The sequence below is a fragment of the Paenibacillus violae genome (genome assembly GCF_032461945.1).
Classification (GTDB): Bacteria; Bacillota; Bacilli; order Paenibacillales; family NBRC-103111; genus Paenibacillus_E; species Paenibacillus_E violae.
Window position 1 is genome coordinate 1 of sequence record NZ_JAWCUD010000004.1, and the last position, 57,671, is coordinate 57,671.

57 protein-coding genes and 1 other annotated feature (1 of these 58 running past the window's edge) are annotated in these 57,671 nt (G+C 47.7%); of the genes, 8 read left to right on the plus strand and 49 right to left on the minus strand.

The window, feature by feature from the left end:
- Window positions 1-569: 569 nt before the first annotated feature.
- Window positions 570-1,946 (minus strand): class I SAM-dependent rRNA methyltransferase, encoded by a 1,377-nt coding sequence (locus tag RQP52_RS13945; protein WP_315952245.1) that lies wholly within the window; start codon window positions 1,944-1,946, stop codon window positions 570-572.
- A gap of 147 nt (window positions 1,947-2,093) precedes the next feature.
- Here RQP52_RS13945 and RQP52_RS13950 point away from each other — a divergent pair, with 147 nt between their 5' ends.
- The gene (locus tag RQP52_RS13950; RefSeq protein WP_315952246.1) at window positions 2,094-3,071 is read left to right on the plus strand and encodes a Na/Pi cotransporter family protein; all 978 of its coding nucleotides are present in this window, start codon (window positions 2,094-2,096) and stop codon (window positions 3,069-3,071) included.
- Here the strand turns inward: RQP52_RS13950 and deoC are convergent.
- The 5 genes from deoC to prmA form a co-directional block, all read right to left on the minus strand.
- A complete protein-coding gene (gene deoC / locus RQP52_RS13955) occupies window positions 3,034-3,714 on the minus strand; it encodes a deoxyribose-phosphate aldolase (RefSeq protein WP_315952247.1) in 681 nt (226 codons plus the stop codon). The two genes, RQP52_RS13950 and deoC, sit on opposite strands and share 38 nt — an antisense overlap.
- Before the next feature lie 118 nt (window positions 3,715-3,832).
- On the minus strand, window positions 3,833-5,173 hold the full coding sequence (mtaB, locus tag RQP52_RS13960; RefSeq protein ID WP_315952248.1) for a tRNA (N(6)-L-threonylcarbamoyladenosine(37)-C(2))-methylthiotransferase MtaB: 1,341 nt from the start codon (window positions 5,171-5,173) through the stop codon (window positions 3,833-3,835).
- A 5-nt stretch (window positions 5,174-5,178) separates the two neighbouring features.
- Complete coding sequence (locus tag RQP52_RS13965; protein WP_315952765.1) at window positions 5,179-5,946, minus strand: 16S rRNA (uracil(1498)-N(3))-methyltransferase; 768 nt, start codon at window positions 5,944-5,946, stop codon at window positions 5,179-5,181.
- A 117-nt stretch (window positions 5,947-6,063) separates the two neighbouring features.
- Window positions 6,064-6,735 carry a site-2 protease family protein gene (locus RQP52_RS13970; RefSeq protein WP_315952249.1) on the minus strand — a complete coding sequence of 224 codons (672 nt, stop codon included), beginning with the start codon at window positions 6,733-6,735 and terminating at the stop codon, window positions 6,064-6,066.
- 10 nt (window positions 6,736-6,745) lie between these two features.
- Window positions 6,746-7,720, minus strand: a complete 975-nt coding sequence (prmA, locus tag RQP52_RS13975) for a 50S ribosomal protein L11 methyltransferase (protein WP_315952250.1) — start codon at window positions 7,718-7,720, stop codon at window positions 6,746-6,748.
- A 237-nt stretch (window positions 7,721-7,957) separates the two neighbouring features.
- Here prmA and RQP52_RS13980 point away from each other — a divergent pair, with 237 nt between their 5' ends.
- Entirely contained in the window at window positions 7,958-8,764 is an 807-nt protein-coding gene (locus RQP52_RS13980; protein WP_315952251.1) for a glycerophosphodiester phosphodiesterase, read from the plus strand.
- A gap of 72 nt (window positions 8,765-8,836) precedes the next feature.
- Here the strand turns inward: RQP52_RS13980 and RQP52_RS13985 are convergent, their stop codons facing one another.
- The 20 genes from RQP52_RS13985 to gpr form a co-directional block, all read right to left on the minus strand.
- Window positions 8,837-9,112: a hypothetical protein gene (locus tag RQP52_RS13985; RefSeq protein WP_315952252.1), complete on the minus strand. Its 276-nt coding sequence runs from the start codon at window positions 9,110-9,112 to the stop codon at window positions 8,837-8,839.
- Window position 9,113: 1 nt separating this feature from the next.
- Complete coding sequence (locus RQP52_RS13990; RefSeq protein ID WP_315952253.1) at window positions 9,114-9,263, minus strand: YfhD family protein; 150 nt, start codon at window positions 9,261-9,263, stop codon at window positions 9,114-9,116.
- A 78-nt stretch (window positions 9,264-9,341) separates the two neighbouring features.
- Window positions 9,342-10,136 (minus strand): hypothetical protein, encoded by a 795-nt coding sequence (locus tag RQP52_RS13995; RefSeq protein ID WP_315952254.1) that lies wholly within the window; start codon window positions 10,134-10,136, stop codon window positions 9,342-9,344.
- Between the two features lie 17 nt (window positions 10,137-10,153).
- A complete protein-coding gene (locus RQP52_RS14000; RefSeq protein WP_315952255.1) occupies window positions 10,154-11,377 on the minus strand; it encodes an ABC transporter permease in 1,224 nt (407 codons plus the stop codon).
- Entirely contained in the window at window positions 11,374-12,051 is a 678-nt protein-coding gene (locus RQP52_RS14005; RefSeq protein WP_315952256.1) for an ABC transporter ATP-binding protein, read from the minus strand. Before RQP52_RS14005 ends, RQP52_RS14000 begins: the two co-directional genes overlap by 4 nt.
- An 83-nt stretch (window positions 12,052-12,134) precedes the next feature.
- Window positions 12,135-13,865 carry an alkaline phosphatase gene (locus tag RQP52_RS14010; protein ID WP_315952257.1) on the minus strand — a complete coding sequence of 577 codons (1,731 nt, stop codon included), beginning with the start codon at window positions 13,863-13,865 and terminating at the stop codon, window positions 12,135-12,137.
- Between the two features lie 241 nt (window positions 13,866-14,106).
- On the minus strand, window positions 14,107-15,219 hold the full coding sequence (gene dnaJ, locus RQP52_RS14015) for a molecular chaperone DnaJ (protein WP_315952258.1): 1,113 nt from the start codon (window positions 15,217-15,219) through the stop codon (window positions 14,107-14,109).
- A gap of 108 nt (window positions 15,220-15,327) precedes the next feature.
- On the minus strand, window positions 15,328-17,175 hold the full coding sequence (gene dnaK, locus RQP52_RS14020; RefSeq protein ID WP_315952259.1) for a molecular chaperone DnaK: 1,848 nt from the start codon (window positions 17,173-17,175) through the stop codon (window positions 15,328-15,330).
- Between the two features lie 76 nt (window positions 17,176-17,251).
- Window positions 17,252-17,827 carry a nucleotide exchange factor GrpE gene (gene grpE / locus RQP52_RS14025; RefSeq protein WP_315952260.1) on the minus strand — a complete coding sequence of 192 codons (576 nt, stop codon included), beginning with the start codon at window positions 17,825-17,827 and terminating at the stop codon, window positions 17,252-17,254.
- 60 nt (window positions 17,828-17,887) lie between these two features.
- Window positions 17,888-19,429: a TCP-1/cpn60 chaperonin family protein gene (locus tag RQP52_RS14030; protein ID WP_315952261.1), complete on the minus strand. Its 1,542-nt coding sequence runs from the start codon at window positions 19,427-19,429 to the stop codon at window positions 17,888-17,890.
- On the minus strand, window positions 19,426-20,454 hold the full coding sequence (hrcA, locus tag RQP52_RS14035; RefSeq protein ID WP_127449825.1) for a heat-inducible transcriptional repressor HrcA: 1,029 nt from the start codon (window positions 20,452-20,454) through the stop codon (window positions 19,426-19,428). Before hrcA ends, RQP52_RS14030 begins: the two co-directional genes overlap by 4 nt.
- 111 nt (window positions 20,455-20,565) lie before the next feature.
- Complete coding sequence (locus RQP52_RS14040) at window positions 20,566-21,045, minus strand: N-acetyltransferase (protein ID WP_315952766.1); 480 nt, start codon at window positions 21,043-21,045, stop codon at window positions 20,566-20,568.
- Window positions 21,046-21,198: 153 nt separating this feature from the next.
- The gene (gene hemW, locus RQP52_RS14045) at window positions 21,199-22,350 is read right to left on the minus strand and encodes a radical SAM family heme chaperone HemW (RefSeq protein WP_315952262.1); all 1,152 of its coding nucleotides are present in this window, start codon (window positions 22,348-22,350) and stop codon (window positions 21,199-21,201) included.
- A gap of 133 nt (window positions 22,351-22,483) precedes the next feature.
- On the minus strand, window positions 22,484-24,298 hold the full coding sequence (gene lepA, locus RQP52_RS14050) for a translation elongation factor 4 (protein WP_315952263.1): 1,815 nt from the start codon (window positions 24,296-24,298) through the stop codon (window positions 22,484-22,486).
- Between the two features lie 76 nt (window positions 24,299-24,374).
- Complete coding sequence (locus tag RQP52_RS14055; protein ID WP_315952264.1) at window positions 24,375-24,788, minus strand: DUF3679 domain-containing protein; 414 nt, start codon at window positions 24,786-24,788, stop codon at window positions 24,375-24,377.
- Between the two features lie 61 nt (window positions 24,789-24,849).
- On the minus strand, window positions 24,850-26,076 hold the full coding sequence (gene spoIIP, locus RQP52_RS14060) for a stage II sporulation protein P (RefSeq protein ID WP_315952265.1): 1,227 nt from the start codon (window positions 26,074-26,076) through the stop codon (window positions 24,850-24,852).
- Between the two features lie 202 nt (window positions 26,077-26,278).
- Window positions 26,279-26,428 (minus strand): hypothetical protein, encoded by a 150-nt coding sequence (locus RQP52_RS14065; RefSeq protein ID WP_315952267.1) that lies wholly within the window; start codon window positions 26,426-26,428, stop codon window positions 26,279-26,281.
- Window positions 26,412-27,389, minus strand: coding sequence for a TIR domain-containing protein (locus tag RQP52_RS14070; protein ID WP_315952268.1), 978 nt, complete (start codon window positions 27,387-27,389; stop codon window positions 26,412-26,414). The genes RQP52_RS14065 and RQP52_RS14070 overlap by 17 nt, the downstream gene beginning before the upstream one ends.
- Entirely contained in the window at window positions 27,386-27,859 is a 474-nt protein-coding gene (locus RQP52_RS14075; RefSeq protein WP_315952269.1) for a nucleotide-binding protein, read from the minus strand. Before RQP52_RS14075 ends, RQP52_RS14070 begins: the two co-directional genes overlap by 4 nt.
- A 135-nt stretch (window positions 27,860-27,994) precedes the next feature.
- On the minus strand, window positions 27,995-28,993 hold the full coding sequence (gene gpr / locus RQP52_RS14080) for a GPR endopeptidase (protein WP_315952270.1): 999 nt from the start codon (window positions 28,991-28,993) through the stop codon (window positions 27,995-27,997).
- A gap of 196 nt (window positions 28,994-29,189) precedes the next feature.
- Here gpr and rpsT point away from each other — a divergent pair, with 196 nt between their 5' ends.
- Window positions 29,190-29,441 (plus strand): 30S ribosomal protein S20, encoded by a 252-nt coding sequence (gene rpsT, locus RQP52_RS14085; protein WP_028557986.1) that lies wholly within the window; start codon window positions 29,190-29,192, stop codon window positions 29,439-29,441.
- Window positions 29,442-29,512: 71 nt separating this feature from the next.
- Here rpsT and holA read toward each other — a convergent pair whose 3' ends face one another.
- The 3 genes from holA to RQP52_RS14100 all read right to left on the minus strand — a co-directional run bounded on the left by holA (window position 29,513) and on the right by RQP52_RS14100 (window position 32,512).
- On the minus strand, window positions 29,513-30,532 hold the full coding sequence (gene holA, locus RQP52_RS14090) for a DNA polymerase III subunit delta (protein WP_315952273.1): 1,020 nt from the start codon (window positions 30,530-30,532) through the stop codon (window positions 29,513-29,515).
- Window positions 30,533-30,749: 217 nt separating this feature from the next.
- The gene (locus RQP52_RS14095) at window positions 30,750-31,967 is read right to left on the minus strand and encodes an anti-sigma factor family protein (protein ID WP_315952275.1); all 1,218 of its coding nucleotides are present in this window, start codon (window positions 31,965-31,967) and stop codon (window positions 30,750-30,752) included.
- Complete coding sequence (locus tag RQP52_RS14100; protein ID WP_127449845.1) at window positions 31,964-32,512, minus strand: RNA polymerase sigma factor; 549 nt, start codon at window positions 32,510-32,512, stop codon at window positions 31,964-31,966. The genes RQP52_RS14095 and RQP52_RS14100 overlap by 4 nt, the downstream gene beginning before the upstream one ends.
- Window positions 32,513-32,849: 337 nt before the next feature.
- Here RQP52_RS14100 and RQP52_RS14105 point away from each other — a divergent pair, with 337 nt between their 5' ends.
- From RQP52_RS14105 to RQP52_RS14120, 4 genes are read left to right on the plus strand one after another with little or no spacing between them, the layout of a single operon-like run.
- Window positions 32,850-34,415, plus strand: a complete 1,566-nt coding sequence (locus RQP52_RS14105) for a spore germination protein (RefSeq protein WP_315952278.1) — start codon at window positions 32,850-32,852, stop codon at window positions 34,413-34,415.
- 3 nt (window positions 34,416-34,418) lie between these two features.
- Complete coding sequence (locus tag RQP52_RS14110) at window positions 34,419-35,528, plus strand: GerAB/ArcD/ProY family transporter (RefSeq protein ID WP_315952280.1); 1,110 nt, start codon at window positions 34,419-34,421, stop codon at window positions 35,526-35,528.
- On the plus strand, window positions 35,518-36,717 hold the full coding sequence (locus tag RQP52_RS14115) for a Ger(x)C family spore germination protein (RefSeq protein WP_315952282.1): 1,200 nt from the start codon (window positions 35,518-35,520) through the stop codon (window positions 36,715-36,717). The genes RQP52_RS14110 and RQP52_RS14115 overlap by 11 nt, the downstream gene beginning before the upstream one ends.
- 6 nt (window positions 36,718-36,723) lie before the next feature.
- Entirely contained in the window at window positions 36,724-36,909 is a 186-nt protein-coding gene (locus RQP52_RS14120; protein ID WP_315952284.1) for a hypothetical protein, read from the plus strand.
- A gap of 25 nt (window positions 36,910-36,934) precedes the next feature.
- Here RQP52_RS14120 and RQP52_RS14125 read toward each other — a convergent pair whose 3' ends face one another.
- The 3 genes from RQP52_RS14125 to RQP52_RS14135 all read right to left on the minus strand — a co-directional run bounded on the left by RQP52_RS14125 (window position 36,935) and on the right by RQP52_RS14135 (window position 40,703).
- A complete protein-coding gene (locus RQP52_RS14125; RefSeq protein WP_315952286.1) occupies window positions 36,935-39,463 on the minus strand; it encodes a ComEC/Rec2 family competence protein in 2,529 nt (842 codons plus the stop codon).
- Window positions 39,464-39,571: 108 nt separating this feature from the next.
- Entirely contained in the window at window positions 39,572-40,084 is a 513-nt protein-coding gene (locus tag RQP52_RS14130; RefSeq protein WP_315952288.1) for a deoxycytidylate deaminase, read from the minus strand.
- Window positions 40,085-40,166: 82 nt separating this feature from the next.
- Window positions 40,167-40,703, minus strand: a complete 537-nt coding sequence (locus tag RQP52_RS14135) for a ComEA family DNA-binding protein (RefSeq protein WP_315952290.1) — start codon at window positions 40,701-40,703, stop codon at window positions 40,167-40,169.
- Between the two features lie 159 nt (window positions 40,704-40,862).
- Between RQP52_RS14135 and comER the strand changes: the two genes are divergently transcribed.
- The gene (gene comER, locus RQP52_RS14140) at window positions 40,863-41,702 is read left to right on the plus strand and encodes a late competence protein ComER (RefSeq protein WP_315952292.1); all 840 of its coding nucleotides are present in this window, start codon (window positions 40,863-40,865) and stop codon (window positions 41,700-41,702) included.
- A gap of 12 nt (window positions 41,703-41,714) precedes the next feature.
- Here comER and leuS read toward each other — a convergent pair whose 3' ends face one another.
- The 17 genes from leuS to spoVAD form a co-directional block, all read right to left on the minus strand.
- A complete protein-coding gene (gene leuS, locus RQP52_RS14145; RefSeq protein WP_315952295.1) occupies window positions 41,715-44,174 on the minus strand; it encodes a leucine--tRNA ligase in 2,460 nt (819 codons plus the stop codon).
- A gap of 63 nt (window positions 44,175-44,237) precedes the next feature.
- Window positions 44,238-44,475, minus strand: a binding site (T-box leader).
- A 68-nt stretch (window positions 44,476-44,543) separates the two neighbouring features.
- Window positions 44,544-45,305 (minus strand): class I SAM-dependent DNA methyltransferase, encoded by a 762-nt coding sequence (locus RQP52_RS14150; RefSeq protein WP_315952297.1) that lies wholly within the window; start codon window positions 45,303-45,305, stop codon window positions 44,544-44,546.
- A gap of 1 nt (window position 45,306) precedes the next feature.
- Window positions 45,307-46,200 carry a CvfB family protein gene (locus RQP52_RS14155; RefSeq protein ID WP_315952298.1) on the minus strand — a complete coding sequence of 298 codons (894 nt, stop codon included), beginning with the start codon at window positions 46,198-46,200 and terminating at the stop codon, window positions 45,307-45,309.
- Window positions 46,197-46,544, minus strand: coding sequence for a ribosome silencing factor (rsfS, locus tag RQP52_RS14160; protein WP_127449916.1), 348 nt, complete (start codon window positions 46,542-46,544; stop codon window positions 46,197-46,199). Before rsfS ends, RQP52_RS14155 begins: the two co-directional genes overlap by 4 nt.
- Before the next feature lie 18 nt (window positions 46,545-46,562).
- Complete coding sequence (gene yqeK, locus RQP52_RS14165; RefSeq protein ID WP_315952301.1) at window positions 46,563-47,129, minus strand: bis(5'-nucleosyl)-tetraphosphatase (symmetrical) YqeK; 567 nt, start codon at window positions 47,127-47,129, stop codon at window positions 46,563-46,565.
- A complete protein-coding gene (locus tag RQP52_RS14170) occupies window positions 47,119-47,706 on the minus strand; it encodes a nicotinate-nucleotide adenylyltransferase (protein ID WP_315952302.1) in 588 nt (195 codons plus the stop codon). Before RQP52_RS14170 ends, yqeK begins: the two co-directional genes overlap by 11 nt.
- A gap of 12 nt (window positions 47,707-47,718) precedes the next feature.
- Complete coding sequence (gene yhbY, locus RQP52_RS14175) at window positions 47,719-48,012, minus strand: ribosome assembly RNA-binding protein YhbY (RefSeq protein ID WP_127449922.1); 294 nt, start codon at window positions 48,010-48,012, stop codon at window positions 47,719-47,721.
- A gap of 20 nt (window positions 48,013-48,032) precedes the next feature.
- The gene (gene aroE, locus RQP52_RS14180) at window positions 48,033-48,893 is read right to left on the minus strand and encodes a shikimate dehydrogenase (protein ID WP_315952303.1); all 861 of its coding nucleotides are present in this window, start codon (window positions 48,891-48,893) and stop codon (window positions 48,033-48,035) included.
- Between the two features lie 17 nt (window positions 48,894-48,910).
- The gene (gene yqeH / locus RQP52_RS14185) at window positions 48,911-50,026 is read right to left on the minus strand and encodes a ribosome biogenesis GTPase YqeH (protein ID WP_315952305.1); all 1,116 of its coding nucleotides are present in this window, start codon (window positions 50,024-50,026) and stop codon (window positions 48,911-48,913) included.
- Between the two features lie 8 nt (window positions 50,027-50,034).
- The gene (locus tag RQP52_RS14190) at window positions 50,035-50,529 is read right to left on the minus strand and encodes a YqeG family HAD IIIA-type phosphatase (RefSeq protein WP_174806720.1); all 495 of its coding nucleotides are present in this window, start codon (window positions 50,527-50,529) and stop codon (window positions 50,035-50,037) included.
- Between the two features lie 90 nt (window positions 50,530-50,619).
- The gene (locus RQP52_RS14195) at window positions 50,620-51,399 is read right to left on the minus strand and encodes an alpha/beta hydrolase (RefSeq protein WP_315952308.1); all 780 of its coding nucleotides are present in this window, start codon (window positions 51,397-51,399) and stop codon (window positions 50,620-50,622) included.
- A 61-nt stretch (window positions 51,400-51,460) separates the two neighbouring features.
- On the minus strand, window positions 51,461-53,692 hold the full coding sequence (locus RQP52_RS14200) for a transglutaminase TgpA family protein (protein WP_315952310.1): 2,232 nt from the start codon (window positions 53,690-53,692) through the stop codon (window positions 51,461-51,463).
- On the minus strand, window positions 53,685-54,971 hold the full coding sequence (locus tag RQP52_RS14205) for a DUF58 domain-containing protein (protein WP_315952312.1): 1,287 nt from the start codon (window positions 54,969-54,971) through the stop codon (window positions 53,685-53,687). Before RQP52_RS14205 ends, RQP52_RS14200 begins: the two co-directional genes overlap by 8 nt.
- A gap of 4 nt (window positions 54,972-54,975) precedes the next feature.
- A complete protein-coding gene (locus RQP52_RS14210) occupies window positions 54,976-55,935 on the minus strand; it encodes an AAA family ATPase (protein ID WP_127449931.1) in 960 nt (319 codons plus the stop codon).
- 62 nt (window positions 55,936-55,997) lie between these two features.
- Window positions 55,998-56,339 carry a hypothetical protein gene (locus RQP52_RS14215; protein ID WP_315952314.1) on the minus strand — a complete coding sequence of 114 codons (342 nt, stop codon included), beginning with the start codon at window positions 56,337-56,339 and terminating at the stop codon, window positions 55,998-56,000.
- A gap of 337 nt (window positions 56,340-56,676) precedes the next feature.
- Entirely contained in the window at window positions 56,677-57,027 is a 351-nt protein-coding gene (gene spoVAE, locus RQP52_RS14220; RefSeq protein WP_127449933.1) for a stage V sporulation protein AE, read from the minus strand.
- Window positions 57,024-57,671 carry the 3' portion of a stage V sporulation protein AD gene (gene spoVAD, locus RQP52_RS14225; protein WP_315952317.1) on the minus strand. Its footprint extends 372 nt past the window's final position, so 648 of the gene's 1,020 nt are visible here — the last part of the coding sequence; its start codon lies beyond the right edge, outside the window — the gene reads right to left on this strand; it ends in the stop codon at window positions 57,024-57,026. The genes spoVAE and spoVAD overlap by 4 nt, the downstream gene beginning before the upstream one ends.

The following is a 57,671-nucleotide window of genomic DNA, read 5'->3' on the forward strand; positions in this document are numbered from 1 at the left end:
CAGCGGGGATGTTCATTTCCTCTGCGATTTCCGGTAATGTCTTTGTTTGTTCTTGAACGTATTTTACTGCTTGTTTCTTAAAATCTTCATTATATCGTTGGCGTTGCTCTCCCATGGGCGGACCCCTCCTATTCGTTAAGTCTATTATTGGGGTCACTTAACGATGTGTCCACTTCTAATTCTAGCCCCAGATAAGACCCTGTAGTTCCACTCGTCGAGGAAATATGTACGATATCCCCGAAATAGAGGACGCCAGTTCCCTTATGATCTGCCCTAGCGGAATTCTCCGCTAGTCTTTCTATGTCTGGTGAGGTGGAAGGTTGCAGAATGTTGAGTAGAACGGTTGGGTCGTGGAAGGTAGGTAAAGTAGCTTGATTTATTGTGCAAGAGCCTCTCTCTGCAAAGGTTAGAGGGAATTTGCCGTCCTCCCAATGAATTTGGCCAAATAGTGAACAGTAGTTCCCTTAACTTAAGGGAAATGTGCTTTTTCAATGAAATAACGGACCCTAGTTCCCTGAAAGCCCTTCTAGCCAAAAAAAGCGAGACCACATTGGTCCCGCTCCTCTCAACTATTTGCTTCGCACTTCAAAAATCGCGAATTTCAAGTAATGCCCCTCATCCACACCGAGAATGCGCGGATGGTCCATGCCCGCTCCGCGGAATTCAACTAAACGCAGGATCTTGCCTGCATCCGTCGCCGCCGCATGAATCGTCTCCAGGAAAAGCTCCGGATGCATGTGGTACGAGCAGCTCGCCGTCACAAGGTACCCGCCTTCATTCACAAGCTTCATCCCGTGCAGGTTAATATCTTTGTAGCCGCGGCATGCGCCTTCAACTGCGCTTTTCGTTTTGGCAAAAGCAGGCGGATCGAGAATGACTACATCCCAAGTCCTGCCGCCTTCAGGAACCGGCTTGGATGTATCAATCTTTTTCCCTTGTGCGCCGCTGCCGGCGTTGGCTCGCACTTTCCGTTCATCCAAACCTCTGACTTGGGTCCGTAAGTACTCAAAAGCATCTGCGACTACGAACTCGACACGGTCTTGGAAACCGTTCAAACCAACATTTGTTCTCGCGCTCTCAATGGCATGCTCGGAAATGTCCAGGCAGGTCACTTTTTTCGCGCCGAATTTACAAGCATTGAGAGTAAAGCTGCCGGTATGGGAGAAGCACTCCAGTACTGAGGCGCCGTCCCAGAAAGGGAATGTCACGACTTTGCCGTTCGCATTGACAGGCAATGTTTGCATGGCTCCCTCATGTTCGACTTCACGAAGTTCGATACCACTTCGATGGCCCCAACCTGTCATCAACGGAGCGATGGCTGCGCGATTTTCTCGTTGGTCGAAGAAATAACCGGTTTTCTGGCCTTCTTCGATGTCTACCCGGATGCGCAGACCATTTTCAAGAATGTCCACATGTTTGGGACACTCACCGTATAATAAGCCTTTGGTTTGCTCCAGACCTTCCAACTCACGGATCGAGACGTCACTGCGCTCATAGATGCCTGCCGGCTTAACAACCTGAACCAGTGCATCAACAATCTGCTCACGGCAGCGATCCATACCCAGCGTAAGAATCTGTACAACAAGCGTATCTTCGAACTTATCTACAATTAACCCCGGTAAAAAGTCCGCTTCACCATAGACCAACCGATAAGATTTTGCCTCTTTTACGAAGCGGCTGCGATGCTGCAAGCAACGTGTGAACCGTTCCACAAAAAAGTCTGTCGTCATGGCTTCGAGTGGCTTGTAAGATACAATTCGGACCGTAATTTGCGAAGCTTCATTGTAATAACCCGTCGCTAAATACTGGCCCAGATGTGTCTGCACCGGAACAAGCTGTCCCGGCACAACTTCTCCGTCTACGCGCTCAATTTCACTTTTGTACACCCATGGGTGACCTTGCTCTAAACGAGGTTTACGTTTCTTATGTAAAAATACTGCTGCCATATATCAATTAGCCGTCCTTTGTGTGATACCGTTCCGTCTCTCTTTGGTGCTTGTCATGCTTGTCTGTACGGTCACATATATTGAGTGATAATGAAAAGTTCATTTGCGAGGGAGAATGCTATGATGATGAATACCATAATCCTACCTGTGATTGCAGGGTTAGTTTTATTTCTCTTCGGCATGAAGCTCATGGAAACAGCGCTTCAATCGTGGGCCGGCCCCCGCCTCCAGCTGTGGCTGGAGCGGTTTACCCAGACGCCGGTGCGCGGCCTCGTCACCGGCACCGTGCTCACGGCGGCGCTGCAAAGCAGCACCGCCATAACGGTCATCGCCATCGGCCTTGTCGGCGCCGGCGTCTTGACCTTCCCGAGAACGCTCGGCGTCATTCTCGGCACCAACATCGGCACTTGCCTCACCACCGAGCTGATCGGACTCAGCCTCGGGGGGATCGGTGTGCCGATCCTGCTTGTGAGCGCCGCCATCTGGATGGCGAGCTGGCTGGCCGGCCCCTTGCCGCCATCAGCGGCGCGAGGGCAAGAACCAGCCGACTCTGCCGGCGGGCGCGAATGGCTGCGCAGCGTCCGCTACGGAGCGCTGGCGGTGGCGGGCTTCTCTCTCGTGCTGCTCGGCATCGAGATCATGCAAACGATCGGTCCTGCGCTGCAGTCCCGCGGGCTCTTCGCTTGGTTTGTCACCGAAGCCAAGCAAAGCTTGCTGTGGGGCATCATCGCCGGCGCCGCCGTTACGGCTCTGGTGCACAGCAGCGCAGCGGTTATCGCGATGGCCATGGGCCTCGCCGCGATTCAAGGCATCCCCGTCGAGCTGGGCATTGCCATCACAATCGGCGCCAATGTCGGCACCTGTGTGACGGCATTGATCGCCGGAATGAGCTCCTCACGCGCCGGGCGATACGTCGCCTGGTCGCATATCCTGCTCAACGTCGGAGGCGCGATCCTCTTTTACCCCTTCATCCATCAGCTTGTCAGCCTTTCGGCACTGATCGCGGATGACGCATCGGCGCAAATTGCTCGTTCGCAGACGATTTTCAATGTCGTCTGTTCGATGATCGCCTTACCTTTTTGCTATCTTAATATGTGGAAGCGCCTTGAGTTCCGTTCACAATAGCTACACCTGAGCTAGTGCCTAAACGAGTTGCACCGGCTTCGATCATCGCAACCGCTGCTTGCAGATCTCTTACGCCGCCCGATGCTTTGACGCCAATCGTATCTGATACGTTTGCGCGCATAAGACGTACATCTTCTACTGTCGCACCGCCAGGACCAAATCCTGTGGATGTTTTGACAAAATGAGCGCCAGCTTCTTCCGAAAGCTTGCAAGCCATTATTTTTTGCTCATCGTTCAAAAAGCCGGTTTCCATAATCACTTTAACAATCGCTTTTCCTTTGACAGCATCCACGACTTGCTTAATATCCGAACGAACGGCATCATATTGACCTTCTAGAAGCAGACCAATCGGAAGCACGGTATCGATTTCAGCAGCACCGTTTTCTACTGCCTTCGCAGCTTCAAATGCTTTTACTTCGCTCAAGCTTGCTCCAAGCGGGAAACCCACAACCGCTGCAACTTTCACGCCGGTACCTTCTAGCGCCTTGCTAGCTACGCCAACAAACTGAGAGTTCACGCACACGCTGAAAAATTGGTGCTGAGCCGCCTCTTCACACAGTTTGTGAATAGATGCCGTACTCGCATCTGGCTTCAAAAGGGTATGATCGATATATTTGGCAATTTCTTTCGCATTTAAAGTCATTAGAAACACCTCATCCTATTTATTGTGCAGCCTTGCTGCTAATAGAGAAAACCTCTATCGCGGCCATCTCAGGAAGCGACCGCGCTTAGAGGTAAATGTTAACGTCTAAACATTTGACTTACAAATTTACAACAGCTGCTGTTTCCAACACTCGAACCAATTGGCCCTTGCTTTCATTCACGCCTGCTTCCGTCACTTTCACACGGCAAACTTGGCCGATCATGTCTTCCGAACCTTGGAAAACAAGCTGTACATAGTTATCCGAGTAGCCCATATACAAACCGCTGTCAGGTGCTCCTTTGTAAGCTCGTTCCGGAATTACTTCCAGTACTTGACCTACAAACTGCTGTGCATAAGCTAACTGCATTTTCTCAGAAAGATCGATCAGCTCATGAACGCGCGTATTTTTGACTTCCTCATCCACTTGATCTTCCATCCGCGCCGCTGGTGTACCTGTCCGCTTGGAATAAGGGAAGACGTGCATCTCAGAGAATTTCATGCGTTCCATGAATTCTACGCCATTGCGGAACATTTCCTCAGTCTCACCTGGGAAGCCCACAATTACGTCCGTCGTAATAGCTACATCCGGCATAATCTCATGCAGACGCTCAATTTTGCTGGCGAATTCAGCTGTCGTATATTTTCTGCGCATGCGCGCTAGTACACGATCATCACCGGCCTGCAAAGGAATATGCAGATGACGGCACATTTTGTCCGAGGATTTCAATACTTCAATGACCTCATCCGTAATTTGACTAGCTTCGATTGAAGAAATCCGAATACGTTTCAAACCTTCGACTTTGTCCAAATCCCAAAGCAATTTAGCCAAGCTGTAATCCTCAATATCTTCGCCATATCCGCCGGTATGAATACCCGTCAGGACAATTTCCTGATAGCCGGCAGCCACTAATTGCTCCGCTTGGGCAATAACGCTTTGCGGCTCACGACTGCGCATTAGCCCGCGGGACCATGGAATGATACAAAACGTACAGAAGTTGTTGCAGCCCTCTTGAATTTTCAGAAAAGCTCTCGTCCGATCGGCAAAATCAGGCACATCCAGTTCTTCAAACTGACGTGTTTTCATGATGTTGCGAACCGCATTAATCGGTTGGCGATCCGTTTCAAATTGTTTCACAATCGGAATAATTTTGTCACGGTCCTGTGTCCCGATTACCATATCGACACCTGGGATCGCCATGATCTCCGCCGGAGAAGTTTGCGCATAACAGCCTGTTACGGCAACAATCGCCTCTGGATTGCGACGAATCGCACGGCGAATCATTTGACGGCTCTTTTTATCCCCCGTATTCGTTACCGTACAAGTATTGATCACGTAAACGTCTGCCGTTTGCTCGAAATCGACCTGTTCGTATCCCTCATTTTTGAAAAGCTGCCATATGGCCTCTGTATCATAGAAATTAACTTTACATCCTAATGTATGAAACGCTACCGTTGCCATAACGCTTATCCTCCCATCTCTCCGGTTTCATAGAAAAGACACGTAAGACCTACCATCGCAGCAGTCTCCGTGCGTAAAATACGAGCCCCTAGCGATACAGAACGGAACCCGGCCTCTTCGGCCTGCTTGATTTCTTGTTCCGTAAATCCGCCTTCCGGCCCCACTGCAATAACGACTTTGCTTCCTTGTCCCAATTTACCCGCGGCGAGCGCTTCCTGGATGGCTGGCTTCAATTGCTGACCATCTTCTTTTTCATAGCAGATCCATGCTGCATCCGCTTCTTTGGCCTGCTGAAGCAGCTGCTTCCACGAATAAACGGCTTCTACCTGCGGCACACGATTGCGATGTGCTTGCTCAGCGGCTTCTTTGGCAATCTTCTGCCAACGTTCCGTCCGCTTCGCTTCCTTCTTAGCGTCGTATTGCACAATCGTACGCTCTGATAAAAAAGGAAGAAACCGGGCTGCCCCGATCTCGGTCCCTTTTTGAATAATCGTTTCCATCTTATCACCTTTGGGCAGGCTCTGAGCAATCCAGACCTGAACCGCTGACTCAGCGTTCATCGGCAGTTCCTCCACGATTTCCGCGGTGACTAGCCCCTTATCTAACTGAGAAATCCGCACGAGCACTTCGCGATCCAATCCATTGCTGCAAATCACCTTGTCGCCGATGTCTGCTCGCATCACGCGCATCAGATGATGTGCGTCGTCTCCCTCAATGGTGACAGTCTGATTGTCAAGGTGAAACTGCTCGGGCGGGAGAAAATAACGCTGCATAGTCCAAGCCTCTCTATCTTCGTTCATTTCCATGTCAATTGGATTCCTAGGTCAATCTTCCACTCACCATCATACCTTTTTTGAATCAGAAAAGCTACAAAGGGATGAAACTGGCAGCTACAAACCAAGAATGAACGCGATTGGCCTGGAAAATAGATCTATGATATTTTTCCCTAACCCTAAATAAGGATCTAATGTCACCTGACGCAGCGGTCGAACGAATACAACAAGCAGGAAAATGACCGATGCCCACTGCTCGAACTTTTGCAAAGACTCCGAGTATCGCAAATCCACGAGATCTTGAATGATACGGTATCCATCGAGCGGCGGAATTGGAATAAGGTTAAACAAGAACAAAGTCAAATTCGTGTTCACCATTAATTTTAAAAAGATTAGAATTGCACTGGCGCTTCCCGTTGACATGCCTTCGAGCCAGCCGTATTTCTGGAAGAGCGCAAATACAAATAAACTGATAAATGCAAGAATCAAGTTGCTTATCGGCCCTGCCGCGGTAACGATAATCCCCATTAAACGGGGGCTTTTGAAATTCCCGCGGTTGACAGGGACCGGTTTCGCCCAACCGAACCCGGCAATGAGCAGCATAATGGTCCCGAAAAGATCCAAATGCACCATCGGGTTCAAGGAAACCCTGCCGAATTGATAAGCCGTAGAATCTCCTAATTTATAAGCGCTATACGCGTGTGCGAATTCATGAATGGTAAATGAAAGCACGAGGACCAGAATAACGAAAGGCAGCGTACTCCAGTCATAAAACAATAATCCTCCCATGGATGAACACCTACAGCTTTCTAGCTACGATTACAACCCAATTCGAATCATAGTTTTTCTCTACAATTGTAAATTTGGCAGCAACCAGCGCTTTTTCGACGAGCTCTTCCTTAGCGGTAATAATACCGGACGTTATGTAATAGCCACCTTGCTGCAGAACTTCATAAACATCATCAACGAAAGTAACAATAACCTCTGCCAAAATGTTAGCTACAACCAGCTGCACAGGAATCGTGACGCCAAGCTTGTCAGCGCCTTCTGTTTCGCTTTCTTTCAAAACACCAAGCAAATCACTCAATTTCACTGTAATGTTAGACTCGAGCCCATTCTGTTTCGTATTATCCTCAGCACTAGTCACAGCAACAGGATCTAAATCCACTGCTAAAACATGCTTAGCCCCGAGCTTGGCAGCTGCAACGGACAAAATTCCGGAACCCGTTCCAACATCAATGACATCATCCCCTGGCTTAAGCACCTTCTCCAGCGTTTTCAAGCAAAGTGACGTTGTCGCGTGTGTGCCTGTTCCGAACGCCATGCCAGGATCAAGCTCCAGAATCAGTTCACCAGGTGAAGCCGTGTACTCTTCCCATGTCGGTTTAATCGTTAGACGGTCCGTGATGCGAATCGGTTTGAAATACTGTTTCCAAGCGTGCGCCCAATCCTCGTCATCCACTTCTCTAACTTCATAAGTTGGATTGCCCGTATCAATGTCGTATTCGCTTAGTTGTTCGACCGATGCCTTTAAATTCGCCATAACCGGCTCCATGTCCGTCCCATGGTAGAAATAGCCTTTGATCACAGCTCTTCCTTCCGGAATATCGTTAAAAGGCGTTTCATACAGCTGGCCAAATGACGTATCCCGCTCTTTGTTTAGTGTCCCTGATTCTTCAATAGAGACGCCCCCAGCGCCTAATTCATGAACAAAGTTCGTAATCATTTCTATTGCTTCTTCTGTCGTATGTACGGTTAATTCCTGCCAAAGCATCGGTCGTGCTCCTCCTATCGGTTATCACCTTCGCGAAAATAAGCCCATCAGGGCTATTTTCACAAGGATCATTGTACTACACTTCGCTTCTTGGGTAAAATAACCTGAATGTAAGCGCTATATTTTTTTATTTTCTTAATAATCTCCTAATACATTTGTGGTACATTTAATAACAGGTGAACAACAGTTATCAATGGTCATTACCTCACTTATACTATCCTAGAATGGAGTCTTCGCATGGTAAGAACTTTCCTCATTTTTCTTATTATTGTTGGGCTGGAACTCACAGCACCTTTTGCCAGTGCCACCCTGCTGGCTGATAACTACAGCCAAGTGACCGCTCACCGCGGCAGCTCCAAGAAAGCGCCCGAGAATACGCTGAGCGCGTTCCGTCAAGCCATTGCAGATAAAGCTGGATTCGCCGAACTAGACGTGCAAGAAACGTCGGACGGAGTCGTTATGCTCATGCATGATGACAGTGCTCAACGCACGACGGGCATCAACAAAAACATGTGGGAAGTCACCTCATCTGAGCTCAAATCTGCCAGTGCCGGCAATTGGTTCAGCCCAAAGTTTAAAAGTGACCGCGTCCCTACCCTCGATGAAGTGATCGAGCTGGCCAAGGACCGGATCAAGCTAAATATAGAGTTGAAAAATAATGGGCATGGTGTACAACTCGCTCAGAAGACGGTTGATATCATTGGTGCTCATGAGTTTGAAAAGCAATGCACCGTCACATCCTTTGATACCGGTTTACTTCACACCGTAAAAAAAATGAATCCTCGCATTAAAACGGGGCTTATTATAAGCCAGAAATCAGAAACTTCCTCACTTTGGGAAAGTCAAGATTACGACGTCGTCTCTGCGGCCTACCCGCTAGTCAACGATGAATTCATGAGAGAAGCCGCATCGCACAACAAAGAAGTTTACGCTTGGACGGTCAACGACAAACCGATGATGAAGCGTATGCTTGCACTCGGAGTCACAAGCATTATTACGGACGCTCCCGATCAGCTCATTCGTTTGATGAACGTCCATAATTAACTTAACTTTTTTACAAAAATATAAAAGCATCGATTACTCGCGTATTACACGGGTAACGATGCTTTTGTTCGTTTATATGGAACCGCCGGCGTTCTCAATAACACGGCATGCTTGATCGTACACAGAGTCGTCAATGACTGCAGCCAGGATGATATCCAGGCCAACTGACTTCATATCCCCGTCTACGCTAAACATACCATCCGCCATTGCAGATTCAAAGCCGCGTCCAATCTCATTATTGAACCGGTCCACCTGAACTTCGGCAGCTCTTAGCGCTTTAAGCTTGGCTGCCGCACCTTCGGCTTGCTCAGGAGAATGGAAATAAGCAAGGATTGCTTTTTCCGCCATGTTAATTCTCTTCCTGTCTATGATCCGCAGCTTTCGCCCGTTCGGCCGCCTCGAAATCGTCCCGATCGGCAACCTCAGCCGAAAATTCTACATCCTCGTTTTTGGCAACTGGTAAATGACTTTGCTTTTCTTGGTTTTGCTTCGCACTCATCGTTGAACCTCCTAAAAGCTATCATAGTAAAATCCAGTTTTTAGTTTGCCAAAACGAGTCTTTATTATACGAAACAGCCTATTCCTTTATTTTCTCGAAAGAAGCATCATAGAGCCGAAACATCGTCTTATAGCCCGATTCATCCAGTTTCACACCTACATCCAGCTTGCCTGTGATGAGCAGCGGCCCCGAAGTGTATCGAAGTTTGACATCATCCGGCACAAATACGATCATAATTTTATTCCAATAGGTTTCATCCCCATTATCAAAAGGACATTCTGCTCCCGGTTTTGGTATGAGCAGGAACCAATGTTTTTCAAAGGAGAGTACTTCACCCATGAAACCTTTGATTTGTACGGTTTTACCACTCGTATCCCAGAAGCGATCCGAAGGGGTATCCTGCTTCTCATTATCAAAAAACTGATCCCAGTTTATTTCGTTGGAAGCTGCTGACGGTGATGACTTTACGGTTTTGCTTGGTTCCGTGGCCGCAGGCTTCGGTTGCGGGCTGGAGGAAGGCGCAGCATCCGTTTTGACATTCGTTGCATCAACTTGTGGAGGTGCGCTTTGCACAGCTTTAGGTGGCTCCGATACTTTCGGAGTTGGAAGCGGTGTAGGCTGTGTTTCTTTAACGGTTGTTGTCGCTACAGGTTCTGCAGTAGGCTTTGGAGATTCGGAGGGAACTGCTTTGTCCAGTGTAATAGAAGAGACCGGCTGTGCACTTGCAGTTGGAAGTGGAGAAGGCACAGAGCTTTCGATCGTGGTCTGATCTATACTGCCGAACGTTTGACCTGCGGTATCCATTTTCTTTTGACCGCATCCTGAAACGAGTATGACGACAGCCAAAACAGACGTGAACAGCATTTTTCTCATTTTCATCACCTCAGACTTCATGACTTGAATAATTGCAATGGATCTACACGATAGGCCTGCAATGCCGGGCCTGCTGAAGCAAGAATACCAATTCCTAATGTTCCTGCAATTAACAACCATTCTCCCTGCATGAACTGAAAAGATTGCAGCTGCAAACCTGTATATTCGAATACAGCTTCGCGGCTTAAATAACCGCCGAGATGGCCTGCCAGTATGCCCAAAACAAGGCCGATCACTGTCAGCAATAATCCTTCTCCAATCAGCGAGGACCAAATGAATCCTTTGGATTTTCCAATTAAACGCAGTAGAGCGACGTCTTTCTTCCGTTCATTCACGGCTGCGACAAGCGAAAGAAGGATGGTGCCTGCGGCAAGCAAAATGCAGATGATCGTTACAACCGTTAGCGCCCCGGTTCCTTTATCGATGACGTTCACAACATCAGCAACTGCTTTGCTTGTATAAATCGCTTGAACATTGTTCATTTGACCGTATTTCGTTTTGATCGATTGTGCACCTAGCAGCGTCTTCGGCTTGATCAGAATGGAGGTAACTTCCCGATGTTCAGCATCCTGCCCTTCATGCACAGCCCAAGCGTAATCCAATGTCGTAAAAACAGCTCGATCATCGGAAGTGAATAATGGCGGTAAGATACCAACTACGGTATATGTAAAATTATGATGATGCTCTTCTTCAGCGGAATCACCTTCGTGATCTTCGCCTTCCGCTTCTTCCAGCCCTTTGATCAAGCCATGCGCGCCTTGGAATTTATCTCCGATATGAAGCCCTAGCGAGCTCGCAATGTGAGATCCAACTATGGTCTCGCCAAGCTTCCCATACATTTTCCCTTCCGCCATCTGCTTCTCTGTTCCATAGCGGGAAGCAAAATAGCCGGGTTCAATCCCTACGATAGGAAATCCGTTATAGTTATCTCCCGTCGTCATCGCATAGGCGCGATCAACGGACTCATCCTTTTGAAGCTCGCTAAGCAGTGTAAACGGTACATTTCCTGTAGGAGCGCCTACATGATAATAAGTGTTCAAAGCAAGCTGCGTCGCGCTGCCTTTGGCACCGATCGTTACCTCGAAGGGACCGTAGCCCTTCTCAGCCCCCTGCTCAAGCCCTTCGCTGCAAAGCAGTAAAAACACAACCAAAGCTGCCGTAATCGTTACAGATAAAATGGTTAGCAGTGAGAGTGTTTTTCGGTGAAGCATATTTCTCCAGACTAAAGCCACTAATCTCATACGGCATTTCTCCTCGATAGCTCATTAATTTCACCTATATGAACACGTGTCGGGTACATTTCCGCCAAATGCAAATCGTGAGTAACGGTAACGAGCGTGAGTTTCTCCATCTCACAAATGTTCAGCAATAGCGACATGACCTCGCCAGCTGTTTCCCAGTCTAAACTGCCTGTAGGCTCATCGGCCAGCACAAGCTGCGGCTTAGTCAGGATGGCACGAATAATGGCCGCTCTCTGCTGCTGCCCTCTCGATAGCTCATTAGGCATATGATGCTGGCGATCCTTCAAGCCGACTCTCTCAAACCAGTCGTCAAGCTGGTCTTTCGTCTGTTTCTTCGACCAGGTATCTGGGACAATGAGCTCGACGTTTTGCCTGGCGGTCAATGACGAAATTAAATGAAAATCTTGAAAAATATAACCGACATGCTCCGCACGGAAACGGTCTCTTTTACTTTGTGAAAACGTATGCAGCGGTAAGCCGTTCACACGTATTTCCCCTTCGTCCGGAACCATAACACCGCTGAGCAAGTGCAGCAGCGTGCTTTTACCGCTTCCGCTCGGGCCGAGCAAAGCAATGCGTTCCCCTTGCGCAATGCTCCACGAAGGAACACTTAGGATCTGCAGCTTTTGCCCATGCATCGTGAAAGACTTTGAAATATTGTTCAACTCAATCATAGCTGTCCTCCAAATTCATAGGTCCAAGATAGGAAAAGAGGACAAGGGAAGCGTGATCCCCTGTCCTTTCTTTGCCTTTGCTTTTAGTTTTTCACGATGCGCTCGTTGAAGGAATCCCATGTCATCGTTTTGCCAGTCAGCTTATTGAATGCTTCCAGCGGCAGGTATAGCTTGCCATTGTCCACATTGCCAACAAGTGTGCTTTCACTGCCATTTTCCGTAATAGCGCCAGTTTCAACTAGTACGGACAACTTTTGGTTGTCTTTGGAAAGTGTTACGGATTTCGTTGCTTCATCCCAAACCACTTGGATGTCTAATGCTTCAGCAAGCGATTTCGCCGTAAACAATGTTTTGTTATCGCGAGTTACTTTGAACAATGGGTACAAGTACTTATCTTGCAGTTCTTTTGTTGCTGCAGCCAGATCAGCGCCAATTACTTTTGCACCGCTTTTTGCAATGTCCGTATTATCGATGTCGCCTTTAACCAAAGAAGCGATCGGTCCGTACGCCCATACCCCAACGTCTACGGCAGTATGTCCATGTCCCGTCCAGCCAACAGCTAAGCGTTTGGATACAACAGCGTTGTAACCTCCAGCGCGTCCATAAGAAGAGCCGTCACCTTTCAAAATCAATGCAACTTCCTCGTCAGACAAATCGGTGAAACCAATGTTGTCAGCAACGATTTTACGAACATCATCAGCTGTTTGAGCTGCTTTCAAGATCGCATCCAAATACTCGTAGGAGTGCTTCTCCTTATTAAACAAATCTACATTCAATTCGTACACATTGTTAATCCCCAAGGACAAACCGCCTGTTTCATGGTCAGCCGAGACAACAACGGAAGTATTCCCATCTTTTTTCGCGAAATCAACCAATGTTTTGAATGTTGCATCCAGCTCCAGCATTTCTTGAACGTTGGCTGGCAGATCGTTCGCGTGACCCGCGTGATCGATACGTCCTTGTTCAACCAATAGTACGAAACCATCTTTATTTTGGGATAAAATATCAAGTGCTTTTTGCGTCATTTGCGGCAAGCTAGGTGTGCTCGCATCACGATCCAGTACGTATGGAATTTCGTTCATTGCGAAAAGTCCAAGCGCATGGTCAGCTGTAGCTGGAATTGCATCTAAACCAGCTTTATCAAACGCTGTTTTGAAGCCTTTTGCTTCATAGTCAGGAATAATATTTTTGTCAGTACGTTTTCCTTTATCGTCTTTTGTTACAAAGTTCGTTTTACCGCCACCGAAGATAACATTTACTCCGCTAGCTAAGTATTGAGAAGCAATTGCGTTTTGGTTACCGCGTTGACGAACGTGGGATGCCCATACCGCAGGCGTTGCTCCAGTAATATTGTCTGTGGATACAAGTCCAGTAGCTTTGCCTTGTTTCATTGCTGCTTCGATAATCGATCCATATGGTTTGGCTACATCGCCGTTAGACACGCTGATTGCATTATTGTATGTTTTGTTACCTGTCGAGAAGGCCGTAGCAGCTGCAGCGGAGTCAGTTACAGCACCGGATTCCGACGTGTATGGACCTGCTTGCGAGTATGTAGTTGCTTTACCAACGTAGTATCCGCCATCAAGCTCTAAGCGGTCTTTATTTAAAAACTTTTTGGAGTAGTATCTTGCTGCCGTCACTTCAGCCGGACCCATGCCGTCACCGATCAGTACGATCAGGTTTTTGGATTGCGGTTGCTCCGCTGGAACGGTAGTCGGAGTTGTTTCAGCAGCTGATGCTACGCCTGCTACGTTTAAGGCCAGTAAGGAAATTGCTAGACCGGAACCCATGATTTGTTTCAAGCTTTTTTTCAAGGTGTATTCCCTCCAAATATAAAGTATCTCACGTCATCTAGCATAACTTTCATAGATTAAGAGGAAGTTATCGTTACGTATTCGCTATGTAAAAGATTTCATATACTGTTAGCTGAATGTAAACAACCTGTGAACGTGCACCCTGCAGCCAAACAAAAAACACTCCACTTGGCCTTTTCAACAGATCAAAATCTGTGAAAACGTCAAGGGAGTGTTCTGGTTCTTATAGAAAAATATGAATTTAGTCGCCCAAAAAGGCTCTTTTCATACGTTCAAAAATCGATTGGTTCTGCTCATGTGTATGTTCACCGGTTTGTTTACCGAATTGGCGCAGCAAATCCTTCTGATCTTCGCTCAAGTTCGTAGGCGTTACCACAATCACTTTCACGTGTTGGTCACCTTGACCAAAGCCACGTAAGTGCGGAACCCCTTTTCCTTTTAAGCGGAAATACGTATCGGTTTGCGTGCCAGCCGGAATTTTGAGCTTCACTTTCTCTGTCAGTGTCGGGATTTCAATCTCATCCCCAAGTGCTGCTTGCATAAAGGTAAGTGGCACTTCGCAATAGACATCATTGCCTTCACGCTCAAAGAATTCATGGGACTTCACGCGAATGACTACGTAAAGATCACCGGATGGGCCTCCACGAGTTCCGCCTTCTCCTTCGCCTGATACGCGAAGTTGTGCGCCGTCGTCCACACCAGCTGGAATCTTGATGTGAATGGTGCGTTGTTTTTTCACTTTTCCTGCGCCATGGCATGTTCCGCATTTTTCTTTGATGATTTTACCGGAGCCATTACATTGCGTACATACGCGGCGATTCACAATGCGCCCGAACGCCGTATTTTGTACAACTTCTTGCTGACCGCTGCCGTGACAGCCGCCGCAAGTTTCCGGCTTCGTTCCTGGCTTTGCGCCAGAGCCGTTACATGTATCGCAATTTTCAGTTCGCGGAATATGAATATCGGTTTCTTTACCGAAAATCGCTTCCTTAAACTCAATTGTCATTGTATATTGCAAATCGTTTCCGCGCTGCGGCGCATTCGGGTTACGACGGTTACCACCGCCACCGCCAAAGAACATATCAAAAATATCGCCAAAGCCGCCACTGAAGTCTTGGCCGCCCATCCCTTGGTTCGGATCAACATGACCAAACTGGTCATATTGGGCTTTCTTCTGACTATCGCTAAGCACATCATAAGCGTCTTTTGCTTCTTTGAATTTATCTTCCGCATCCGCAGCTTTATTCACGTCAGGGTGATACTGACGCGCCATTTTACGGTAAGCCTTTTTGATGTCTTCTTGCGAAGCATCCTTGCCGACCCCAAGCACCTCGTAATAATCACGTTTACTCATTGTTCCACTCCCATGTTCAAGACTACAAACGGAAAGTCAAAGCCACGGGGAACCCCCTTGGCTTTGACTCATTCGTTTCTACACATCCAGCATTACTATAGGATATGTTTATTTTTTTGGTTCGTCAACCACTTCGTAGTCCGCGTCAACAACATTTTCTCTGCCTTTAGGAGCTTCGCCTGCGCCTCCGCCTGCTGCACCGTCATCAGGTCCTTGCGCTGCGGAAGCTTGCTCATACAGCTTCACAGAAAGTTGTTGGATCACTTCTGTAAGCTCTGCCGTTGCCGCTTTGATCGTTTCAAGATCGTTGCCAGTTAGAGCAGCTGTTACTTTCTCTTTGGCAGCATTTGCTTTATCGATCTCGCCTTGGTCTACTTTGTCGCCAAGATCTTTGATCGTTTTGTCAACGGAGTAAACAAGTTGATCGGCTTCGTTGCGAGCTTCTACAAGCTCTTTACGAGCGCGGTCTTCTTCAGCGTGAGCTTCCGCGTCTTTGACCATTTGTTCAACTTCCGCATCGCTTAAGCCGCTGGAAGAAGTGATTGTGATTTTTTGGCTTTTGCCAGTTCCTTTATCCAAAGCGGACACGTTCACGATACCATTGGCATCGATATCGAAGCTAACTTCGATTTGCGGAACGCCGCGAGGAGCCGGAGGAATATCACCAAGCATGAAACGGCCCAGTGTTTTGTTGCCGCTAGCCATGGAGCGCTCACCTTGAAGCACGTGAATCTCTACGCTAGTTTGGTTATCTGCATAAGTGGAGTACACTTGTGATTTCGTTGTTGGGATCGTCGTATTGCGATCGATCATTTTCGTGAACACGCCGCCTGCAGTTTCGATACCAAGGGAAAGTGGTGTTACGTCAAGAAGAACTACGTCTTTTACTTCACCAGTTAATACACCAGCTTGAACTGCTGCACCTAGAGCAACAACTTCATCCGGGTTAACGCCTTTGTGAGGCTCTTTACCTGTCAATTTTTTGATCGCTTCAACTACCGCAGGAATACGAGTGGATCCGCCGACAAGAACAACTTTGTCGATTTGGCTAGTGGAAAGCCCGGAATCCTGCAAAGCTTGACGAGTTGGTCCAAGCGTTCTTTCTACCAAGTGAGCGGAAAGTTCTTCGAACTTCGCACGAGTAAGGGTTAACTCCAAGTGCTGCGGTACGCCGTCAGCAACTGTAATGAACGGTAGGGAAACCGTTGTTGTCAGTACGCCGGAAAGCTCTTTTTTCGCTTTTTCAGCAGCATCTTTCAGACGTTGAACCGCTGCTTTATCTTTGCTAAGATCAATACCTTGCTCTTTTTTGAATTCGGATACGAGGTAATCGATAACGACTTGGTCAAAGTCATCCCCACCAAGTTTGTTATCTCCGCTAGTCGCTTTAACTTCGAAGAAGCCATCGCCCAGTTCAAGGATGGAAACGTCAAACGTACCGCCCCCAAGGTCATAAACCAGAATCGTTTGGTCTTCTGTTTTCTCCAAACCGTAAGCAAGTGCTGCAGCTGTCGGCTCATTGACGATACGAAGTACTTCAAGACCGGCAATTTTACCAGCATCTTTCGTTGCTTGGCGTTGGCTGTCGTTGAAATAAGCTGGAACTGTGATAACCGCTTGTGTTACCGTTTGGCCCAGGTAAGCTTCCGCGTCGGATTTCAGTTTTTGCAAGATGATCGCAGAGATCTCTTGTGGTGTGTAATCTTTGCCATCAATGTTTTCTTTGTGATTTGTACCCATGTAACGTTTGATGGAAATAACCGTTTTGTCCGGGTTTGTGATCGCTTGACGTTTTGCTGTTTCACCAACTACACGCTCGCCATCTTTCTTGAAACCTACAACGGACGGCGTCGTACGGTTACCTTCCGGGTTAGGAATTACGACGGCTTCTCCGCCTTCCATAACAGCTACGCAAGAGTTTGTAGTACCTAAGTCAATACCAATAACTTTACTCATGTTAAAGCTTCCTCCTTTTGCTCCTAGGGAACATTTGAATAGATTGAGATATTTTTAATTTCTAAAATGATAAGATCTAAACGCTAACTTTCACCATCGCTGGTCGGATAACTTTGTCTTTAAGAATGTAGCCTTTTTGCAGCTCCTCAACGACAATGCCTTCCTCGTACTCGTCAGACTCCACTTGCATGACAGCTTGGTGGAATTCCGGGTTGAACGGCTGACCAACAGCTTCGATCGGCTTCAATCCTTCAGCCGTCAGCAGTTGATCCATTCCGCGGTACGTCATTTCCAAACCTTTTGCCAATGCGTCGAAATCTTTTGTCTCTTTGCTTGACGCTAACGCGCGATCGAAGTTGTCTACAATCGGCAAAAGCTGCTCAATCAATTTAAGTGAAGCATATTTAGCAAAGTCTTCCTTCTCCGCTCTAGCACGGCGGCGGAAGTTGTCGAAGTCCGCTTGAACGCGCAATAAACGCTGGTAGTTTTCTTCGGCTTGCACACGCACCTTCTCTAGTTCACTCGCTTCTGCAGAAGCTTCAGCTTGAGTATCTTGAGCTGCCGCATCTTCCTGGTTTTCAGCGGTTTGCTCATTGTCGGTTGCGTATGTAGTGTTCACGTCTTGCTCTTCTGTTTTGTTATCAGTACTCAATTGTCCTTCACCTCCTCAACATAATACAACAAAATTTCGTTATCGTCAGTTTGCCCAGCTTTACTCTTCTTCAAAAGGCTGCTTCATCTTAATCACGGTATGAATACGCAGTACAGCGGCAGCAACCTCTCCTGCAGCCTGCAACGCGTGAATTTTCACATCTGCGGGGTCTACAATGCCGGCTTCGACGAAATCCGTAACCTGACCGGTGTCGCAATCAATTCCGAGGCTGTCGGTTTCCAGCGCGATCTGCGCCGCTTTCAGCTCTTCAACCTTCTCAAGCGGATTATAACCCGCGTTGACAACGATCTGAGCCAGCGGCTTGCGCAGTGCTCCCGCGACAGCGGCCACACCGAAGCCCTCCATGCCCTTCATCGTCTCGCGGACACGTTCCAGATCATGCGCCACCGCCATCTCCGCCGCGCCGCCTCCGGGCAAGTACCCGCCGCGTACGGCGGCTTGCACGGCCGAAGCGGCATCCTTGGCGATGCGCGAGCGCTCATGCGCCGCTTCGCGCGTCGCCGCGCCGACGATCACGGTCACGTGCTGTTCACCGTGACCCGCCGCTACGCGTACGCGCCCCAGGCGCTCGTCGTACGCGGCATAACCCGCGCGGCCTAGCGCCGCGTCAAGCTCCGGCGCGCTCTTACGCAGCGCCGTGCGACGCACCGGCCTAGCGCCGGTGTGCTCGCTGAGGTGCTGCAAGTCCCTGCGGGACAAGCGCTGCAGCACGATGATGCCATGGTCGGAGCAGAACTGTTCCGCCTCGGGGTCAACCCCGCGGTCGGAGGCGATGAGTCCGACCCCAAGCTCCAGCAGCGACGCAAGGTTGCTGCGGAAAAGCTCTCTCAGCTGCATGTACCGTTGGAAGCCTGCCTCGGTGACCAGCGATTCCTCGCTGACCGCCTCAGGCTCCAAGGCATCATGCAGAACAAGAATGCGGGCATCTCGCCGCTCTTGGTCGAGATGCAGGTTCATCGGCTTCTGGTTCAACAGAATGCCGGTCCAGACCTCGCTGCTCGCCTCTTCATGGGCGATCACGCTGTCAGCGAAGCGATAGCCGTCTTCGCGAAGCTTCGCCTCGCCGACCGCTTCGGCGGCTTGAACGATGAGCCTCGCGATATCCGTCTGCTCTCGGCCTGCCGTGATCGCGATGCGCTTCAGCGCCTCATCGTTTAGCCCCGTGATCGCGCGGCTTCGGCGCTCCAGGCTTTCTACCGCCAGCTCGATGCCTTGCAGCATCCCGCTGACGACCTTGGCAACCGGTACGCCGCGCGTTACTTGCGCGACACCTTCCTGCACCAGCGCCCCGGCAAGAACCGTCGCTGTCGTTGTGCCGTCGCCAATTTGTCGCTGCTGGCTCCGCGCGACTTGAATCATCAATCTGGCTGCGGGATGGGAGACGTCCATTTTCTCTAAAATGGTAACTCCATCATTGGTGATGATGACATCACCCTGTCCGCCAACCAGCATAGTATCCAGCCCCTTAGGGCCCAGTGTGCCCTCAACCGCGGAACAAATAGCCCTAACGGCGGCTGCATTATTAACTAATGTAGAGTAGCGTTCTTCGCCCTCGCTGTGTCCTGTCTTGATACCGCTCATTTGCCGTACCAACGTCCCAGCACGTCTTCCATTTGCTTCGATAAATGATTCATTAAACTAATGACCCTGCCGTACTCCATTCGCGTTGGCCCCAAGATGCCTATAGTACCCAGAGGCTGACCGCCAATCGAATAGGAGGCCGTAATCAAACTGCAATTATTTATAGCTTCAATACTATTTTCAGCACCGATTTTGATCTCCATGCCTTCATTTGTCGGAGTAAACAATTTGATAAGTGTAGGTGCTTCTTCCAATAGATCAAAAATGCTTTTAACCTTGTCAACATCTTTAAATTCAGGCTGTGTCAGCATGTTGGTCATACCGCTAAGAAACACGCGATCCTTCTCATCACTTTGCAGCACACTTTCCACAACCGAAAGAAGCTCCTGGTAACCATTCACATATTTGCCCAGCTCGCTCGCAACTTCATTATAAAGTCGGGATTTAAACTGGATCAGCGGCACATTCTGCAATTTGGCATTCAGAATATTGACAACCTTCTCGATGTCGGACATGCGAATACCATCAGGAATCGTAATCGTTTTGTTCTCCACATGCCCTGTATTCATAACGATGATGGCAACAGCAGTCGTCTCAGTTAGTGGGATGATCTGCAAATGCTTCAGCGTCGTACTGAATACCTCAGGCCCGAGCACAATCGATGTATAATTCGTCAAGGAGGACAGTACACCGGCGACATGCTGGATAACGCCTTCCATCTCTTGAATGCGCTGAGCAAAAGTGCCCTTCATTGAATTCAAATCATTCTCATGCAAAGTCCCATGCTGGAGCAGATGATCGACATAGTAACGATAACCTTTGTGCGAGGGTATACGGCCTGCGGACGTATGGGGCTGCTCCAAGTAACCCATCTCTTCGAGATCGGACATTTCGTTACGAATCGTTGCCGGGCTAAATCCGACATTGCCTCGTTTCGAAATACTTCTTGAACCAATTGGCTCTGCTGAACGAACATAATCATCTATGATAGCACTTAAAATCATGCGTTGCCGATCCGTCAACATCAAGTACCCCTCCTCTTCACAATCGTTCTATGATCACTTTCGTTAGCACTCGTATTTAGTGAGTGCTAAATCCTAATACAAAAATAACAGACCCTAAGGTCTGTTGTCAAGTCAATCCAATCGTTTGAGTACCGCGATTTCATCGCAGCAATACTGTTTTTTGCAATGCATACAATCTTTCCAAACCTTCTCCGGAAAAATCTCTTTTGGTACAAGGGTAAAACCATTTTTTTGAAAAAAAGCAACTTCATACGTTAGCGCCATTACTTTCACAATGCCTTGGCTTCTTGCTTCTTCAACCAAGAAATCAACAAGCTTGCCGCCAATTCCTTGCCCTTTGAAGCCTGGCGTCATACCTAGCGAGCGAATCTCGACAAGATCTGGTCCAAGCCTTGTAAGGGAGCCGCAGCCTATTAACGTACCATCATGCTCGGCAACGACGAAAGAGTCAATTTGCTCCTCCAGCATTTCCTTGGTACGCGGCAGCATAATGCCCTGCTTCGCATAGCCTTGTATAATTTCATAAAGCTTCTCGATATCGATGATCGATGCTTTCCTAACGGACACTGTAGTTGATGAATTCACTGTCATCCCACCAATCGCAACAAAAATGCACAAAACCCACGCTAGCGTCCTCACAGCCAAACTGCTGTAACGCTTGTGGATTCATGTATAAATATACAACATACCGTATATTTGCACAAGGGATTTTTTGCCCGACGCCGGGTTAAGTCCAAGAAGGGCCTAAGTTAAGAAGGAAGCAAACACTTCATTGCCCAGCAATATGCCGTGTTTGGATAATCGATACCCGTCTGGCGTTCGCTCCAGCAATTTTTTCTGTTCCCAGCCTTTAATTGTTTCTCCGAAATGCGCTTCAATCGTATCTCCAAACTGATCTTGGAAGTCGACATTCCGAACGCCTTCCAACAAACGCAAGCCGACCATCATGAAATCCTCCATCGCTTCTTGCCGCGTAACTTCAAATTGTTCCATGATTGGCAAACCGACTTTAGTGGCATCAATGTATGGCTGAATTCCTTTCACATTAACATGACGCTGCCTATTCATATAACCATGCGCGCCTGCGCCAAGCCCATAGTAAGAGCGATTACGCCAATACATCGTATTGTGCCTGCTTTCTCGCCCTGGCTTCGCAAAGTTGCTAATCTCATATTGCTTGTAACCTGCTGCTTCCAAACGCTTCATGATGAGCTCATACATATCGACCTCTTCATCTTCACTTGGCAGCGGCAGCTGATTTTTGTTGAACAACGTATGGAACAACGTATTTTCTTCCACTTTTAAACTGTAGATGGAGTAATGCTGTAGATCGAGCGATAAAGCTTCATCCAAGGTCGCTTGCATGATCTCGACGGTTTGTTTCGGCAAACCAAACATTAAATCGATAGACAAATTGTTAAACCCAAGCTTTTTGGCATTCTCAATGCTTCTATGCACATCATCTGTATTATGAATACGGCCAATCGCCGCAAGCAGATCATTGTTAAATGACTGCACGCCGAAGCTTATCCGGTTGACGCCGCCTTCTTTCATAACCGCAAGCTTATCTTCATCCGTTGTTCCCGGATTCGCTTCCATCGAGAATTCGACTTCTGCCGCGTCAGCCGGAAAATAAGTCCGGACCATCCGCAAGAATCGTTCCATTTGATCAGGAAGCAAAACCGTCGGTGTTCCTCCACCTACGAAGATTGTTTCTACTTTGGCCGGCGGGTTATTTTTTACAGTAAGCTCCATTTCACGTTCCAGCGCATCTAAATACTCCATCACAGGCTGGCCTTTGAGCACGTAGGAGTTAAAATCGCAATAATGGCATTTATTTGTGCAAAACGGGATATGAATGTACACAGCGGTTGGAGCTGCATAAGTAACTAACATAGGGGTATTTCCTTTCTATCCTAGACATCCGAATTCGCCGTCCTGATGGACGAGCGCGTTTGTCTAGGTTATCAACTGATAAGAAGCCAAGGGGCAGAGTACTCTGCCACCCCAGCTTCTTATTCACTGCAAACTATTCGTCTATTTTGAGTACAGCCATGAACGCCTCTTGCGGCACTTCCACGCTGCCGACCTGCTTCATGCGCTTTTTACCTTCTTTTTGCTTGTCGAGCAATTTCCGTTTACGCGAAATGTCACCGCCGTAACACTTGGCAAGGACGTTTTTCCGCATGGCTTTAACGGTTTCACGAGCTACGATCTTTTGTCCGATTGCCGCTTGAATCGGCACCTCGAACATTTGACGAGGAATCAAATCCTTCAATTTGTCGCAAATGATTTTGCCGCGGTTATATGCGGTATCACGGTGAACAATGAAAGAAAGCGCATCGACCTGCTCAGAATTGAGCAAAATGTCCATTTTCACGAGATTCGACTTCTTGTATCCGGACAATTCATAATCAAAGGACGCGTAGCCTTTGGTTCTGGATTTCAACATATCAAAGAAGTCATAAACGATCTCGGACAATGGGATGTCGTAAGTCAATGTGACGCGGTTCGAATCCAAGTACTCCATGTTCAAGTATTCGCCGCGTTTGCCTTGGCATAGCTCCATGATCGTGCCTACATAATCATTCGGCACAATGACGGAAGCTTTGACATACGGCTCTTCAACGAAATCGATACGCTGTGGATCCGGATAGTTCGATGGGTTATCAATGTCCATCACATCGCCGTTCGTTAATGTGATGCGGTAGATAACGCTTGGCGCCGTCGTGATCAGCGGAATATTGAACTCACGTTCAATACGTTCCTGAATGATTTCCATGTGCAGCAGTCCCAAGAAACCGCAGCGGAAGCCAAATCCTAACGCTGTCGATGTTTCAGGTTCGAAACGGAGTGATGCGTCATTGAGTTCCAATTTCTGCAGAGCTTCACGCAAATCATTGTAATCCGTTGTTTCTATTGGATACAATCCACAGAAAACCATCGGGTTAATGCGTCGGTAGCCTGGCAGCGGCTCTGGCGCTTGGCGATCCGCTTCGGTTACCGTGTCCCCGACGCGCGTGTCTCCGACATTTTTGATACCGGCAACGATAAATCCAACATCTCCGACTTCCAGCGATGGAACCGAGGACATTCTTGGCTTGAACGCGCCAACCTCGATGACTTCGAACGTTTTGTTGGTCGCCATCATCTTGATTTTGGAGCCTGCCTTGATCGAACCGTCTACAACACGCACATAAACAATAACACCTTTGTATGCGTCATAGTGAGAGTCGAAAATCAACGCTTTGAGCGGATTGTCTGGATTGCCCTGTGGTGCCGGCACCTTCTGACAAACTTGCTCGATGATTTCCTTAATGCCAATGCCTGCTTTCGCAGATGCGTGTACTGCTTCACTAGCATCAAGCCCGATCACGTCCTCGATTTCCTGCTTCACTTTATCGGGATCAGCGCTTGGCAAATCGATTTTATTAATAACGGGTAAAATTTCCAAGTTATTTTCAAGCGCCAGATATACGTTAGCCAGCGTTTGAGCTTCAATTCCCTGTGCAGCGTCTACAACCAGCAAAGCTCCTTCGCAAGCCGCAAGGCTTCGGGATACTTCATAAGTAAAGTCGACGTGTCCTGGTGTATCAATCAGATTAAGGATATAATCAATGCCGTCATCTGCCCGATAATTCAGTCTTACCGCTTGCAGCTTGATTGTAATCCCGCGTTCCCGCTCCAGATCCATTTGGTCAAGTACTTGCTCCTGCATCTCACGGGTCGACAGAGCACCTGTATATTCCAAAATTCGGTCAGCAAGTGTTGATTTGCCGTGATCGATATGAGCGATGATAGAAAAGTTTCGAATTCTTGATTGTCTTTCGCGAATGTCAGTCATGCTAACGTAATAACCCCCACAACATGCAAATAATTTTCATTATAGCAGTTGTGGGAAGTTGCAGCAATGTACACCCTTATCCTTTGCCCAATATGGCGTCAAATATCGACACGAACAACTTAATTCCATGATGCGATGCGATTTGCAGCAGGTCTCCGAGTTTATTTCCCACATGATTCAGAGAGTTGTCGTGGTCGGCTACGGGATCCGGTTTCTTTTCGGTTTCAGGTTTCGCGTTCGAACCTGCATTTGCTTTAGCTCTAGCATCACCATTGGGGGTTGGAGACGGGTTTGCCTTACCGGCACTTGCAGCAGCAACTGTCCCATTCCCTGCTGGCTTCACGGGCTCTTGAGCGGCGGCTTTCGCAGAAGGCTGAGGACCTTGAATTCGTTCCATCCCGCTGGACGCTAAGCTGACACCGAATAAAATGCAGAACAGCAGCAGCAATCCGAACAAGCTCACCTTGATATAAAAGTGCCTCAGCTTCATGATAAAGCCTCCTTTAATTTTCATAATGTTGCCTCTAAGCTTCTTCATTCCCTCAAATTATTTAAGATTGCTTGGGACTTGCAGCCGGGGCGTCAACTTTCTTCGCATTCAAAATCACTTCTGAAATGGCATCGGCCAGCCAATCTGTTGTTCGGTAGCACTCCTCCAATGAATTGTAGGGACCGCCTACCTCAATCAATATGTTGTTTGGCGAAAAGTTCTGATTATACAATCCATTGCCTTCACTAGCTTCCTTCGCATGGATCCCTTTGGAGATCCCAGGATGTTTGGCTTCTAAAACTTGATGAATCTTATTGGCGAACTCCTCATTCTTTTTCCAGTTTGGATTCTTTCCGCCGATGATGAAATACACCTGTGCGTAATCCTTGCCGTCAATCGTAACGGTTGTTTTATTGCGAGCCGCGGAATCGCGATGGAGATCGAAATAATACTGTAGATCCGGATGCTGGGCGGCTGCTTCCTGCAATGTTTTCAAGGAATATTTATAAGAGTATGGATATTCGAAATTTTTAACCGTGCTTGGATAAATGGTTTGTGAATGAACTGCTCCGATTCCGTCTTTTTCCAGATTCTGCGCCAGCCGTTGGCCGACGGAAATAATATTGACTTTATCGCTATAAGCTTTGTCCGGATCCGTAACTCCCTTGAGTTCAGGCAGAAAAGATTCATTGCTATGTGTTTGGTAAATGAAAGCTACATTGTCACCTGCTGATTTGGGCGGCTGACCTGTTTGACTCACAGTTGGCGTTGTAGTACCTGTTGGTATGGGTTCGGGCGTTGGGCTCGGAGGATTCTTGGCCTCTGCTTCCAGATCCGTGGAGACGGGATTGTAATCGACAGGATCGCTCGGGTTCGCTTCGCTTCCTTTGACCAGGACGGTTGACTTGTTGGCATCCATACCTGGAACTTCGCTGGCCACCAAACTTTTCGGATCGCTTGGATTAATGTCCGTCAGGAACTGGAAAGCAAAATGGAAGACATTATGCTGAGAGAACGTAAATTTCTTCTGGTCTTTATTTAGATGAGGCACTTCCATGCCAAGCATATCGATAAAAAACTGATTCGTGACAGATGCGGCTAAACTTTTCATCGACGAGACCGGCGAGGTCGTTATGACTTTATTCTGCAGATAGCCCCCTACGCCAACTAAAACAAAAATGGCTAATGTTGCTGCGCTTAGAATAAAGAACGTTTTTCCGACGGAACTGGCGCTTTGAAAGGTTTTTCGGACGTGGCTGAGATTGAGAGTGGCTGAAGTCCATTTCATAGTCTGATTCCTCCTAAACTATCTTAATTCAATCTATGAAACGAGCCCCGTCGATAGAACCCTAAACGATAGATTTTTTTGATAGAAGGAGATAACAGGTTGGGGAGAATTCGCTCAAGCAATAGCATCAAATTTCATGGGGTGAACGCTCAAATAATATAAAAAGAACCCCATCAGGGGTTCTTGGATGTTCCATATAAAGTTAAGCCAGGGATTCGAAATCGAACGATCCTTTGGCTACGATGGTTATTCCGCTTGGTTTGTTAAGAACAGTGGGGCCGTTATATAGTTTGGTTTTATCGGTAGCTTTGTGTGCATGTTTGGCGGTTAGTCGGTTACGAACTTTCTTCATGTGCTTCAGCATAGAGAATCCTTCCTTTCACAATGGATTTGAGTGAAGACACGAGCTTCGCGTTTCTTTCCGATAACTCCATCATAACTTGATGATGATTGCGCTGCGGAATATCCGCTCTTGTTTTGAAATGTATGGAAGAAACGATGGTTGGATGCAGCTTTACGCAATATATATATTCAAACTCGCCATCTTCTTTGTCCTTGGCTCGCCCGAGGTAGATGTTCGTATCTTTGCCGCGGTAACATTCCGCTAGATAGCTGGTAGGGTCATTCACATGAAAGCTGTGATTGTTGCTGACCTGTCCCGCACGGCCAAACTGCTGTAAAGTAACTCCGTCATCAAGAAGCTCAAACAACGTTGCAGCCGTCACTTCTTGAAGCTCAATTATACCACAATTGGTATCAAATGTCTTATGGAATTTGTCTAGAACGCGGTCATAATCCACGTTTGAGACGCTCAGCGAGTCCAGTGCATCAAAGAGGAAACTGCGAATGGCATCATTTTTTTTCATATCCGATGGTTTCATACGTTTCTTATGTGCAGCAATGCTGCTTTTCATTGGATAAAGATGAGGGCCTGCCAACTCCCCGATCTCTCGATTGATTTGCGTGTCATCGACCCGCAGCGGGTTATAGCCTTCGAGGTATTCCGGCAGTACACCGTCGCTCGACATCACAATAAATGTTCTGCTGTGCCCTAGCTCACCAATACATAGACCGATGAGTACCAAGAGATTGGCATAAGTCACCTTATGCTGCATGTCCTCGCGCGTCAGAATCAGCAGTGCAAAATCCGTTTCTTCAATATGCTTTTTGAGCATCTTTAATTTATGCTGCGATGCCGTCAGTACACCCTGGTTAATAACGGTGACATCAGCCGCCGAAGCTAGCTGCGATTGATAGAATTCCGCCCAAAGTAGACTTGCAGGTGAACAACCAATAAACATTTTAGGTTTCATTTGATTCTCAATCCTAACTCTTTCAGCATTCGTTTCACGGTGTATGTCGCCGGTCCAAGTCCCGCCATCAAGCCGGATGGATGATTTGCTTTATAGGTAAGCGGTGTCAATCCCAAGAGGTCTGTGGCAATATGTAAGTCTTCTTTTTCCGGGATGAGAAAATAGGTTCTTTCTAAGCCGATTTGCCCGATGAATAATCCCAGCTCCAGGATAACGTTATCGCGGACGGTGCTGACAACCGAATCTCTCAAAAGCGTTAAATCATTTGGTTGAAAAACAAAGATAGCGAAATCACTTGCTTGAGCCTGCTTAATTAGCGGGGCTAACGTTGTATGTGAAGGCGGGAATAGCAACTGACTCCAAACCGTGACATCACAGGAAAAATGGAGATTTGACTGCAAAGCCTCTGCTACTTCAATGCTTTCAGCAGACGACCCAATGAATAGCTTTGCCAGCTGTGTGCTGCTCACAGTATCACTTCCTTATTTTAAGGTGATTGTCTGTTACTTCGACACCTGCCATCTTTTTCCTTCCAGATCGAGCTAACAATGGGCAAAAGAAAGAACTGTTCTACGAAGAATATCGCAGAGACAGTTCTGGTATGTTCAGTGCGTATAAGCCGCTACATTCTCAACGCCAACTGCATCATGCAGTGCCGCATTCAAACCGCTGGCGATAATATTGGCGATGTCCTCAATAAACTGGTCAATTTCCTTCGGAGTAACTAACAAATCGTGGCCGACAGGGTTTAGCACTTCTTTGACGAGCTGAAGGCGCTCCTCCTCGTGAATATTGTCCAGCAGCCCAAGTATTTGTCCTGTATTGGACGTCTGTTCGCTAAAATGCTTTTGCATGAGGTCGAAGGCGTTATTGACAATGGTCGAAGCATACACAACCGTTGGTACGCCAATGGCCACTACAGGTATGCCAAGATTCTCCTTTGTTAACCCTTTGCGCTTATTGCCGATACCGGAGCCCGGATGAATGCCTGTATCGGCAATTTGGATGGTCGTATTGACACGATCGAGTGATCTGGAAGCCAATGCATCGATCGCAATGATGAAATCAGGTTTGGATTTTTCAACAATCCCGAGCACGATATCACTGCTTTCAATCCCCGTTGTCCCAAGCACCCCAGGAGCCACCGCACTGACAGGGCGATAACCTGGACTCACATCTTCCGGCATCAATTCAAAGTAGTGACGTGTAACCATGATATTGTCAACTACAAGTGGGCCGAGCGCATCAGGAGTGACGTTGGAGTTGCCGAGCCCAATAATAAGCGCTTTGGCATTCTGAGGAATTCCTATGTCCCGCAAAAACTGCTCGAATTCTTGGGCCAGCTTCGTAGCTACACGGTCCTGCAATTGGCTGTCTTTTTCGCGAAGTGCAGGAACTTCTATTGTTATATAATGACCTAGGAGTTTGCCAAGGGCTTTGGAGCCTTCTTCATTTTTGACATTAATTTTGGTAACGCGTATCCCATTTTCACGAGTCGACTCCTGTTCAATACCAGGTATCGGCTGCCCTTGATTCGCTGCATGAACCATATCCCTTGCATCCAGCGCAAGATCCGTATGGGTTGTAAAAGAGCTTAAGTCCATAGAAGTTCCCCTTTCTGAGGTGCTTTGCATCTCTTAGTGTGTGACGAATTTGAGGCCGTTATGCAAATGGAAAAGCCACTGAAAACCTATTGACAGGTCTTGCATTTTCAATAGTTGCATGGTAGAATACTTAAAGTTGTCAGCAAACATACAAATGTAACGTTGAACCGTGTTTTGTAAGTAGGAGGTGAATTTCATGCCAAACATTAAATCCGCTATTAAACGAGTAAAAGTTAGCGAAAAGCGCCGTCTTCGTAACGCTTCCCAAAAGTCCGCTCTGCGTACTGCTGTGAAAGCTTTCGAAACAGCTGTAAGCCCAGAAGCTCTAATTAACGCTTCCAAGAAGTTAGATAAAGCAGCTTCTAAAGGTTTAATTCATAAAAATGCCGCTAACCGCAAGAAGTCCCGTCTGGCTAAAAAGCTGAACGCTCTTACGGCCCAAGCGTAATACAGGACATAAAGCAAAAGCTCAGTTCTCTTCCGAGAATTGGGCTTTTTTCCGTTTAACAAAAAACCTTCTTAGGCGGCTAACCTAAGAAGGAACAGTTCTAACCCTAGCACTTTATCAATTTTCCCGGTCTTCATCTGGAAATCAAGATCAGCCAGCTGGGACATGATATCGCTCAGTTTCTCAATATTGTATTTCCGCGCTTGACCTTCAGCCACCTTCACCGCGAAGGGATGCAGTCCGATCTGAGAAGCCATTTGCTGCTGGGAGTAACCTTGCTTGCTAAGCTCTTTCACCTGCAGCATAATGCGAAACTGCCTTGCAATAAGCGCGGCTATTTTAATAGGCTCTTCCCGTTGTTTCAGCAGTTCTTCTAAAATAACAAAGGCACGATCCAGCCTTACGTTCACAATGTCTTCAATTAGTATAAAAACGTTCTGCTCCGTGCTTCGAGCGACAAGCTGATCAATAACATCTGTGGTTGCCTCGCTCCCAGCCCCCACATATAAGGAGATCTTCTCGATTTCTGCGGATAGTGATTGCAAATTACCGCCTGTGTATAGAATCAGTTGGTCCGTAGCTTCCCCGGTAAACGAGAACCCCCGCTGACGCGCTCTAGCAGCCACCCATTGCTGCAGCTCTTCTGGGCTTAGGGACAAGAAGGGAACAGCCGCCTCCATGTCTTTGAGCGCTTTAACGATTTTTTTGCGCTCGTCTAATTTATCCGCGTCTACAGTAAACACCACGACAGTGTGCTCAGCAGGCGATTTTAAATAATCGGTTAGACGGTCTAATTGATGCTCAATTTTGGTGCTTTCCTTGGCCCCTGTAAAAAACAGCGCGTTTTTGGCGATGACTAGCTTTTTAGGTACCATGAATGGAAGCGTCTCCGCATCTTCAAGTACGGATGAAAGCGAGATTTCGCTTAAATCGAATTTACTCACAGCAAATTCCTTATGTTCCGGCTCAATAAGCGAATCTGTTAACACCTGAATAAACTCTCTCATTTTATATTTCTCAGGACCGTAGCACAAATACACGGGTGCTTGCCGCCCTGCTTGTATATCTTTCAATGCTCTCTTTGCGTCCATAGCTGGCGTTCACTCCTCGCCTTCATTTTACCAACAACAAAGGGATTACGTCAAAGTCCTCCGACCTTGAAGTAATCCCTTTGTCTGTCTATTTAAACACCGGTTAAAGGCTCTAGAAACCTTAGACCGTGTGGGCGAACCCCCTAGCATACTTTCGCTTCCCTTTTGTATAACATACGCAAGAGCCCCTCTAATGGTGCGCTCATTTTAAAGCTTTTTACGGAGATACTTCCGTTTTGAGCTTCACATCAACGCGAATGGTATGAAGGGTGCCCCCGCTTTGCACTTGATAAAAGAATTTGTCATCCTTGGACCACTCGACCAATGTGATCTGATCCTCCGGCTTCCACACTTGCTTGGACTCGAAAATAATCTCCAAAGTTTCACTATTACGGATCACGACGTGATGATCTTCAACTGCCGCCGTTAACGCCCCTGTCGCTGACTTCATAAAATTATCCGTGACCGGTACAGTCATCGCAAACATACCTGCCCCCGAATCTCTCTCAATCCCTTTTTTTGCGGATGGGGTAGGTGAAGGAGTTGGTGATGGCTGTATTGTTGCTGCCTTCTGATCATTATCAGCTTTAGTGGGAGCAACTGGCGCCGGATTCGGACTCACTTGATTCTGGTCTGCAGATTTCTGCTCATTTCCGCCAGTTGTACCTGAATCTTTCATTCGTGCAGGCTCCGAAGTTGAAGGGACCGTGGGAGTCGTATCTTTGGAGTCCACCGATGTCGACGGACTAATCGTTCCCGGCTTTTCAAGTGGTGCATTCGTTGTATCCTGCGGTTCAGCTACATTAGACCCCGCAGATGGGGACTTCTGCCCCGCTGCCGGTGCAGAACCAGAAACAGCATCGCTTGGCGCAGGTGACTCGGTAGCGCCAGGACTACCTGTACCTTTCATCTGATTCTGAACTTCTCGATTCATCTTCAGGTCTGGGGCAGCAGCTTCCTGATGACCAGCCTCTTGATTGGATGCTGCCATTGGCAGCAAACCATCAGCATTATCCATCACAGGATGCTTCATGTTAAAAGCAAAGAATCCAATAATGAGACCCGCGGCAACTACGCCACTTGCAAATTTCCAAGAGAACTGCGATCCTAATCGGCGTGTCCAAGGGAGTTTCTTGCGCTGTCCTTGTTCGATATGGCTAACTTCTGCGTTAAAGACAGCTGCCTTGTCGGTAATGGACGCCGCGGCACCTTTATCAATCTCATCTAGCTGCGGCAGAATGGCATCGACCAAGCTGTATGGAGGGACTACCTTCGGTAATTGGGCGAGTTCACCCGACAATCTTTGTAAACGTTCAAACACTTGTACACAGTCTAGACAATAGGCTAAATGAGCATGGAGCTCATCTTCCTCTTGCGAGTTCAAATCTCCATCCAGCTGCCTTTGCATAAGTTCCATCACCTCTTGACAATTCATCCCCGAACACCTCCTTTCTGATAATCTTGGAGCAACAATTGTAACTGTTGTCTAGCTCGAAATAAGTAAGACTTCACCGTATTTAGCGGTAAATTTAACGATTCGGCAATTTCATGATACGAAAAGTCCTGCAAATAACGGAGAACAACAACAGACCGATGGTGCTCGGGAAGCTTATCGATTGCTTCTCGAATATCTTTGGCTAAATAGCCAGACATAATTTCATATTCAACATTTTGCTCTGCAGTAAACGTCATATCATGCTCATCAATAGAAACCGTAGGTTTCGCCTTGCGAAATTTATCGATGCAGATGTTCGTTACAATCCGCTGCACCCACGTCTTAAACAACGCTTTTTCTTCGTATGAGTTGATTTTGGTATAAATCCGAAGGAGCGCCTCCTGTGAAGCATCAAGGGCATCTTGTTCATTATTCAAAATATAATAAGCGGTTCGATAGACGTGAGACTCAATTTCTCGCAATAGGGTAATGAGTGCATCACGATCACCGGCCTGAGCTCTTTTAACCAGTTCGGGTGCTACCACTGGGATCCCTCCCTCTTGCAATCTTACAGACGCAGCAACGTCTCATAATGTTGCAGTATTTTTAGAATAAAAAATATAAAGGCTGTTTGCAACTTCCAGAATAACAAACTTTCGTGAATAAATACACAACTTAGACGTAATAGAAGCGTGTTAGTTTAATCCATTTGGATGAATTTGTTCATTCCCCTTTCTGATTTCGGTCAAATTACTATTCATTCTAAACCTTTTCCATCATTCGGAAAGTACTATGTTTGCGTAGTACCTTACAAAAAACCGTTTATTTCTGACTAAAGTGGTAAATATTACTGAGAAGCTACTTATAAGCGGAGGGCTTGCCGTGTTCAAACAATTATTCGGAAGAAGACGCATGTCTCACAGCAGCATAATGTACTCTCAAGCAGTAAAACCATCCTCATCAGACCAAACCAAAGTCATGCTACCAACCCTGCAAGATAACTTAAATACAATCAGAACGCTGCTTCATCAGCCTAGCGACCTCATTATCAGACAGTTTACGGTTGGCCAGGAAGAGTATCCTTGCGCAATTGTCTGTATTGATGGCCTTGTAGATACAACACTCGTTAACGAGCAGCTCATTAATCCGATGCTTCATTCCGCCTTACAACCTGTAGGCTCAGCCCTGGAACTTTTGAACATCTTAACGCAGCAGGTTTTAACTAGCTTCGAAATCGAAACCGGTGAGCTTCTAGACGAGGCACTTTTAGAGATCCTTTCCGGAAACACATTGATTTTACTGGATAATCTGTCTCAATACATTATTGTTACGAGCAGTGGCTGGAAATCCCGAGGCATTGAGGAACCGCAGACGGAATCCATCATTCGCGGACCGCGGATCGGTTTCACCGAAGATTTACGAACAAATACCGCGCTCCTTAGAAGACGTATAAAAGAAACCAATCTTGTTTTTGACACTTTTCAAATCGGCCGAAGAGCTAGAAGAAAAGTTATCGTCACGTATATTGCCGATATCGTCCATCCGGATCTGGTAAAGGAAGTTGTGCGGCGCATCAATAGTATTGATATGGATGATATTGAAGGTTCCGGTTATTTGGAGCAATGGATCACAGATAGCTTTCTGAGCCCTTTTCCTGTCATTTTGAATACAGAACGGCCTGATAAAGTATCCGGCGCTCTCCTCCAAGGTCGCGTAGCCATTCTAGTTGACGGTGATCCATTCGCCCTCATTTTGCCGATTACGTTTTCCTCCAGCTTACAATCACCTGAGGATTACTATCAAAACTGGCTGATCTCCACGTTGACTCGGATACTGCGGCTGATATCAGCCTTTATTGCTACCTTCCTGCCTTCGCTCTATATTGCATTACTTGAGTTTCATCACGGGATGATTCCGTCCAAGCTTGCCTTTTCTATCGCGGGAGCGCGGGAAGGTGTGCCATTTCCAGCTGTTATTGAAGCATTCGTTATGGAATTCACATTGGAGCTGCTTCGAGAAGCAGGACTGCGTCTTCCTAAACCCATTGGACAAACGATTGGGATCGTAGGAGGTCTAGTTATTGGAGAATCCGCGGTAGCTGCCGGTATGGTAAGTCCAGTTATGGTTATCGTCGTTGCTGTCACAGCCATTTCCTCTTTCTCTTTACCATCCTACTCATTTGCCATTTCCTTGCGCGTCATGCGGTTCGGCATCATGCTGTTCGCGGCATTCCTTGGATTGTATGGTGTCATTCTGGCTTATATCATGATCAACATCCATATCGTTAATCTCAAAAGCTTTGGAATCCCGTACTCCACACCGTTTGCACCTATGTTCATTCGCGACTGGAAAGATCTCGTCTTGCGTGCTCCTCTTCACTTCATGAAGAAGCGGCCTCAAATGCTTCAAACCAACAATGATGACAGAATGAAAACCAAGGAGAAATAAAGAATGAAGTCTTTTGAATACGGGGATAAAGAGATCAGTTCATTAGATATTTCCATTACCGTGACTTCGATGATTATCGGGGTTGGCATTCTGATGCTCCCACGTGAGTTAGCAAAAACAGTCAATGGCTCGGACGGTTGGATATCTATGTTCGCAGCAGGCATGCTTGCCATCGGGGTCGCTTGGATACTCGCCAAAATAGCGACACATTTCAGCAGCCAAGGCTACTACGTCTATGCTTCTGCTGCGATCACAAAGCCCCTTGCCTTCGCTGCCGTTTTATTGCTATCGCTTTATTTTCTTTCCTTTTGCGCTTATGAAGTCAGGGCTATCGCCAATATTGCTAAACAATACTTATTTGAAACAACGCCTGTAGAGGTCATTGCCTTTGCTTTCTTAATGGTAAACGTGTATGCCGTTAGCGGCAGCCGCGTAGGACTCATTCGTTTAAACATCTTATTTATACCGATCGTACTATTGGTCACAGTGCTCGTTCTTCTCTTTAGCCTGGGTATGGTCGATATAAAAGAACTGAAACCTTTTTATACGACGAACTGGAAATCGTTAGCCGCTGCAACGAAAACGACCGCTTTTTCGCTTTTGGGTTTTGAAGTCGTCCTGTTCTATATTACGATAATGAACCGACCGAAAGATGCCCCAAAAGCTGTAGCCATCGGTGTACTTATCCCTCTCGTGTTATATACGGCCATCTATCTTGTCTGCGTAGGTGTTTTTTCACAGCTCGCACTGCCGGAAATCACTTATCCAGCTGTAGAGCTTGCTAAGGAAATGCAGATCCCTGGCGAATTCTTTGAACGGTTCGAATCCATCTTTTTTACGATTTGGATCATGGCTGTCTTTACGACTACTGTCATGGCCTATGATTGTACGATTTATGGACTTCGCTCTTTGTTCCCCAAACCAAAACACAAGACATGGGTATTCGTTCTTAGCCCGATCATCTATTTAATGTGTATGTATCCGAAAAATTTATCTGATTTTAGTAAAATGAGCTCCTTCATCAGTTACGAAGGAATTGTGGTGAGTATTCTGTTTCCAATTCTCATACATGTAGTTGCCAAGCTTCGAGGAGTGAAGAGCGATGCTTCCTAGAAAGATACTCGCCACACTATATCTCGGTTGCTCATTGTCGCTGCTGACAGGATGCTGGGACCGTGTGGAAATTAATCAACGCGGCTTCGTTGTTGGAGTCGCCATCGACAAACCGGAGGGGGATAACGGAAAAAATCTATACAAAGGTACCTACCAAATGATAGTGCCTGGCGGACTAAAACAAAGCAGCGGAAGTACTACCGGACAAGGCAACAGCATGAATCCCCATGCCGGACAGGCTTATTTCAATATCTCGACAACAGAAAACTCGATGCCGGCTGTAGCCGCCAGAATATCAGGAAAAACAAGCCGATCTCCTTATTTTGAACACTTGAGAATCATCATCATTTCTAGTGATGTGGCGAAAAACAAAGCCAACCTCCCCAATGTGCTTGATTTTTTTCTGCGAAATAGCGAAATGCGGCGCGGCGTTCAAATTTTAATCGCGGAAGGGAAAGCCTCGGATATCCTCGGCATATACCCAAACAATGAATCAACGCCAATTGATTATATCTCCTCTATCGCCAAAAACTATCAAAAAACGAATTTCATGCTTCCTGAATCAAGGATTGGCGATGTGCATGAATTTTTAATCAAAAATGAAAGCTTTGTTCTACAAACCATTAAAAAGGAAGGCGGAGGTGTGACCCTGAATGGAAGCGCCTTATTCGATGGAACAACCAAGCAGTTGCTCGGCTTCCTTACGGGTGAAGAAACGCAAGGATTAAACTTTATTACGAAGCGAGTGAAGGGCGGAATCGTTGAATCCAACATCGATGATCAAGTCGTAGCCTTTAAAGTGGAACGCTCAAACAGGAAGTTTTACGTCCAACAAACGAGTCCGGGACATATGAAATTTACGATTAAAATCATTGCCGAAGGCACTTTGGACAAATCCATCACCAACATCGATCCTTCTGATGGAAAAACCGTAGAAGCGCTTGAGAAAAGCTTGGAAGACAAATTGACCTCCACAACCAATAAGACGATCAAAAAATTGCAGCATACCTACAAAAAAGACGCTTTAGGCCTCGGCCCTTATTTATTCCAGGATCATTATAAAATGTGGAAGCCGATTGCGGAAAATTGGGATACCGGAGAGAATTTGTTTGCTCAAGCAGAGGTCGACGTGCAGACCAAAGTGATTATCCGCCGTATTGGCAATATTTTCGAATCAACAAAGGAGTAATCAGCCATGTGGTCAACTTTTTTAGGCTTAATGCCTTCCGGATTGGTGTTGATCTGTACAATCCTTTCGTTTGTTGTACCACTCGGCACTTATCTGATTAATCAACTCCTTCACAAAAACGGAGACCCGCCATGGAAGCAGCAAAACGAAACGGCTCAGCAGCAATCGAAGCCCCCGGAAGCCAAATCATAAATCGTTAAGGAAAGACGAGATCTTGTCAGTCTGCTTCCTTGATTTTCGTACGCGCAAATAACCCATCTTTGCGCACTTCCAACTGCACTTCACCCATCAGGTCCGTTCGAAGTACATGCGTGCCCCTATTTCTTAACCGCTCCATGACATCGGGTGCAGGATGACCGTATAGATTTCCTGCTCCTACTGAAATTACAGCCGTTCGGGGCTGCCAATAATCCAGCCATTCCTGCGAAGTAGAGTATTTGCTGCCGTGGTGCGCTATTTTCATAACATCGAGACGGTCCGGCTCCTCTTTGTTCTCTTTCAAACGACCCAGAAGCGCCAGCTCTGATTCTTTTCCCATGTCTCCTGTAAAAAGCCACTTCGTTCCCATCATTTCCAGCATGAGCACGACAGAATACTCATTTTGTTCCTTCACAAACTCGGCTTGTTCTACTGTTTCTGAAAAAGGATACAGAACCCGCAGTCGGGTCACAGGATCGATCTGGATCCATCCGCTTTGTTCCCCGGCAAGCATCGGGAATTTCCGGTCTAAAGCAGTTTGGAATAATTTCTCTATGCCTTTATTCGGATTGTAGGTACCGTTGAACACAAATTGCTTAACAGGAATTTGTTCGATAACAGCCTGAAGCCCTCCGCTGTGGTCGGCATCTTCGTGAGACAGTACCAGCATATCCAATTGATGTACACCACGTTTTTTAAGTAAAGGAACCAACAGTTTTTTCCCTACTTCATAAGGATCTTTTCGTGCTTTCCAACCTTCGCCAGCCTTGCTGAACGTAATTGTGCCTCCGCCATCTATCAGAAGATTTCGCCCATACGGTGTTCGAATAAATATGGCATCCCCTTGGCCCACATCTATAAATTGAACAAGTCCGGTTCTCTCTAGCCGGTCAGGAGAATAGCCAATCCACAACAGGACAAGGAAACCTCCTACGGCAAGCCATAACCCTATCGCATGTTTCGCTCCTCCTCTGTCTTGTATGCTCTCTAACCTAATCGGGGGCTCATCCATGTTACCGAGGCTCCAACGCTTCCAAAGCCCATAAATTCCAATCAACAGCAGATAATAAAAAGCAATCCATGGCAAGCTTGGGGTGGGCCAAATCTGTTTGAAAAGGTACAGCTGCTGCAGCTTGTCTGTCGCCCAAAAAATCGCATCATTCAACCACGAAATGAGCCCCCCCATTCCTTGTCCAGCCGGCAAATACATAAGTCCCGAAACGACTGCTATAATACCAGCAGGAAATACAACTAAGCTGATAACGGGAACCAGAACGGCGTTAGCCAGCCAGGAAAGCAAGGAAAATTGATTGAAATAATAGATCGAAACAGGTAAGGAAATGAGTTGCGAAACAAGGGTTATTGAGGCTGTGTTTCTTAAAACGGAGGAGGTTAGCCATCCTTCAAGCAAATCATTTACACGCTGTACCCCAAGAATAAGTCCTAGAGTAACCAGAAAAGAGAGCTGAAAACTGACATCCAGCAAGAAATAAGGATTCCACACCAGCATGACCCAAGCCACGATCGCCATGCTGTGCAGCACATCCTTCGTTACTCCTTTTCTTGCCGCGTACAGCGCCACCATGGCCATCAACCCCGCTCTTACAATGGAAGGAGATGCACCCGTCAGCAGGATGTAGAAGGGCAGCAGCCAAAAGCATATGCGCAAATACGTTTCTTTGGTCAGCTTTAAGCGGCGCATGCCCCAGAAGCAGACGCCTAGAAATACGGCAACATTCAAGCCTGATATGGCTAAAATATGAGTCAGTCCCAGCTCCGAAAATTGCTGGAAGCGTTCGGGATCCAGATCGTCCGTTAATCCGATCAGCATGCTCTTCATAAACCCCGCCTGCGGCGCGGGGAAAATCAGGTCCATGCGGCGGCTGAGGTACTCCCGCAGCATGTCGTTCCAGCGCAGCAGCTGGGTGCTGCTGATGCTCGCAGCCGCAGGCTGCACCTGCGCCTGATCCACCCCTTTGGCTATGAGCTGCCAATGGGTGTAGTGAAGGCGCAAATATCGGCGGTAGTCAAAGCCGCCGAAGTTGCGTGCCGGGGACGGGCTGCGCAGCGTCCCCGTGAGCGTCAGGGCGTCGCCTCGGCGCCACGCCGACGCCACCTCCTGCTGCGGCTGCGCCAGCAAGCGCAGCGAGACCTGCACGCTTTCCCCGCCGAGCGGGAAAGCGCGGTCCTGGAAGCGGACGGACTCCGCTTCCACGGTAAAGCTGGCCCTGTCGCCGTCAACGGTGACAGGGGAACTGAATCGGCCGAGCAGCGTGACTTCGCGGCCGTCCGGGTTTTCCTGCTGCGTGAGGGGCAGCAGGGCCGTGACGTTGCGCTGGTCGGTCCATTGGAAGTAGCCGTAGGCTGCTCCGACCAGCAAAAGCGCGCACAGCGGCTGTCCGCCGGGCAGCCGCAGCAGGTGGATGACGACGATCGCGGCAAGCATTAGCGAGCTCGTCGTCAATGACAGCCATGGAAGATGGCTGTATAGCGCAAGCACATAGCCAGTTATCCACAGAGAGCATCCTATAACAACTGGTCGTTTCATTTAAGCTTACTCCTCCCTTCCGGCCAAACAAAAAACCTCATCTCAGATGAGCCCTATTCATAGGCTGCTGCTGAAATGAGGTTCTTCCCCAATGCCGATTAAATTGATCTAATTCACAACGTCAGATACGGTGCCAGGCGGAGGTTCGTACCCTTCCATGGAGCGGAAGGTGATGCCTCTGGCCGCCATTAACTGGCTGACTTTCTCGTTATCCTTCGGATAGCCGCGATGGAAAACAATCTCCGTCACACCGCTATTGGCAAGCATATTTGCGCAAGTCCAGCAGGGCTGATCGGTAACATAGACCGTAGAGCCCTCCCGATCCTCACGATCTGTAAAGAGTAAAAGATTTTGCTCGGCGTGGATGGTGCGGATACAGCGCTGCTTGCGCACTACCTCCTCAACATCCTCCACCACTTTCAGTTCAATTTCTTCAACAAGCATGCACCCGGCTTCCGTGCAATCAGGCACCCCCATCGGAGCGCCGTTATAAGCTGTTCCGAGCAGCTTTTTCCCTTGAACGAGCACAGCTCCAACATGCCTTCGATTACATCTGGAACGTGTGGAAGCCATATAGGCAATATCAAGAAAGTAAGTGTCCCAGTCCTTGCGGTTACTCATCGTAGCTCCCCTCTCCTGTCCTTTAATTCCTATTTTCATTTCTAGTATTCTCTCATACTTCATCTCAAAATGAAAGAAAGGACTATGTTGAAGTTACGTAAACAAACGGCTTCAGCTTCTCAAGCATTTTATCCCCAATCCCCTTCACCTCGGTTAACTCTTCAACTCTGCTAAATCTACCTTTTTTCAAACGGTATTCCAAAATGGCTTTCGCTTTACTGTCGCCTATCCCAGGCAAATCATTTAATTGCTTAAGCGTTGCGGTATTCAAATCCAATAGACCCGTTGAAGGTGATGGGCTTGGACTTCCTTTTAGCTTAGGTAAAGGTGATTCTGAAGTAATGCTTGTTAGCGGGGCAGCCGGAGACGCGTTCGGTGTGGAGGTTTCGGTGGTCTCGGTGGTTTCGGTGGTTTCAAAAGTGGCTCCAGGTGTTGCTATGGATTCCAGAGCTGTCTCCTCTCCGTTCACTATGAGAGCTTCAATTTGCGCATTCACTGGCTTAAACTCCGTTTGTATCATCGATGACCGGCCCCCTGTTACAAAAGGCCATACGACAAAAACGACAAAACAAACCATGATAGCAACATATAAAAATTTTCGATATCGAAATACGGCCACGAACTCCCTCCTTACAGTTTAAATAAAAATACAAGCTAATCTTTCATAATGACAGAGAAGCATGCATATACATGAAAAAGCATCCGAATGGCATCCAAAACTGACCCCGTTCTATAAATATTAACGAAAGTGACTGATTTTTTCGGGAGGGATTACTAGATGAAAGCAGGGTTCATCGGTACTGGGAGTATGGGAAGTATTCTGATTGAAGCGTTCATTCATTCTGGGGCTTTCAATCCGGAGCAAATTATTGCAGGAAATCGAACGATTCGTAAAGTTGAGCTTCTTGCGGAGACATATCCTGGGCTTCTGGTAGCCCAATCGAATAGAGAAGTCGTGCTGGAGAGCGATATTATTTTCCTCTGTGTAAAGCCTTCTGAATTTAAAAAGGTTATTGATGAAATTAAAGAGGACGTGCTTCCCTCCCAGTTCATCGTATCCATCACAAGTCCTGTGCTGATTAAACATTTGGAAAGTCTTTTGCCGTCGAAAATAAGTAAAATCATTCCAAGTATTACGAACTATGTATTAAGTGGTGCTACACTTTGTATTCATGGTAATCGGATGCAGCCCGAGGATAAAGAATGGCTGGAAAATTTATTTGCCCATATCTCATCACCGATACGGGTGTCTGAAAATTATACACGCATCTCATCAGATCTATCCAGCTGCGGTCCTGCTTTTCTTGCCAACTTCATTCAATCCTTTATCGATGCAGCAGTTGAAGTCACAGGTATCTCCCCTGAAGAAGCAACGCTTCTTGCCAGTGAGATGACACTTGGAACAGGCAAGCTGTTGACGACGGGCGGCTTTAACCCTACGACCTTGCAAAAACGTGTCTCCGTGCCCGGCGGTATAACGGCCGAAGGATTGCGTATTTTGGATGAGGAGCTTTCCGGCGTATTCTCGCGAGTAATCCACGCTACCCACGACAAATATCAAGAAGACCTTGAGAAGACTGAGCAGCAATTAACAATAAAACAGCAGTCTTCTCAATAGTCTTTTTCCTGACTAGCCTACAACAATGTTCACTAATTTCCCTTTAACGACAATCAATTTGCGAACGGCCTTTCCGGCGGTCGCTTCTTTGACTTTATCAAGGTCAAAAGCGATTTTCTCCATCGCAGCTTCGTCCGTATCTTTTGAAATCAGCACGCGGTCCACAATTTTGCCGTTGACCTGTACCACGATCTCAATTTCATTATCGACGGTCCAAGCTTCGTCATAAGTCGGCCATGGTGCATACGTAATTGACTCGGTACCACCCAGCTTCTCCCACAGCTCTTCCGCCAAATGCGGCGCAAGCGGAGACAACATCTGAACGAAGTTTTTCATCGCTTCGAGCGGCAAACGCTCCGTTTTGTAAGCTTCATTGACGAAAATCATCATTTGGCTGATCGCCGTATTAAACCGTAGCGCTTCGAAATCCTCGGTGATTTTCTTAATGGAACGATGCCATGTGCGTTTGAACGTGTCGCTTCCAAGCGTCTCATCCGCGCTGATTTTGGATTGAACTTGACCGTTCTCATCCACAAACAGTCTCCACACACGGTTCAAATAACGGTAAATGCCGTCTACACCCGTTGTATTCCATGGTTTTGTCGCCTCAAGCGGACCCATGAACATCTCGTACATACGCAGAGTATCCGCGCCTTGATCGCTCACGATGTCATCCGGATTTACAACGTTGCCGCGTGATTTACTCATTTTCTCCATGTTTTCGCCAAGAATCATCCCTTGGTTTACCAGCTTATGGAACGGCTCTTTCGTATGAACAAATCCAAGATCATAAAGCACTTTATGCCAGAAACGGGCATACAGCAAGTGAAGTACCGCATGCTCAGCTCCGCCAATATACAAATCAACTGGCAGCCATTGCTGTTGAAGCTCATGCGAGCAGAATTCTTTATCATTACGCGGATCGATGAAACGCAGGTAGTACCAGCAGCTGCCAGCCCATTGCGGCATCGTATTCGTCTCGCGGCGGGCTTTCATCCCCGTTTCCGGATCGATTGTATTCACCCATTCCGATACGTTCGCCAGAGGTGATTCCCCGGTTCCCGAAGGTTTAATTTCGTCAACTTGAGGAAGCAGAAGCGGAAGTTGGTCAACCGGTACAGGCTTCATCGTGCCATCTTCCAGGTGAAGAATCGGAATCGGCTCTCCCCAGTATCTTTGACGGCTGAACAGCCAGTCTCTCAAGCGGTAAGTGACCTTACCTTGACCTTTGCCGTTCTCTTCAAGCCAAGCGATCATGTGACGGATTCCTTGCTCTATGTTCATGCCGTCAATAGGTCCGGAATTCACATGAGCGCCGTCTCCAGCGTAAGCTTCTTTCTCCACATTGCCGCCTTGCACGACTTCGATAATTGGCAGATCGAACTGTTTAGCAAACTCCCAGTCACGTTGGTCGTGTCCAGGCACTGCCATGATGGCGCCAGTTCCGTAACCGCCAAGCACATAATCCGCGATCCAGATCGGCACTTTCCCGCCGTTTACAGGATTAATCGCATAGGCACCTGTGAATACGCCTGTTTTGTCCTTAGCCAGGTCTGTACGCTCCAGATCGCTTTTGCGGGAAGCTTTATCTTGATATTCTTTCACAGCGGCTGTTTGCCCGTCTGTAGTAATTTGCTGCACAAGATCGTGCTCAGGTGCAAGCACACAATAAGTCGCTCCGAATAAAGTATCTGGACGTGTTGTAAAGACGGTCAGGCTCTTCTCTTCATGCCCTTCGATCGCAAATTGAACTTCAGCCCCTGTCGATTTACCGATCCAGTTGCGCTGCATATCCTTAATGCTCTCCGACCAGTCAAGCTCCTCCAGATCCTCCAGCAAACGTTCAGCGTATTCCGTAATTCTCAGAATCCACTGACGCATCGGTTTACGGATAACCGGGTGGCCTCCACGTTCACTCAAGCCGTCGATGACTTCTTCATTCGCAAGAACCGTCCCTAGTGCCGGACACCAGTTAACAGGTACTTCGTCTACATAAGCAAGACCTTTGTTGTACAGTTGGATGAAAATCCATTGCGTCCATTTGTAATACTCCGGATCCGTCGTGGAAATCTCGCGATCCCAATCGTAGGAAAACCCGAGCGATTTAATTTGACGGCGGAAAGTATCAATATTTTTTTTCGTAAAATCACGAGGATCATTCCCCGTATCCAGCGCGTACTGCTCAGCCGGAAGTCCGAACGCGTCCCAGCCCATTGGGTGAAGAACGTTGTAACCTCTCATCCGTTTGAAACGGGAGACGATATCCGTTGCCGTATAACCTTCCGGATGTCCTACATGCAGACCGGCTCCTGAAGGGTATGGAAACATATCCAGTGCATAAAATTTCGGCTTATCCGAGTTTTCCAGCACTTTGAATGTTTTCTTAGCATCCCAGTAAGCTTGCCATTTGGGCTCAATCGCTTGGGGATTGTAACCCTGTAATTCCTTCGTTTCTTTCGTTTCCTGTGTCATGTGAAATTTCCTCCCTGTGTACGGCTATAAGCGCCAAAAAACCCCTCATCGCTAGCGGATATCGCTAGGGACGAGAGGTTAGATTCCCGTGGTACCACCCTAGTTAACACCAGGCATGCTTTGCCTGTGTTCACTCTGCCCCTTAACGCGGGTGAAACGATCCGGCTAACGCCAACGTGCGTGGCGATTCACCCTCTAGCTCCAAGGCGAGTTCACAAGACTGACATCTACCGGCTTCCACCCTTTAACCGGCTCTCTGCGAGATGCTGTGCAAGTTACTAATCCTCTTCCAAGCTTTGTGATCATCTGATTAGCTTTGATTATATGTAAAATAATGCCGCACTGTCAAGCGGCGAGGCACCTTATGCTTTATTTCTTTGCAATAAAGAAAGCCCGCTCTGTCAGCTTCGTAGGCTGTTCCCATGTAAAGTCAGCAGCCTTATGCACTTCACGAAAACCGGCTTCGCGCAGCATCTGCTCGAGCCAATCCAGTGCATAAGCGCGCTGCTCATGCGTTTCATCGATGCGCTGGAACAGTTCCTTGCCGCCTTCCTCTTTGACAAAGATGGTCAAATCGTGTTGAATTTGAACTCTTTCCTCATCCAACTCGCTTGTCCAAATGTAAGCTACATCCTCTTCATTCAAGAAGAAGGGCTGAGATTCCGCATAAGCAAACAACTGCTGGGGCGTATGCACATCGAACAGGAATAAACCGCCCGGCTTAAGTCCTTCATAAGTTTGGCGAAAGGCATCTACAATGTCCTCTTCCTCTAGCAAATAGTTCAAACTATCACAGAATGATAGAGCGACATCAACCGGTTCCCCAAGCTCCCACTCCCGCAAATCCTGCTGAAACAAACGAACAGCACCGCTGCGCACAAGCTGAGGCTGTTCTCCTGCTTTTTGTTCCGCTACAGCCAGCATATCTTCCGACAAATCAATGCCTGTCATTTGATACCCTTGCAATGCCAGCGGAATCGTCAAATTGCCGGTACCGCAGCCGAGATCTACAATCGAAACCGGCTTCACGCCAAACCGGTCAAAACTTTCTTTGACGAAACGAAGCCAATCTTCGTATGGCATGCTGTTCATCAGACGGTCATACGTGTAGGCAAATTTCTCATAGCTCATTTTAACTAGGATTCTCCTCTTTTTTCAGATAGGTCCAATCGTCCTCCTGATAGATGAGCCCGTCTTTCATCAGCTTGCCTAATGCACGCTTAAAGGCCGCTTTGCTCAAGCCAAACCGATCCTTAATGATATCCGCGGACGTTTTATCTGAAAATGGCATTGCATTTCCAGGACGCGTCTCCAGCACACTAAGAATTTTCTCCGCGTCTTCATCCCGACCTTTTTCCTTCGGCTGTCTCATCGACAGATTCACGCGGCCATCTTCTTCGCGAACGAAGGCGACTCGTACGTCAACCAACTCACCCACACGAAGTAATCGTGTTCTCTCCGTAGGAGCGATGAGTCCGATTACACCATAACCAAGAACACCGGCCTCGCAAATAACGAAAGTGCCCATCTGCAGCGGTCTGTACACACGCGCTTTCACCCAGCGGTTGCTCCAGCTTGAAGGAGCACGCACACAAAGTGGAGCCAGATCGTCTTCCAGCGCCAGCTTCGCAATTAAGCGGCCTTGACGGTCATGTGCTAATGTTGCAAACACCTTGTCCCCCACTTGAGGTCGCAATTCCTCCAATTCCGGCACATGACGGTAAGGAAGGAGCAAGTTACGACCTAACCCCATCTCCAGAAAGTAACCAAATCTCGGATGGATATCGACAACTTCGAGCAGCCCGACTTCGCCCATCTGGATTAACGGACGTTTCATGGTAGCCATGAGCCTGTCCTGTGTATCATGGAATAAAAAGGCTTCCACGTGCTCACCGGCCTTGATTTTGCCCACAATCTCCGCATACGGTAAAAGTACATCCTGATAGCCGTCGCTCAGGAAATATCCGTTTGGCGGAACTTCCCTCGCTACCTCAAGGGTAACGAGGGATCCTGCTTCCAGTCTCATACGCGCTCCACAACTTTGGCATCGGACCAAAGTCTTTCGATGTTATAGTACTCGCGATCATCGCGGTGGAAAACGTGCAGAACAACATCTCCTAAATCAAGCAGAACCCATCTAGCTGTATCAATACCTTCGTAACCTCTAATCGTGACGCCATACTCATGTGCTTTCTTTCTGGCTTCGCTCGCGATCGCTTGCACTTGTGTTTCTGAATTTCCGTGGCAAATGACGAAATAATCCGCAATCAAGGAAATACCTTGCAAATTAAGCGTGACAACGTCCGCCGCTTTTTTATCCTCTGCAGCCTCTACGACAAATGCTAAAATCTCTTCTGGGCTTTTACTCATTCAATCAACCTCCATGAATTAGTTGTTTATTTGTTGAATCAAATCATTCCGTGTCAAAATGGTAAGCGGATAAATTCGTTTTCCTTTTTCAATCAAAAACCGAATCGTAGAATCAAACCCGGCAACAAGCGCCTTCTCCAAGCTGCTCTTGGCTTCCTCACGGATGAGCTCTACACCAGGGAATTCCCGGCCTGGCTCCATATAATCCGCTAAACATACGATTTTGTCTAACAGCGACATCCCTTCACGCCCTGAGGTATGGTACCGGATCGCATCCAATATCTCCTCGTCCTGAATACCAAATTGCGACTGGGCAATGAACGCCCCGGCATGCGAGTGCCAAAGCTCCTTGTCAAAATCTAATAAATCCTGGGGCAACCCATTCTCGCGAATAATCTTAGCTTGCTCCTGCACAGGCCAATACTTGCAATAGTCATGTAAAATAGCTGCAAGATCAGCTTTGACAGGATCTCCGCCGAATCGCTTCGCAAGCATGACGCTCGTTTCCATGACACCAAGTGTATGGAGCCAGCGCTTCTCAGGCATTTGTTCTTTTACGGCTGCGATTAGCTTCTCACGCTTCATACAATCGGTTCACCTCCATGTAACCGTTCACGACTTCTGGAACAAGGTAGCGAACTGATCGTTTCTGACTTCGCTGCTCGCGAATGGCTGTGGATGAAATTTCAACTAGCGGCATGGGGACAATAGTTACTCGCTCACGGATGTTAGCAGACATATGCGCCATATCCAGTTCGTAGCCAGGTCTGGCTAAACCGATAAAACGAATATGCCGCACGATGTCATCAATGCGATGCCACTGCGGCAAATACTGAACCATATCTGCACCTATAATATAAGCAAATTCTGTTGTGGGATATTGTTTGCGCAGCAGTTCAATCGTATCGATACTATAAGATACGCCGCCTTTGCTGATTTCGATATCAATCGGACGAAAAAAAGGATTCCCCTCCGCAGCAAGGCAAACCATCTCCCAGCGCTGCTGCGTTGTGGCCTTCGGCGCGTTGGACTTATGCGGCGGCACGTTGGCCGGCATCAGCCATACTTCGTCTAATCCTGCTTCCACCCTCGCCCGCTCCGCAGCGATTAAATGACCGGTGTGGATCGGGTCAAAGGTTCCACCCATAATTCCGACAAGCATGCTTACACCTCTTTAGCTCGGCAGTTCAATCTTTTTCTTGTCACGCGATTCTTTATACAACACGACGATTTTACCGATCACTTGTACGAGCTCAGCACCGGATTTCTCGGACAGTTCAGCGCCTACCTCATCCCGATCTTCTCCGCTGTTGTTCAGCACTGTAATTTTAATCAATTCACGCACTTCCAGCGCTTCTTGGATATGACGGATTAAGTGTTCGTTCACGCCGCCTTTGCCTACTTGGAAAATCGGATCTACATGGTGCGCCAATGAGCGCAAATAACGTTTCTGTTTGCCTGTTAACATGGATGTCCCTCTATTCATTCTTATTCAGCTAACGACTGTTCTACCACCTGTCTCATCGCCGCAACGGGCGCAAGTTTACCAGTCCAGTATTCAAAAGCAAAAGCACCTTGATATATAAACATGCCCAGTCCGCCATGAATGCGGGCTCCTTTGGCTTCCGCCTCACGAAGGAACCTTGTAATGCGCGGATTATAGATTAAATCGCTCACGAGATGATGTTCTTTCAGAAGTTCAACCGGCATCGGCAGCTCTTCCGTGTTAGGATGCATCCCCGCTGAGGTCGTATTCAGTACGAACTCGACCTCATCCACGACATTCGCAATCTCATCAAGACCAAGACCGATTGTCTTCGTGTAAGCACTGATTGTATCAGCAAGCTCTAATGCGCGCTCTTTTGTCCGATTCGCGATGTAAATGCAGCCTGCACCTTCTTTGGCGAGTGCATACGCAACCCCTCTTGCAGCTCCGCCGGCGCCAAGGACAAGAACGCTTTTCCCCTTCAAATCGATGCCCGTTTCTTCTTTGAGAGAACGAACATAACCAATTCCGTCCGTATTGTAGCCGATGAGCTTGCCGTTTTCATTCACGATTGTATTCACCGCGCCAACGATACGAGCTCCCTCGTCAATTTCGTCCAGGTACTGCATAACCTCAACTTTATGTGGAATGGTGACATTAATTCCTCGATACCCCAGTGCCCGAATCCCCCGAACCGCATCTCCAAGCTCGTCAGGACGCACATGAAAAGCAGCATAAACCGCGTTAATATCTGCTTCTTGAAAAGCGCGATTCAACATAATGGGCGATCGGGAATGCCGAATCGGATCTCCGAATACCCCATATAGAATCGTATGACTGTCTATCGCCCGGCTCTTCTCCATGGTCTCCTCTGGTCCCCCTATATCAATGACTCTCGTGTGATAACCTTGATCCCCTTCGGTGCATGAACGGCAAGCTGTGAACCAGCCAGGCTGTTCACTTTGATCCAACCTAAACCGGAGATGAGCACATCCATTTGTTTCCCCTTTGGAATGTTCAGCCCATGCTTCACAAGTGGAGGCAGCTCGTCCAAGTCCGCTTCATTAGGAGGCGCCAGCATGACACCTTTGTGATCGGCGTACAGATCATCTGCCCGCTCCAACTTCGTGCGATGTATTTGAATCGCGTTGGACGTGTAGCATGTGAACGACTGGTGTTCACCTTTAATAAAATCAAAGCGAGCTAACGCGCCAAAAAACAACGTTTGTTGTTCATTTAACTGAAAAACAACCGGTTTGAGCGGCTTATCCGGCATGATACGTGTCAAATCACGTTTCTTCACAACCTCGGTTAGACGGTGCAAGTGCACAATCCCCGGCGTATCTACGATAAACCGGCCATCGTCGAGCGGGATTTTGACCAAATCCAGCGTCGTGCCCGGGTATTGAGATGTCGTAAGCTCCGCTTCCAAATCGCTGTAATCGCTGATTAAACGGTTAATAAGCGTCGATTTGCCGACATTAGTAGCACCAACAACATACACATCTCTGTCGCCGCGGTGCTCCTGTACAGCCGTAATCACGCGATCAAAGCCGATATTTTTCTTCGCACTGCAGAGCACAATGTCAACAACTTTAAGGTTGGCCTCTTTGGCTCTACGCTGCACCCAGTTGATGATCTTGTTGGCATTGGTCACTTTCGGCAGCAAATCAATCTTGTTGACGACAAGCAGGACCGGATTCGTGCCGACAAACCGTCCCAGACTGCTGAGCATACTGCCTTCAAAGTCAAAAATGTCCACAATCTTCACAACTAACGCCTTGGTTTGGCCGACATGTCCAAGCAATTTGAGGAAGTCGTCCTGCTGCAGCGTGATAGTGGAAGATTCATTATAATGCTTGATCCGGTAGCAGCGCTGACAAATAACCGGCTCCTTTTGCAGCGCTTCTGCCGGAATAAATCCGAGCTTGCTCTTGTCTTCTGTTTGCAGCAATACGCCGCATCCCGCACAATGATTAATCGTTTCTATACTCATGAAACCTCCTAATTCTTCATCCTGGCATTCGCCCATTTCTCAATCCGCCGGTTAATTCGTGTGAAAAAACCTTCGTCATTGATAGAAATCGGATTGACCAGAATCGTGTAAAGCCCCATTCGATTGCCGCCAAGCACATCCGTCAGCATTTGATCGCCTATGACCGCTGTTTGTCTCGCATTCGTACCAAGCAGCTTCATAGCTTTGTGAAATGAAACGTTCCATGGTTTCTTGGCTCTGTGAATGAATGGAATGCCTAACGGCTCCGCAAAGGCGGATACGCGTCCATGATTGTTGTTGGACACGATGACGACCTTGAAGCCCATCTTCTGCAACCGGTTCAACCACTCTATTAACTCTGGAGTCGCATGCGGATCGCGCGCGCCTACGAGTGTGTTATCGAGATCGGTAATGATACCGCGAACACCAAATCCCCATAGATGATTGGCATCAATATCATAGATTGTATGCACGGACTGTCTGGGTACGAGCTTTTTCAGCAAACCATTTCCCTCCACTGCTTCCTCGACATATACGAGAAACTATACCATAGTGACCCGTTTGTTGCAAAAAGAAAAGAACATATTTTCCCACTAGCCGCGGGCTGGAAGCGGCAGCCAGTTCAGGACATTTTGGATTTGACGGTCCCAATAACCCCACTCATGTTCTCCAGGCCCTTCCTCATAGGTCAAGTCCAGACCCAATTCCCTGCAATAATTACGGAAACGGATGTTATCTTCATATAGGAAATCTTCCGTACCGCAGCACTGATATAAATCCGGCTTCGGTCCTTTGCTAGCCTTCACCTGCTCTGCCAAATAGAATAAATCATTTTTGCTGCCTTTGATACTCGTCACATCGCCATAAATCAGCTTGAATTCATCCGGAAAGTTTAATGCTCGATGCGAAATATCTACGGCGCCCGACAAGCTGGCGGCGGCTGCAAAACGGTCTGGATGTGTGAGAGCCAGCTTCATCGCACCATATCCGCCCATCGACAAGCCCGCAGCATAATTCAATTCTCGTTCTTCTGCCAACGGGAAAAAAGATCTAGCAATAGCCGGCAGTTCCTCGCTAATAAACGTCCAGTACTTCGGACCTGCCGCCATATCCGTATAAAAGCTGCGGTTAACAGCCGGCATAACAACGGCAATCCCCAACTTGGCCGCATACCGCTCGATAGATGTTCTCCGCATCCAAATGGTGTGATCGTCAGATAGGCCATGCAATAAGTACAGTGTTGGATGTTTTGAAGTACCGTAGCTCGCTGAGGCGATCCCGATCTGATTTTGTGCATGCTGCGGTAAGATCACATACATGGAAGCTGAGACACCAAGGGAATCGGAGTAAAAATGACAATCGATAAAAGCCATGCGAATATGCTCCTCTCATAGGGAAAACCACCCCCCAGCAAGGGAAAGTGGCTTTCTTCACCTATTTCATTTGTTCTTTTAATTTCATAATCGATTGACTCACGGTTTGATAATCGGTTTCGGTCGAAACATTTTGGCTGTATTTTGCTCGTTCAAACAGCTCTAACACCGTTTCCAGATCTTTTTTCATCCATTTGCTCTGGCTCGACCACCTGGCCGTCGCTTCTCTCATCGTTTCATGCTCTAATCTGGTATAGCCCTTACGTCGGCTCATCCGCAGAAGCTTCTCGAATTCCACAATGATTTTCTGATTAAAATTAACGGCTTTCAATTGCTTTCTGTGCATACGCCATGTGCGCCAATAGTTGCTTTTGAGCAAAAATACAGCGCCAGCAGCTATCATTAGAGCAGCACCAACACCGCTTAACGTCAACCATAGCCAAGTAAAGCTAGGTGCTTGACTCGTTTCTTCAGGCAGTGTGACCGGATCGCTCTCCGTGGTAGGGTCAACAGGCGGAGGTGTCTCCGCTGGGAACACATTCGGAAGCGCAAACCCGGAAGTAGGCTCAAAAGGGATCCAGCCAAAGCCTTCAAAATACACTTCAACCCACGAATGAGCATCCGAGTTCCGGACTGTATACGTGCCGGCAGCGTCAGCATCGATATCTTCACCGAATTGACTCAAAATACCAAATTCTCGCATCTGATCAGATTGGGGAGAAGTTCCGGATGAGTACCCTTTCACCCAGCGGGTCGGAAGTCCGATTGAACGAGCAAGCACGGCCATTGACGTGGAATAATAATCACAGTATCCCTGTTTGATTTCGAACAAGAATCGATCTACAAAATCTTTGCTTTTCCCTTTACTTTCGTCCGGTGTGTTCGTATAAGGGTAATGCTCTGATAAATAAGCCTCAATCAGCTTGGCCTTATCATAAGGATTAGTCGCTGATTTGGTGATGTCGATCGCAAGTTGCTTGACACGTTCGGGAAGATCCGCCGGTATTTGCAAATACTCCGCCCATTCCGGCTTATTCCCATAGTCACTCTTCACCTCGCGGAGCTGCGCTACATCCAAAATAGGCTCTTGAGTAATAATGGCATACTCTTTGGGATAATTCGTTCTGCCCGTGTACCGCAGCTCGGATTGTCGAGGCGACCATAAAATGCGCTGAAACGGATTCTCACCTTGATTCACTTCCACCAGTCGCTGGACGGCATACCCGCCGAAGAGAACCGGAAACACATCCTCTCTCTGCATAACAATGGTTTGGGTAACTTCCTGGGTTTTCAACAGTGAGAAATCAAATCTCGGATCAAGAGGCAGTGTATTGAGATTGACCCGATTCATCGGAAGCTTTTTCTCATTCGGACTAAGCTCCCAACCTTTTCCATTATACTGAGCTCTCGTTTCACCACGGAAGTAGGTGCGTTTGCTCGTTTCTACTGTCATGACAGGTGTGTAGTCAAATTGAAATCCACCACCCAGATGACTATCATCCCTGCTGTAACCCGATGAAGTATCGGCGGTAGACGCCGTCACGCTTACCCCTTTTCCTAATAGAGGTACGGATTCTCCCCGACTCACCTTATAAGCGGTATATGGATCGGTTAAGACAGGTTCTACGGTAGGAGCCAGAAACCCAACAAGCGTAATGACACCTACGATCAGCCCCACTGGAAGCAGGAGCGAAGAGGGATAATCGGTAATCGTCTCCCAAATAACAGGGGCCCGTTTCTTCAGTTTGGCGAAGTGGCGAACCATCAGGAGCGAAAATCCGCAGAAGATGACCATGGCTACTTGCGGCCACAGGAAAATAGTGCTGAAGGAATCTCGTATGGCAAAAAACAATATACTGACAGCAATGAGAACGAAAATACGCAGCCTCGATTTCACTGACCACATGGCAAATAAATAAGTCAGCCAAGCAGCTAAGCTAAACCAAATATACGGCTCTAACTGACCGGCGTTTAAGGCGACCCATCGGAGTGCGTTCTTCCACGTCGTCACGTGTACGGCAACAAAATGGTAACCCATCCCGATGACGTGAAGAGCGATGACCAATCCGAATTGAATGAGAACTCGCCATACGCGTCGAAGATGCGGAATCAGATACGTAACCGCAACAAGGCTTAATGTTCCTGTGACAAAAACGACCGTTTCAGGGAGCCACAAGCCGTCTTCCTTCATAATCCAAATCACAAATTGATACAGATAAATACCCGTAAGAATCGCACTAAGGCGCTGTTCCCAATCCGTAAAAACAATTCTCTTCCAGAGTGAGCTAAGCATAACGTTTCGCCCCTCCCAACAGGTTAGGCAAGTCCGTTAATTGACTGACCTCATACCCCATATAACCTTGTGAGCGAATCGCCTTAACCCAATCGTCTTTTGCGCTATCCTGAACCGCCCCCTGCAGTTTGAAAGCATGCGAAGGTTCGGCATGAATCCACATATGGCAAGGATTCATTTGAAGATGCTCGAGTTGCGTCAGCACCTGCATCATGACGGAACCCTTTTGCGGAGAAATAAGTACAAAGAAGCAGCCGGCTGGGAGTTCCCGTGAATGTTCTTTCAAAATTTGCTGCAGAGAATGAAAGCCGTCAGCTTCAACCCCGACCAAATGTTTTAAAATATGCTTGTGGTGATTCTGACTTTGTTTCGGTTCAAAATAGGTGGATTCTTTCCCGATTGACAGCAAACCAAGCGCTAAGTCGCGGCCGGCCCCATACCGGAACAAGGATGCCGCCACAGAAACAGCTAGTTCAAATTCAGCCGCGTCACCATAGGCACGAGCCGTGCGATCCAATAAAATGATCGTTTTGGGCAGCGACTCCCGTTCGAACTCCTTGGACTTCCAAGTCCCTGTCTTCGCTGTGGCATTCCAGTGAATGCGGGACAAGCGATCCCCGTAAATATATTCACGAACACCGTTAATCTGCGTCGTTTCCCGGTGGGCTCTTGTCGTCGTGGAATGATGCTGCATGCCTTTGAGCATTTGATGGAACTGCGCCCATTCCCGGATGGCTACGGTTTGCGGGTATACCGTAACGGATTGCTGGAGTTCCAGGCGTCCCTTATGCTGGAAGAAGCCAAAGATATCCTCGGTCAGACATTCCGTATCACCAAACCGGTAATATCCCCTTCGCAGCGGAGGCGTGCTGTACAGCAGTTCCCCTCTGCGCTTCCAATCCGGAATCAGCGAACCTTCAAAGATGGTTTCTTCTCCACTCTGACGGATGAACTGATCTTTGATAATCATATAAGGAATCGGCCAAAAACCGGGAATCTGTACGCCAATGCCAATTTGCAGTGATTGACCCGCTTCAAGCTGTGCATCCTGCCCTTGAATGGAGAGCTTGCGCGTCCCTTGAGCACGTCTGATGCCGCTCCAGTTGCCTGCGAGTAAGTAGATCGACAAAAGGGTAATGATAATAAACAGCATGGAGGCCAGCTTTCCTCCTTGAAATAACAGGAAGAATAAGCTAGCCGTGAAACAGGAAATCAGTAGCCATAAAGGAGCCGGAAACCGGGGACGTTCCCCGAATCGTTTGAATACCGGTCGAGTCATAGGCTCACTTCTCCAATCGAACCGGCACTCGAACCTGCTCGAAAATCGAACCGAGCACGGAGTTAACGGTAGCTCCATCCATGCGTGCTTCGGAATGAAGGATCATTCGATGCCCGAGCACGAAAGGCGCAAGGTACTTGATGTCATCTGGAATGACGTAGTCTCTGCCTTTCAAGAACGCATATGCCTTGGATGCTAGTACAAGCGAAAGCGTGGCGCGTGGACTTGCGCCCAGAAATACAGCGTGATGGTCACGCGTTTTCCTGGTGATATTGACTAAGTAATCCGATACCGCGTCATCCATATGTACCCTGCGCGCTTGCTCTTGTGCTGCCAGTACTTCAGACGTATCCATCACCGCATGCAACGCTTCCATCGGATGCGCTTTGATTTGCGAAGCAATCATCTGTTTCTCGGCAGCTTCGCTCGGATAACCCAGGCTAAGCTTAATCATAAAGCGATCCAGCTGCGCTTCCGGCAGAATATATGTGCCTTCGAAATCAATGGGATTTTGAGTGGCCAGCATGAGAAAAGGAGATGGCAGCTCATGGATATCGCCGTCTACCGTAATATGCTGCTCTTCCATGGCTTCCAGCAGTGCCGATTGGGTTTTGGTTGTTGCGCGATTGATTTCGTCGACAAGTAAAATATTCGCCATGATCGGTCCTGAGCGAAACAGGAATTTTTCTTCTTTGGGATGATATATAGAAACACCGGTAATATCGGAAGGCAATAAATCGGGATTGCACTGAATGCGACGGAATTGGCCGTCGATGGAACGGGCGAGGGCTTTGATCAGTACGGTCTTGCCAGTTCCCGGTACATCTTCGAGCAACACATGTCCGCCGGCCAGCATAGCAGTCAGCAGTAATTCAATCTCAGCGCTCTTGCCGAGTATGCAGGATTCTAAATTCGTTTTCAGTCTAGTTAAAACTTCTACATGATGATGGGTGGCAGTTTCCATGACTTAATCCTCCTTAGAGTTTTCGTAAGAAAACTTACTTCGTAAGCGTATGCTGAACGGTATTAAAACCTCATCTTGTCACGACCGCCAGGCAAAAAAACGCCAAAATGACCGTAATTCTTAAAATAGAAGAGAAAAAGTGCGTAAATCCAGTTTACAGCAAAGTTTTTCGTCCGTATACTTGTAATTCCTCTAAATTTATTTGTTAAAATTACCCATGTGAAATTAGCGGCTTTATTAGGGTTTAAGCGGAGTTTGGGAAAGGCAAGGGAGACGTATTTCTCCCACCATACAAATCCTGCAAAAAATGCAGCAAATTTGGCGGAAGTCACAGATTTGGACTTATAACCTGCAAAAAGTGCAGCTAAATAGGTGATTTCTGCGTATTTCGGGTATAAAGCCATGAATGACATGTACTTTTTACATGTTTATCTCTAGAAACGGCAAAAGTGAGATCATTTGCTGTACTTATTGCAGTTTGTGAGGTTCGTCGGGGCACGTTGGTGCGAGCGAGACTCTCACGGCATAAGCTTGTTTTGTGAGTTAACTTCCACCTGAGGCTTATTTCCCACATGTTAGCGGTGAAAAACAACGGAAGCACTTTGACTGGTGCAGCTGAAAAAGGAGCTAAGCGTCTTGAATACGCTTAGCTCCTACGCCTATCGTTTTATTCGTTCACGGACGAACGTTTCCCCGATCAAACGATATCCACATTGCCAGAAGGGACTATTCATCCGATCTCTATCCCTTTGGCTTAACAAATACAGCGGCAATAAACGAGAAAATAATCGCTGCCGAAATACCCGCGCTAGTCACTTTGAAGATCCCGGTTATGATCCCGATATAACCGTCCTTGTGCAGCTCTTCCAGCGCCCCATGTACGAGGGCGTTACCAAAGCTGGTAATCGGTACGGTTGCTCCCGCACCCGCAAATTCGATAAATGGGTCATATAAATTGCAACCATCCGCAATAGCGCCAAGGACGACAAGCGTACTCATTGTATGCGCAGGCGTCAGCTTCCCAACATCCATTAGAAGCTGCCCGAAGACACAGATAGCACCGCCAATGACAAAAGCCCAAAAAAAGTTCATGCGTACAACCCTCCAGACTCAATAGAAACTGCATGCGCGATACACGGGATGCTTTCCCCTTGCTGGAAGGAGAGCGGAGACAGCAACGCGCCTGTGGCAACAACAAGAATGCGGTTCAACTCTCCTTTTTTCATGCGTTTGAGGAGATGCCCGTAGGTAACGGTTGCGGAACAGCCGCAGCCGCTGCCTCCGGCTTGCACATTCTGCTTGTCCCGCTGATAGATTAATAAGCCGCAATCATCATAAGTCGTTTGTTCAATCGGAACCTTGTGCTTTTCGAACAGTTCACGCGCAATTTCGGAACCGACCGCAGCCAGATCTCCAGTTACAATGAGATCATAATAACCCGGCTCGCGGCCCAAATCGCGGAAGTGAGCCTGGATCGTATCCACGGCAGCCGGAGCCATCGCTGCGCCCATATTGAAAGGGTCTGTGATCCCCATATCCACAACCCTGCCGATGGTTGCCGATGTGATGACGGGGCCATCCCCCGTCTTCCCGAGCACGGCCACTCCAGCGCCGGTCACGGTGTATTGCGCGGTCGGCGGCTTCTGGGATCCGTATTCCGTCGGATAACGGAACTGCTTCTCCACCGTGCAGTTGTGGCTGCAGGTGCCTGCCATTATATAATTGGCGGCGCCTGA

Coding starts and splice junctions, on each gene's coding strand:
- RQP52_RS14115 (WP_315952282.1), top strand. CDS start 35,518: ATGCTTCCTAGAAAGATACTCGCCACACTATATCTCGGTTGCTCATTG.
- RQP52_RS14110 (WP_315952280.1), top strand. CDS start 34,419: ATGAAGTCTTTTGAATACGGGGATAAAGAGATCAGTTCATTAGATATT.
- prmA (WP_315952250.1), bottom strand. CDS start 7,720: ATGCTTTGGCAGGAATTAACCGTACATACGACAGAAGAAGCAATAGAA.
- RQP52_RS13970 (WP_315952249.1), bottom strand. CDS start 6,735: ATGGGAGGATTATTGTTTTATGACTGGAGTACGCTGCCTTTCGTTATT.
- RQP52_RS14005 (WP_315952256.1), bottom strand. CDS start 12,051: ATGATTGAGTTGAACAATATTTCAAAGTCTTTCACGATGCATGGGCAA.
- RQP52_RS14065 (WP_315952267.1), bottom strand. CDS start 26,428: ATGAAGAAAGTTCGTAACCGACTAACCGCCAAACATGCACACAAAGCT.
- rsfS (WP_127449916.1), bottom strand. CDS start 46,544: ATGAGTAAAAGCCCAGAAGAGATTTTAGCATTTGTCGTAGAGGCTGCA.
- yhbY (WP_127449922.1), bottom strand. CDS start 48,012: ATGTTAACAGGCAAACAGAAACGTTATTTGCGCTCATTGGCGCACCAT.
- RQP52_RS14215 (WP_315952314.1), bottom strand. CDS start 56,339: ATGGCTTTATACCCGAAATACGCAGAAATCACCTATTTAGCTGCACTT.
- spoIIP (WP_315952265.1), bottom strand. CDS start 26,076: ATGAAATGGACTTCAGCCACTCTCAATCTCAGCCACGTCCGAAAAACC.
- comER (WP_315952292.1), top strand. CDS start 40,863: ATGAAAGCAGGGTTCATCGGTACTGGGAGTATGGGAAGTATTCTGATT.
- aroE (WP_315952303.1), bottom strand. CDS start 48,893: ATGGAGAAGAGCCGGGCGATAGACAGTCATACGATTCTATATGGGGTA.
- spoVAE (WP_127449933.1), bottom strand. CDS start 57,027: ATGAACTTTTTTTGGGCTTTTGTCATTGGCGGTGCTATCTGTGTCTTC.
- dnaJ (WP_315952258.1), bottom strand. CDS start 15,219: ATGAGTAAACGTGATTATTACGAGGTGCTTGGGGTCGGCAAGGATGCT.
- dnaK (WP_315952259.1), bottom strand. CDS start 17,175: ATGAGTAAAGTTATTGGTATTGACTTAGGTACTACAAACTCTTGCGTA.
- deoC (WP_315952247.1), bottom strand. CDS start 3,714: ATGACTTTAAATGCGAAAGAAATTGCCAAATATATCGATCATACCCTT.
- RQP52_RS14130 (WP_315952288.1), bottom strand. CDS start 40,084: ATGAGTAACCGCAAGGACTGGGACACTTACTTTCTTGATATTGCCTAT.
- RQP52_RS14210 (WP_127449931.1), bottom strand. CDS start 55,935: ATGGAAACTGCCACCCATCATCATGTAGAAGTTTTAACTAGACTGAAA.
- RQP52_RS13990 (WP_315952253.1), bottom strand. CDS start 9,263: ATGAGTGCGAAGCAAAACCAAGAAAAGCAAAGTCATTTACCAGTTGCC.
- mtaB (WP_315952248.1), bottom strand. CDS start 5,173: ATGGCAACGGTAGCGTTTCATACATTAGGATGTAAAGTTAATTTCTAT.
- yqeH (WP_315952305.1), bottom strand. CDS start 50,026: ATGAGTATAGAAACGATTAATCATTGTGCGGGATGCGGCGTATTGCTG.
- RQP52_RS13965 (WP_315952765.1), bottom strand. CDS start 5,946: ATGCAGCGTTATTTTCTCCCGCCCGAGCAGTTTCACCTTGACAATCAG.
- lepA (WP_315952263.1), bottom strand. CDS start 24,298: ATGACTGACATTCGCGAAAGACAATCAAGAATTCGAAACTTTTCTATC.
- gpr (WP_315952270.1), bottom strand. CDS start 28,993: ATGGACTTAAGCTCTTTTACAACCCATACGGATCTTGCGCTGGATGCA.
- RQP52_RS14030 (WP_315952261.1), bottom strand. CDS start 19,429: ATGAGCGGTATCAAGACAGGACACAGCGAGGGCGAAGAACGCTACTCT.
- RQP52_RS13980 (WP_315952251.1), top strand. CDS start 7,958: ATGGTAAGAACTTTCCTCATTTTTCTTATTATTGTTGGGCTGGAACTC.
- RQP52_RS14150 (WP_315952297.1), bottom strand. CDS start 45,305: ATGAGCTATGAGAAATTTGCCTACACGTATGACCGTCTGATGAACAGC.
- RQP52_RS14155 (WP_315952298.1), bottom strand. CDS start 46,200: ATGAGACTGGAAGCAGGATCCCTCGTTACCCTTGAGGTAGCGAGGGAA.
- hrcA (WP_127449825.1), bottom strand. CDS start 20,454: ATGTTGACGGATCGGCAACGCATGATTTTAAGTGCTATCATAGATGAT.
- hemW (WP_315952262.1), bottom strand. CDS start 22,350: ATGTTAGTTACTTATGCAGCTCCAACCGCTGTGTACATTCATATCCCG.
- RQP52_RS14205 (WP_315952312.1), bottom strand. CDS start 54,971: ATGACTCGACCGGTATTCAAACGATTCGGGGAACGTCCCCGGTTTCCG.
- RQP52_RS14195 (WP_315952308.1), bottom strand. CDS start 51,399: ATGGCTTTTATCGATTGTCATTTTTACTCCGATTCCCTTGGTGTCTCA.
- rpsT (WP_028557986.1), top strand. CDS start 29,190: ATGCCAAACATTAAATCCGCTATTAAACGAGTAAAAGTTAGCGAAAAG.
- yqeK (WP_315952301.1), bottom strand. CDS start 47,129: ATGAAGCGTGAGAAGCTAATCGCAGCCGTAAAAGAACAAATGCCTGAG.
- RQP52_RS14125 (WP_315952286.1), bottom strand. CDS start 39,463: ATGAAACGACCAGTTGTTATAGGATGCTCTCTGTGGATAACTGGCTAT.
- RQP52_RS14040 (WP_315952766.1), bottom strand. CDS start 21,045: ATGACAGTGAATTCATCAACTACAGTGTCCGTTAGGAAAGCATCGATC.
- RQP52_RS14055 (WP_315952264.1), bottom strand. CDS start 24,788: ATGAAGCTGAGGCACTTTTATATCAAGGTGAGCTTGTTCGGATTGCTG.
- RQP52_RS13945 (WP_315952245.1), bottom strand. CDS start 1,946: ATGGCAGCAGTATTTTTACATAAGAAACGTAAACCTCGTTTAGAGCAA.
- RQP52_RS13985 (WP_315952252.1), bottom strand. CDS start 9,112: ATGGCGGAAAAAGCAATCCTTGCTTATTTCCATTCTCCTGAGCAAGCC.
- RQP52_RS14170 (WP_315952302.1), bottom strand. CDS start 47,706: ATGCTTGTCGGAATTATGGGTGGAACCTTTGACCCGATCCACACCGGT.
- RQP52_RS14120 (WP_315952284.1), top strand. CDS start 36,724: ATGTGGTCAACTTTTTTAGGCTTAATGCCTTCCGGATTGGTGTTGATC.
- RQP52_RS13995 (WP_315952254.1), bottom strand. CDS start 10,136: ATGAGAAAAATGCTGTTCACGTCTGTTTTGGCTGTCGTCATACTCGTT.
- RQP52_RS14000 (WP_315952255.1), bottom strand. CDS start 11,377: ATGAGATTAGTGGCTTTAGTCTGGAGAAATATGCTTCACCGAAAAACA.
- holA (WP_315952273.1), bottom strand. CDS start 30,532: ATGGACGCAAAGAGAGCATTGAAAGATATACAAGCAGGGCGGCAAGCA.
- RQP52_RS14070 (WP_315952268.1), bottom strand. CDS start 27,389: ATGAAACCTAAAATGTTTATTGGTTGTTCACCTGCAAGTCTACTTTGG.
- RQP52_RS14200 (WP_315952310.1), bottom strand. CDS start 53,692: ATGCTTAGCTCACTCTGGAAGAGAATTGTTTTTACGGATTGGGAACAG.
- RQP52_RS14095 (WP_315952275.1), bottom strand. CDS start 31,967: ATGAATTGTCAAGAGGTGATGGAACTTATGCAAAGGCAGCTGGATGGA.
- leuS (WP_315952295.1), bottom strand. CDS start 44,174: ATGACACAGGAAACGAAAGAAACGAAGGAATTACAGGGTTACAATCCC.